This is a genomic window from Rothia sp. CCM 9417 (genome assembly GCF_048513575.1).
Taxonomy (GTDB): Bacteria; Actinomycetota; Actinomycetes; order Actinomycetales; family Micrococcaceae; genus Rothia.
In genome coordinates, this window is the sequence record NZ_JBLXXT010000004.1 from 1 (window position 1) to 57,671 (window position 57,671).

Consider the following 57,671-nt stretch of genomic DNA (forward strand, 5'->3'; position numbering starts at 1 on the left):
GGGGGGGTGGGGTTTGGTGACCTCACCCCCCACTTTTTGTTTAATAAGAAAACAGTGTCCAGCTATACCCAAGCTCTATCTTGACAGCGGATGTGCCTGAAAACGCACCCCAAACCTGTCTACCCCACTACGCAAGTAGATGCTAAGCCCGATAAACTAGAAGCCAGCGTCCAGCACAGGGCAAGACAGTTAGCCCTGATAACAGAACACTATAGAGGAGAACACTTGGCTGATTACTCACGCAACCACTCAGAATCTAACCGAGGTGGATACAAGAAGAGCAGGCCCCAGAACTCCTCTAACAGTAAACGTAGCTACGGAGACCGCACCGAAGGTGGCTACCGCAAGCAGGAGGGTGAGAGCCCCTTCCGCGGCGAGAAGAAGAAACCCTTTGACTCACAGCGTGGCGGAAAGCGCTACGACGACCGCAACTCCAACGGTCCAAGGAAGGACAGATTCTCCAAAGATCGCAACTCCAACGGCCCCCGCCGTGACTTTGACCGCGATAGGAAGCAAGGCTACAAGGACCGAGAGGCTGAAAAAACCGACTACAGGCCTTCCAAGAAGGCACCCGAGATTGACACAGACGTTACCGGGAAAGAGCTAGAGAACTGGACTCTGCGTGCTCTACGCCAGCTCGAAGCCCAGAACGCAGAGACCGTAGCTAAGCACCTGGTCATGGTTGGGCGTTACCTCGATATTGACCCCGACTTCGCACTCGAACACGCGATCGCTGCCTCTAAACGAGCAGGCCGTATCGGCGTCGTCCGCGAAGTCGTAGGCATTGCCGCCTACGCAGCAGAAAACTTTGGGCTTGCCCTGCGTGAGCTCCGCACCCACCGCCGTATCTCCGGTTCTCATGACCACCTTGCCCTGCTAGTGGACTGCGAACGCGCCCTGGGTAGGGTTGATAAGGCACTTACCTTGGCCGATGAGGCCAACCAAGAGGAAGTACCCGCAGCCGTACGTTCAGAGGTAGCAATTGTTGTCTCCGGTATCTACCTTGACCGGGGCGAACTCTCAAAGGCTATCTCTGCACTCGAAATGCCCGAGCTTAACCCCAAGCGCGGCTATGACTACTCACCCCGCCTATTCAAGGCCTACGCTGAACTGCTGCAGCAGGATGGCCGAACCAAAGAAGCGGCCCGCTGGGCCCGTCTAGCGCTCATGACTGAGGCCGCACTGGGCCAGGGAGACTTCGTGGAGCCCGAAATCTTTGACATCTTCACCGAAGAAGATTTGCTTGAACCTGAGGAAGTTTCAGTAGACCTTGAAGCCGCTGAAGCCCAGAGCCAGGAATCGGCACCTTCCGATCAGGAAACTAGCCAAGCTGAAGACCCAGTAGCCGGCCTTGATGACGCTCAAGAAGGGCTCACCACAGCTGAAGCCGTGGTCAGTGAAGAAGAGACTGAAGAGGAAAACCTCCACCAAGTCTCCGCTGACCATGAAGCGCCCATAGAGGACGAAGCCTAATGCTGCTAGCCGCATACGACGCTATCCTGTCCGACCTTGATGGCGTAGTTTACGCTGGCCCCTACGCCATTGAGGGAGCACCCCAAGCGCTTAACCGCGCCCAGGAGCAGGGCATCACCCTTGCATTTGTCACCAACAATGCCTCCCGTAGCGTGCAAACAGTTGCCGACCACCTGGTTGAGCTAGGAGTCAAAACCGATGCTGATCACGTGGTCAGCTCAGCCCAGGCAGCCGCTCACCTACTGGCTACCCAGCTACCGGCAGGCTCTAAGGTTCTAATTACCGGTGCACAGGCTCTAGCAGATTGTGTAGCTGCAGAGGGTCTAAGGCCCGTGACCAGCCAGGCCGATGAACCCCTTGCCGTGGCCCAGGGTTTCAACCCCAAGATGTGCTGGGAAGACCTGGCTGAGGCCTCCTACACCCTTGCTGATCATTCGGTGCTCTGGGTGGCATCTAATACCGACTTCACTATCCCTAAAGAACGCGGTTTTGCTCCCGGCAACGGCACACTGGTTGCAGCGGTAGCAAGAGCCACCGGACGCAAGCCCCTGGTCGCCGGTAAACCCGAGACCCCCATCTTTGAAACAGCTGCCCAGAAACTCGGCGCCCACAAGCCCCTAGTAGTAGGGGACCGCCTGGACACCGACATCCAAGGCGGTAACCGAGCGGGTATGGCAACCGCTGTTGTGATGACCGGTGTTGAGACCTTCCAGACCATTCTGGCCGCCATCCCCGGAGAACGCCCCACCTATATCTTGGAAGACCTCAACGGCTTCTTTGAGACCTACCCCCATATCCAGCTTCAAGAAACCGAAACCGGCATTGAGGCTCGAGGTGCTGGCTGGGCCGCTCTAGCAAGAGATGAGGAAATTCACCTGCAGGGGCAGGGGAGCGACCTCGATAGCTGGCGAGTAGCCTGCGCGGCATGGTGGGCCAAGCACCCCCATGCGAGTGAACCCACTTCCCCCAAGGATATACACCGTGGCTAAACTCCAGACCGAAACAATATCTGCCGATTCGGCTAAAGACTCGACGACCGATGTGAGCCTAGACCCTGAGTTTGAGGCAGAACTTGCCGCGACTCTTGCCTGCGACCCCACCGAACGTATCGAGCGGTTAAGCCGCCTGGTCCAGAGCCTGCAAGACGAGCTGGATAAGCACGGGGCACCAGAGAGCAAGGAACTGTAGCGTGCGGCTAGACCAGTACATGGTACAAGCAGGCATCACCCGTTCACGCACCCTGGCTGCCAAAATGATTAACGCCGGGCACATTAGCGTCAACGGGCAAACCGTGCAGAAAGCCTCCCACAAGGTGCACGAAGCTGATACGGTCAGCGTCCGCAGGAGCGAGCTCACCGAGTACGTCAGCCGAGCTGGACACAAGCTTGCCGGTGCTCTCGATGCTTTCCCCAGGCTGACCGTAGTAGGTAAGCGCTGCCTTGACGCAGGCGCTTCGACCGGCGGCTTCACCGATGTTTTGCTGCGCCGGGGGGCATCGTGGGTTGCCGCGGTGGACGTAGGCCACGACCAGCTTGTTCCCGAGATACGTAACCACCCGGATGTTGCCGTCTATGAGGGAATGAACGTGCGCCACATGAGCCCTGAAGATATTGGCGGGCAGGTGGACCTCACAGTATCTGACCTCAGCTTTATTTCCCTGACTAAGGTTCTTGGGCCGCTGGCAGGAGCAACCGCTGCTGGCGGTGACCTGCTCCTGATGGTCAAACCCCAGTTTGAGGTAGGACCAGCGCGCATTGGCAAAGGTGGTGTCGTAACAGACCCAGCCGCGCGAGCCGAAGCAGTGGCCCGTGTCCGCGCCTCAGCTCAAGCTGTGGGTCTGGAAGTTCTTGGGGAAGAAACCAGCCCTCTGCCCGGGCAGGACGGTAATGTGGAGTTCTTCCTCTGGTGCCGTAAGCCTCTAGAATACTAACCTGACACCAGGAATCGAATAAATATTCGAAAAAATGTGTGTTGCCGGGCTTAAAAGCCCCTAAAACCTCGGGCTGTCAGTTAGCCTAAAAAGGTGAAGGAAACAGCAAACTCAGCTCCCAAGCCCCTGGCCGGTGAACGCAAGATACTGGTCTTTGCCCACACCGGTCGTCTTGAGGCCCGTGATGCCGCCCGCGCAACCTGTACCCAGCTCTACCAAGCCGGCCTGGTTCCCGTAATGAACCGTGCCGACTTAGAGGCTCTGACTGAAAAGTGGGAGAACCCCGTACCTGTAGCGGTAGCCCACGAAAGCGTGGCTCTCAAAGACATTGAGCTTGGCATGGTCTTAGGCGGTGATGGCTCAATTCTGCGAGCTGCCGAGATGATTCGGCATACCCAGATTCCTCTGATCGGCGTTAACCTCGGCCATGTTGGCTTCCTGGCCGAAGCCGAGGAAGTAGACCTCGCCGAGACGATTGAACGTGTCGTATCCGGTGCCTACACCGTTGAAGAACGCATGGCTATTGACGTCAAAGTGTGGGACGGGCGAACTAAGATCCTTGATACCTGGGCCCTCAACGAGGCCAGCGTTGAAAAGGGCAACCGCGAAAAAATGATCGAAGTAGTCGTTGAAGTGGACCGCCGCCCACTCTCGTCTTTTGGCTGTGATGGCGTGGTGCTCGCAACACCAACAGGCTCCACCGCCTACGCCTTCTCCGGTGGTGGACCCGTGGTTTGGCCCAGCGTTGAAGCTATGCTGATGGTTCCCCTATCGGCTCACGCGCTCTTTGCCCGCCCCCTAGTTACCGCGCCCACCTCCATGATGGCCGTGGAGCTGGTATCCACCAACGGTGCTGAGGGCGTGCTCTGGTGCGACGGCCGCCGAACCAGCGACCTGCCCCCGGGTGCCCGCGTTGAAGTAACCCGCTCTGCTAAGCCGGTACGTTTGGCCCGTATGCACCCGGCGCCTTTCTCGGAGCGCCTGGTCAAAAAATTTGAACTGCCTATCGCCGGCTGGCGTGGCCCCCATTCCCTGGGCCCGGCCACCAGTACACTGCCCCAAGTCAGCGCTCAGTAACTATACCCGGAAGAGATGCACACCCGTGATTGAAGAAATCCATCTGCGTGACCTAGGCGTGATCACCGATGCTCGCCTACCCCTTGAACCGGGGTTCTCGGTGCTCACCGGCGAAACCGGTGCCGGTAAGACCATGGTCGTGACCGCCCTCGGCATGCTTCTGGGCGCTCGTTCCGATGCTTCTAGCGTGCGCAACGGTGCAAAAAATGCGTTGGCTGAAGCCGTTATCCGTCTGCCACAGGGGCACCGCGCCCTCCACCTGGCAGAAGAAGCTGGGGGAGCGGTCGAAGAGCTCGACGGCGGTAGCTCGGAGTTACTGCTAGCCCGAACCGTGAGCGCCACGGGGCGTTCTCGCGCTCACGTTGGTGGGGTTTCTGCCCCTATCGGGACGCTGGCTGATATTGGGCACACCCTGGTCGCGGTCCATGGTCAGTCAGACCAACTACGGCTTAAAGATGCCGCCGAACAGCGGGCTGCCCTAGATGCTTATGCCGGTAAGAAACTGGAAAAGCTCTTAGCAAGCTATACCCTCAATTATGAGCGCTACCGCAAGGCCGCCGGAGAACTGCGTGACGTCCGCGAAAACACCAGGGCGCGTGCTCTCGAAGCTCAGACCCTTCAAGGTGCACTTGCCGAAATCGATTCGGTCGCGCCTACCGACGGCGAAGACGAAGCCCTAAGAATTGAGAGCCAGAAGCTAACCAATGTGGAGTCTTTGCGGCTGGCCGCAAGCACAGCAGCAAGAGCTCTGGCCGGCAGTGAGTACGCAGACGCCGATGCCCCAAATGTGCTGGGACTGCTCGATGTGGCCCGGTCCGCCCTGGCCGCTGAGGCTGAAGCTGACGCAGATTTAGCCTCGCTAGCAGGGCGTTTGAACGAGGCTCTGATTCATGTCACCGATATTGCCGAGGAAATCTCCGCCTACACTTCTGGGTTAGATAGCGAAGGCCCCGAGCGCTTGGCCGAGGTAGAGAACCGCCGTGCCGCGCTCAAAACCCTGACCCGCAAATATGGGGCCGATATTGCTGAGGTCCTTGCCTGGGCTGAGGAATCACGCGCCCGACTTGCAACTCTCACCGATGACCCGGCCCGCCAAGAGGCTTTGGAGAGCGAACTCCGCCAGCTCCGTGAAACGCTGGGGAATCAGGCTAGCCAACTCACTGAGCTACGGTCCAAGGCCGCCCGTAAGCTGGCCCTGGCGGTGAGCGAAGAACTGACAGCTCTGGCCATGCCCAACGCCTCACTGGTCGTGCAGGTAGAAGAAACCGAGAAGTTCCACCGGTTTGGCAAAGACTCCGTGACCTTTATGCTGGCTCCCCACCGGCAGGCTGTTCCCAGGCCGCTGGGTAAGGGGGCCTCGGGCGGTGAGCTCTCCCGTGTCATGCTGGCACTAGAAGTTGTACTCTCTGAGGTAGACCCCGTACCCACCTTTATCTTTGACGAGGTGGACTCAGGCGTGGGCGGTAAAGCCGCTATCGAGATCGGCCGTCGCCTTGCCATGCTGGCCAAGAACGTGCAGGTACTGGTGGTTACCCACCTGCCCCAGGTCGCGGCCTTTGCCGACCAACACATTCTGGTGCGTAAAAACGATGACGGTTCCCTCTCTAAGGTCCAGGTACTTTCGTCCGAGGAGCGGGTAGTGGAACTTGCCCGTATGCTCTCTGGACACGACCAATCGGCGGCCGCACAAGAACACGCCCGCGAGCTACTACAGAACGCTGGCCAGCTTTAAAAGGAGAGCACCGGCCTCAGAACTTTAGCTGCAGGAACAATGAACTGCTACGAGAGATTGCTGGCAGTCAGCCAGGGCAGAGGCCACAAAATATCCGCCTTAACCGCTCTTCTTAGTGCGGTTTTCGCGGATTTTCCTGAACGGGAAAACGTGATTTTACATAAAGATAAGTCCCGCGAAACCATTCAGGCCAAAGTGGTGATAAGCTGGAATTCCGTGGTAGATACTCAGACATCAAACAACGGTAAAGTCACCCGCCAGATCTTCGTGACCGGTGGCGTGGCATCATCTCTCGGCAAAGGCCTTTCCGCCTCATCTCTAGGCCGGCTCCTCCGCTCCCGTGGTCTTTCTGTGACCATGCAGAAGCTTGACCCCTATCTCAACGTCGACCCCGGCACCATGAACCCCTTCCAGCACGGTGAAGTCTTTGTGACCGACGACGGCGCTGAAACCGACCTCGATATCGGTCACTATGAGCGGTTCCTAGACGAAAATCTCAGCCAGTCCGCTAACGTCACAACCGGCCAGGTCTACTCCCACGTGATCGCCAAGGAACGCCGCGGCGAATACCTGGGCGACACCGTACAGGTTATCCCGCACATCACTGACGAAATTAAACGCCGCATGCGTCTGCCTGCTGAAGACGAGAACGCCCCCGACATCATCATCACCGAAATTGGCGGCACTGTAGGTGATATCGAATCGCTGCCCTTCCTCGAAGCCGCACGCCAGGTCCGCCGCGATCTGGGCCGCCGTAACGTCTTCTTCCTGCACGTATCGCTGGTGCCCTTTATCGGGCCCTCCGGCGAACTAAAAACCAAGCCCACCCAGCACTCTGTTGCGGCCCTGCGCGGCCTGGGCATCATTCCCGACGGCCTGATTCTGCGCTGTGAACGCGAAGTTCCCGAATCGCACAAGGTCAAGATTGGTAACGCCTGCGACGTAGAACCCGAGGCCGTTATCTCCTGCGCCGATGCGCCCAGCATCTATGACATTCCCAAGACCCTGCACAGCCAGAAGCTGGACACCTACATCTTGGACTACCTGGGCATCGAAGCTCAGCCCCTTGACTTCACCCAGTGGGATAAGCTGCTGAGCGCGGTACACACCCCCAAGACCGAGGTCCACGTCGCGCTGGTTGGTAAGTACATTGACCTGCCCGACGCTTACCTATCGGTGACTGAGGCCCTGCGTGCCGGTGGCTTCGCTAACGACGCCAAGGTAAACATCAAGTGGGTAGCCGCAGACCTCTGCTCAAGCCCCGAGGACGCCGCCCATCAGCTTCGCGGCATAGACGCTGTGCTCGTACCCGGTGGCTTCGGTATCCGTGGCCTGGATGGCAAGATCGGTGCCCTGCGTCATGCCCGCCAGAACAAGATTCCCACCCTAGGTATCTGCTTAGGCCTCCAGTCCATGGTCCTAGAGTATGCGCGCAACGTCCTGGGCATTACCGATGCATCATCCACCGAGTTTGACCCCGAGACTGCCTCACCCCTGATTGCCACCATTGAAGAGCAGAAAGCCTACGTTGAGGGTGCAGGCGACCTGGGTGGAACCATGCGCCTGGGCCTTTACCCTGCGCACCTGGCTGAGGGCTCCCTGGCTGCTAGCGTCTACGGTGCGACCGAAGTGTCGGAACGTCACCGCCACCGCTACGAAGTCAACAACGACTACCGCGCCCAGCTTGAAGAAGCAGGTCTAGTTATTTCGGGTACCTCCCCGGATTCCTCCCTGGTTGAGTTCGTAGAACTACCCGTTAGCGAGCACCCCTACTACATCGCAACTCAGGCTCACCCCGAGTACCGTTCACGCCCGACCAAGCCGCACCCGCTCTTTTCCGGGCTGATAAAGGCGGCGCTGCAAGCACGCAAGGCCTAACTGCCACTCTTGCCTAGGTACTAGAGAGGCCCCGGTTATTTTTTCCCCAGAAAATAGCCGGGGCCTTGAGCCTTGCCGAACATATCCCGCTACCAGGGACTGCTTTCAAAAGAACCCAGCTGGACCCGCCCTTGGGGCGGTGCCACCGACCGGGTAGGGTTGAAGAGAACAAAACGGGTTGAACACGGCAGAAGGGCAGACCCATGCAAAAGAACCTCAACTATGACATCGGAACAGCTGACCGGATCGATGCCGCTGCGCTCGCAGCCGGGCAGGAGGGCATCGCGGATATTGCTAACCCCCGTTATGTCACCAGTCGTAAGACCAAATTTGAGGGGTATGTCTGGGATGTTGTACGCGAAGGAATTGCGCTGACTCCTGGCGATACTCCCTTTGAACGGGACTTCTTGCTCCACCCCGGGGCGGTGGCTGTGATTGCACTCAATGACCTTAAGGAAGTGCTCCTCATTAACCAGTACCGTCACCCCGTGAGGGCTAACCTGTGGGAAATCCCGGCGGGCCTGCTCGATATTGACGGTGAGCCACCGCTTGAAGCCGCCGCCCGTGAGTTGGCTGAAGAAACAGACCTTCGTGCTGAACGGTGGGACACCCTCATGGAGTTCTACAACTCGCCCGGGGGTATGGGGGAGACCTGCCGCATCTACCTGGCCCGGAACCTGAGTCAGATTCCCGCCGAAGAGCGCGAAGACCGCGTCCACGAGGAGTCAGAAATCGTGCTGCGCTGGGTGCCTCTGGACCAAGCCGTGGAGGCTGTCCTCGCCGGACGTATCCACAACGCGGCCTCAACTAATGCTATCCTGGCGCTGGATGCAGCGGCCCGGCGGAACTTTGAAACCCTATACTCCACCGATGCTCCTTTCACCGCCCACCCAGCCCTGCGCGAGCCTAACTATCGCGGTGAGATCAGACCGGCAGAGGGCCTCTAGGCATGGAGCAACCCCGCAACCTGAGGGGAAGAACGCGCAAGGAGCCAGAAGCCCTGACCCCACTCGATCAGGCGGTGGAGGCCTACCTCAACCACCTGGCCATTGAGCGTGGCCTGGCCGCCAACACGCTGGCCTCCTACCGGCGAGACCTAATCCGCTACAGTGTTTACCTTGATAGCGTCGGAATTATCGACCCCAAGAACATCACCAAAAAGCACGTGCGTGACTTTGTCGCTGATTGTGCCACTCCACCTGCTGGGGGCGGGAATCCGCTATCCCAGAGGTCTATCGCCCGGGTGATTAGTGCTGTCAGAGGCGCTCACAAATTTTGGTTGCTTGAGGCCATGACAGCCACTAACGCTGCCTCTACCGTGCGGCCACCCACACCGGGTGCCCGGCTCCCCAAAGCGGTACCGCTGAGCGACATTACACGTTTACTGGAAAGCCCTGACCCGGCCACGCCTGCAGGGCTACGGGATAGGGCACTCCTGGAGTTTCTCTACTCCACCGGGGCCCGCATTAGCGAAGCCATCAACGTGGACCTCGATGATGTGGTGATAGACCGAAACCAGTCAGACTCAGCCCTGCCCGCTGTGGTGCGCGTGTTTGGTAAGGGCAGTAAAGAACGGGTGGTGCCGGTGGGCTCTTATGCAAGCAGAGCCATTGAAGACTACCTGGTGCGCGGCAGACCCGCCCTGGCTGCTAAGGGTAAGGGCACCCCTGCCCTGTTCCTGAATGGGCGGGACGGCGCGCGGATAACCCGGCAGGGGGCCTACCTGGTCCTCAAGAAGCACGCCCAAAGAGCAAAAATTCGGGCCGAGATTTCACCGCACACCCTGCGGCACTCATTTGCCACTCACCTGCTTGAAGGCGGGGCAGATATCAGGGTGGTACAAGAGCTTCTGGGGCATGCCTCCGTGACCACCACCCAGGTCTACACCAAGGTCACCGCAGATACCCTGCGTGAAGTTTTTGCCGCCAGTCACCCGCGTGCCCGATAAAAGGCACCTGCCCGGGCGCTATAACTAGCTCCCGGGCAGGTCGGCGGGCTATGGTGCGGGTTTAGAGGTGGCGCTCATCGACACCCCGGTAGGCTGAGAGCGGCCTAATCAGTGAGTTAGCGGCTCGCTGCTCCAGAATGTGGGCGGTCCACCCGGTCAGTCGGGAGGCCACAAAGATGGGGGTAAAGGTGGGGATATCAAAGCCCATCAGATGGTAGGTGGGCCCAGCGGGGTAGTCCAGATTGGGCTTGATCCCCTTTGCCTCGTCCATTGCTTCTGCCAGGCCCTGGTAGAGGCCAATGACATCTGAGCGGTCATAGTACTGCACCATGTCAAAGAACGATTTCTGCATGGTGGGTACGCGGGAATCTCCGTTCTTGTAGACGCGGTGGCCAAAGCCCATAATCTTCTTTTTCTGGGCCAGAGCGGCCTCCATCCATTCCTTAGCACGTGCCTTGGCAGCGGCCTGGGACTCGCCAGCAATGACACCGATTTCATCGAAGGTGTGCTGAACTGCCTCGTTAGCGCCGCCGTGCAGGGGACCCTTGAGGGCTCCGATTGCGCCGGTGACAGCTGAGTGCAGATCAGACAGGGACGATGTAATCACACGGGCTGTGAAGGTGGAAGCGTTGAAAGAGTGCTCGGCGTACATGACCATCGAGACGTTGAAGGCGGTTTTGACTTCGGGGGCCGGGACCTGGCCAAAGGCCATGTAGAGGAAATTATCGCAGTAGTCCAGATCATCGCGGGGCTCAAGGAGTTCCTGACCTCGTCGGCGGCGCTGGTCGTAGCAGACCACAGCGGGCATGACCGCAAAAAGCTCCCAGGCTTTGCCCAGCTCAGCCTCAGGGGCTGAATCTTCGCTCTCCGGGTGGCAGGCCCCCAGGAAAGAGACGGCTGTGCGGCACACGTCCATGGGGTGACAGTCCAGAGGCAGAGCATCGATAACAGCTTTGAGGGCCGGTGGCAGTGCTCGGTGGGAGCGTTCAAAAGCGGTGAACTCTGCAAGCTGTTCATCGGTGGGTAGCTCGCCGTTCCAGAGGAGCAGGGCTACCTGCTCAAAAGGAAGAGTAGCAAGTTCCTGGACGGGGTAGCCGCGATAGAGCAGGGAGTTGGTTTGGGCATTGACCTTTGAGATCGCGGTGTAGTCGGCAACAACACCGGCAAGACCCTTAGCGACGTCTTTGTCAGTCATGGTGTATCTCCTTGTGATGGGGTGAAACGATGCACCCGAACTATGTTTGGTCTGGGCAGGGGCCGAGCAAAAACTACCCGACCCCTGCCCTGAGGCGGGGTTAGTTCGTTGATTCCCCAAATTTTCCGGGTACCTCGAAATTGAAGATGCCGGTGTCAAAGTGGTTGTAGCCTTCGTAATCGACCAGTTCGTAGAGACGCGAACGGGTGAGCATCTGGTCTACAGCGGCTTCTTGGGTTCCATCGGATTCGATGGTTTCCAGTACCCGTTCCATGGCCCCCAGTGAGGAGCGGAGCAGAGTAACCGGGTAGATAATGAGAGAAATACCGGCTTGAGCAAGCTGGTCTTTGGTGTAGAGCTGGCTCTTCCCGAACTCGGTCATATTGGCCAAGACCGGCACCTGGACGGCATCGCAGACAGCCTTGAACTCGTCCAGGTTCTTCATGGCCTCGGGGAAGATTGCATCGGCGCCGGCATCGACCAGGGCCTTGATGCGGTCGATGGTCTCTGCCAGTGAAGAGGTGCCACGCAGGTCGGTCCGGGCCATAATCAGGAAGTTCTCGTCCCTGCGGGCTTCGGCTGCCGCCCGGATTCGCTTGGTCGCGGTTTCCAGGTCAACCATGTTCTTATTATCCAGGTGGCCGCACCGCTTGGGGTTGAACTGATCCTCAATATGGCAACCGGCCAGCCCGTGTTCCTCGAACTCTTGGATAGTTCGGGCCACGTTCATGGGTTCGCCAAAACCGGTGTCAGCATCGACGATAGCCGGTAGGTTGGTGACGCGGGCAATCTGCCCGGCCCTCTGAGCGACCTCGGTCAGAGTGGTCAGCCCGACGTCGGGAAAACCTAGCTCATTGGCCAGCACTGCACCGGAGATGTAGATGCCGTCAAAGTTCTTCTCTTCAATCAGGCGGGCTGAGAGAGGGGTGTAGGTTCCCGGGAACTGGCGAATCTGGTTGCTTGCCAGCATGGCGCGCAAATCCTGGCGTTTTTGAGTGGCGGTTTTCGATGAGTAAAGCATTAGAAGATACCTTTCGCTCCGGTTTGAAGGTCAAGGGAGGCGGTGATGTTGAGGGCATCAAGTTCACCGGCACCTAGCTGGGCCAGGTTTTCTACGGCGGTGAGGAAGCGGTCCTGCTCCTCCTCAGAGACTTGACCTGCGGCTAGAGTGCGGAACTTCTTGATGTAGTCGGCGCGAGCGAAGGGGCGGGCCCCGAGCGGGTGAGCGTCGGCTACCGCGATTTCCTCAATCAGAGTTTCACCGTTGGTTAGCTTGATTTCTGCACGCCCGCCAAAGGCCTTTTCTGCCGGGTCCTTGGAGTGGTAGCGGCGGGTCCACTCAGCATCTTCTGCGGTGGTGACCTTATGCCAGAGCTCTACGGTGTCGGGGCGCTGGGCCCGTTCGGGGGCGTAGGAGGCTAGGTGATCCCATTGGCCGTCCTGGAGCATGACGGTAAAGATGTAGGGAATCGAATGGTCAAGGGTTTCGCGGGTTGCGCTGGGGTCGTACTTCTGCGGGTCGTTAGCGCCGGAGCCAATGACGTAGTGGGTGTGGTGTGAGGTATGCAGAACAATGGACTCAACATTTTGCGGGTCGGTAAGTTCCGGGTGTTCCTTGTGGAGCTTGCGAGCCAAATCGATCCAGGCCTGGGCCTGGTACTCGGCGGAGTGTTCCTTGGTGTAGGTATCCAAGATAGCGCGCTTGGGCTCACCGGGCGCGGGGAGCGGAACCTGGTAACGGGCATCGGGGCCATCTAGCATCCAGGCAATCACGCCGTCTTCACCCTCGTAAATGGGAACCGGGGAGGTCTGCCCGCGCATGGCACGGTCAACAGCTTCAACAGCCATTTTTCCGGCGAAAGCAGGAGCGTGGGCTTTCCAGGTAGAAATCTCGCCCTTACGTGACTGGCGGGTAGCGGTGGTGGTGTGCAAACCCTGGCCAATGGCCTGGAAGATAGTCTCGGTATCCAGCCCCAGAAGGGTACCGATTCCTGCGGCAGCGGAGGGGCCGATGTGGGCAACGTGGTCAATCTTGTGCTTGTGCAGGCAGATTGCTTTGACCAGGTCTACCTGAACTTCGTAGCCGGTAGCGATGCCACGAATAAGGTCGTACCCGCTGCGACCGGTGTGCTGGGCAACAGCTAGTATAGGCGGAATGTTGTCGCCGGGGTGGGAATACTCAGCAGCCAGGAAAGTGTCGTGGTAGTCCAGCTCGCGCACGGCAACACCGTTGGCCCAGGCCGCCCACTCGGGGGAAACCTTGGTCGTGGCGGGGACACCAAAAATTGTCGCGCCGCTACCGTTGGGGGAGTGGGCGTGAGTGAGCGCCTGGTCGCGGGCAGAGATAATGGGGCCGCGATTGAGCGAAGCGATAGCCACCGATGCATTATCGATGATGCGGTTAATGACCATCTCTTCAACCTCGGGGAGCACCTCAACAGGGTCGGTTGCTAGCTGGGCGAGCTTATAGGCTAGCTGCTCCTCGCGGGGTAGGTTCTCATCGGAACGGTAGACACGAACTTCGTGTGTAACGGTCATGGAATAATCCTTTCAACAACAGTGGGTTACTTGGTTTTAGGCTGTGGTGGCTGATCCTGCGGTGATAGTCGAAGGCTGAGGCGGGGACTGCTCGAACTGGATCTGTTGGTTTTGTGAGTTTGCCGCCTCCTCAATGGCATAGAGAGCCTTGGCCAGGTGGAGCCGGACGGCGGCCTCGGCTAACTGCTGATCTCCTGAGGCGATGCACCGGGCTATCTGCGCGTGTTCCTCAGCTGCTTGGGCCAGCCGAATAGGGTTGGCCTTGGAGAGCTTGCGGATGCGGGTCAGCTGGGTTCGCAGGGAGGCTTGGGCCTGGTGCAGGTAGCGGTTATCCGCAGCCCTGTCGATTGCGCTGTCAAGCTCATCAACGAGTGCATAGTATTCGGCCAGCTGGCTACTGCCTTGGTGTAGCTCAAGGGCAGCTTGCTCAAAGGCGCTGGCAAGCTGACGGAAAGTTAGAGGGTTACCGCGGCGGGCGGCTAGGGCTGCTGCAGTACAGTCCAAGCTGGTCCGCAATTCAAAGAGGGAGTAGACATTGGCCAGAGAAATCGGGGCAACAATTACGCCCCGCCCAGGGGCAGGTTCAGCTAACCCCTCAGCAAGGAGCCGGGAAATTGCTTCCCGGACAGGGGTGCGTGAGACTCCCAGCCGTTCAGACTGCTCGACTTCAGCAATCACAGAGCCGGGGGCAAGCATTCCCTCCATGATGTTGCTACGCAAACTTTGATAGGCAAGCTCGCCTGCTTTCATGGCTACCTCTCCAGCTCAACTATGACTTCTAGCACTGGTGTGCAGATGGGATTACTCTAAAACACCGCCGGGGATTTTGTATACATAAAGTTTGAAAAATATGGTTTATGGCGAAATATTTGTGTCATTTTTGGGTCTAGGACAATTTTTTGTATACAAACTCTTGCTTAAGTGTGACCCTCAGCACTAGGTTGGAGTCACTTACCTCCACAACAAACAGTCCCACAGTCCTGAAGGAGTGCCCCTGGTGACAACCTACAGTGAAACCTACCGCGACAGTATCGACAACCCAGAGGGCTTCTGGTTAACCCAAGCGCAAGCCATCCACTGGGATAGGCCTCCGCACACAGCCCTGGATAGCTCAGCTGAACCTATCTACCGCTGGTTCCCCGATGGGCAACTCAACACCTGCTACAACGCTGTAGACAGGCATGTCCAAGCGGGCAAGGGTGACCAAACCGCTATTATCTACGACTCAGCCATGCTGGGTACCCGCCAACAGATCACTTACGCCGAGCTCAAAGAGCAGGTCGAACAGCTGGCGGGAGCGCTCGCATCGGCTGGAGTAGCTCAAGGGGACCGCGTCCTCATTTATATGCCCATGATTCCGCAAGCTGCTGTGGCCATGCTGGCTGTGGCACGGCTGGGCGCTGTGCACTCTGTGGTCTTTGGTGGCTTTGCTCCCAACGAACTAGCCAGTCGTATCAATGACTGTCAACCCGGCGTGGTACTTACCGCATCCGGCGGCATTGAACCCCGCCGTTACATTGAATACATCCCGGCAGTTGAAAAAGCACTGGAACTAGCAGAAGCTAAGCCTCACACGGTCTTTGTCTTTGCCCGCGAAGGCTTTGAACATTCGGTAGACGATGCCGCAGCACGCGCCCAGAAGCAAGGCACGGACGTGACCTGGCAGGACTGGGGAAAGGCTACAGAGCAGGCTAGCCCGCATGGGCCGGTACCCGTCACTGCAACTGACCCCCTGTACATCCTTTACACCTCGGGAACGACCGGCTCCCCCAAGGGCGTAGTGCGCGATAACGGCGGCCACGCCGTTGCCCTGACCTGGACCATGAAGAATATCTACGACGTTGGCAAGCAAGAGGTCATGTGGTGCGCCTCGGACGTTGGCTGGGTTGTGGGCCACTCCTACATCGTCTATGGGCCCCTGCTGGCCGGTGCAACAACCGTGCTTTATGAAGGCAAGCCTGTGGGTACCCCTGACGCCGGTGCCTTCTGGCGAGTTATTCAGGATGCCGGGGTAAAGTCACTCTTCACCGCGCCCACCGCACTGAGGGCTATCCGCAAAGCTGACCCCGAAGCAGAGCTACTGGGATCCTACGATATTTCCTCCCTTGAGCTTCTGTTTGTGGCTGGCGAAAGGCTTGACCCTGAAACCTACCACTGGGCTACCGAGAAACTGGGTGTCCCCGTGATTGATAACTGGTGGCAGACCGAAACCGGCTGGGCGATTGCGGCTAATCCGCGCGGGCTTGAAGCGCTCCCACTCAAGCCCGGTTCCCCCTCGGTGCCCTCGCCCGGCTATAACCTGCAGGTGCTCGACCCCATGGGCGAGCCGGTTGGGCCGGAGGAGGAAGGCAACCTGGCTATTAAGCTACCGCTCCCACCCGGCACCTTGCCCACCCTGTGGGGCGATGATGACCGCTACATCGCCTCCTACCTCGAAGCCTTCGAAGGCTACTACGCCACCGGTGACTCCGGCTATGTTGACCAAGACGGCTACGTGTTTGTCATGGGTAGAACCGACGACGTGATCAATGTTTCGGGGCACAGGCTCTCCACCGGTGCCATGGAACAGGTTCTTGCCGGGCACCCAGCAGTAGCCGAGTGCGCCGTCATCGGTATTGCTGACCCACTCAAAGGCCAGCGACCCGCTGGGTACGTGGTTCTCAAAGCCGGGGTAGATATTACCGAAGAAGAGCTGGCTGCCCAGCTGATTGCGAGCGTGCGGGAAAACATCGGCGCTGTTGCTGACTTCAAGGACGTCAAAATCGTTGAGGGTCTGCCTAAGACCCGCTCCGGCAAGATTCTGAGAAAGACCATGCGCCAAATTGCCGATGGTCAGGAATACAAGGTGCCCTCAACCATTGAAGACATGGGCGTACTTGACGATATAGCTAAGATTATCAAGGGCTAAGCCCAGCCCGGGGTGCTCCTGACTTCCTCCTGATGCGGGCGGTTGGGGGCACCTCCCTTTTTTGTGCGGAGCCAGGACCAAAGAACCTTATTTATCAACCGCCCTGGGGCACTGTTCCCCCCTTTTGGTGTGGAGGAAGAGGCCCCCGTGTGTGCTTGCCCTCCTTTGAGCCAGTAGACTGTTAGGTAAAAGTCTTTTATAACCGAACTGCAAAAGGTGACGTACAGTGACTGAAACAGGAGCTGAGCAGCTTGGCCCCACAGGCCGACCCCTGCGCATCTACCCGGATCCCGCGCCCCTGACGAGCCACGGGCCTGCCCGTATTATCTCCATGGTGAACCAGAAGGGTGGTGTGGGTAAAACTACCTCCACCATTAACCTGGGCGCCGCCCTGGCCGAGGCAGGGCGCAAGGTTCTGCTGGTTGATTTTGACCCGCAGGGAGCACTTTCAGCTGGCTTTGGGGCTAACCCCCACGAGCTAGACCTGACCGTATACAACGTCATGATGGACCGTAAGGTTGAGATTCGCGACGTTATCCAGAGCACCGACTTTGAGAACATCGACCTGCTACCTGCTAACATCGACCTCTCAGCCGCAGAAGTCCAGCTGGTTAACGAAGTAGCTCGTGAACAGGTACTGGCCAGCGCACTGCGCAAGGTCGAGAAGGACTACGACGTCATTCTTATTGACTGCCAACCATCGCTGGGCCTGCTCACCGTCAACGCCCTGACCGCAAGCCACGGTGTGATTATTCCTCTGATTTGTGAGTTCTTTGCCCTGCGTGCGGTGGCCCTGCTGGTGGATTCGATTGAGAAGGTTCAGGATCGCCTGAACCCCAAGCTCGAAATTGATGGCGTCCTAGCCACCATGTTCGATTCCCGTACCCTGCACTCTAAAGAAGTGCTGGCGCGTATTATCGATGCCTTTGGCGATAGGGTCTTTGATACGGTTATCAAGCGCACCGTTAAGTTCCCCGATGCGACCGTTTCGGCTGAGCCTATTCTGTCCTACGCATCGAATCACCCCGGCGCTGAGGCCTACCGCCAGCTTGCCCGTGAGCTCATCAGCCGCGGCGGCGCACCCTAACCAGAGTTACCTGCGGACAGAACGGGGTAGGTACAAGCTAGGCGTGAGCCCTACCTGCCCCGTTCTCTATGCCCTTGGCTACTTTCTGCCCTCTGGCCTTGAAAGCCGGGAACATGCAGGGGACAATGGAAAGAGTGCCTCTACCCCGCACAGGGCTGAGAGCGCACCTGGTTTGACCCCAAGGATGGAGAATCGCTGCCGTGATGGTACCGACACAAGAGGCCCCTAGCGCTCCTGCGCAGGTTCGGCCCCCCGAGCCTTTTACCCTGGCTCTGAGCAACTTTGAAGGACCTTTTGACCTTCTACTCACCCTGATCTCCCGGCGCAAGCTGGATATTACCGACATCGCTCTAGCTCGGGTCACTGACGAATTTCTCAACTACATTCACAGCGCTTTTGAGAGTGGCAGTGACGCTGCCCTTAATACCGCCAGTGAATTCTTGGTAACAGCGGCAACCCTGCTTGAACTTAAAACAGCCCGGTTACTCCCGCAGCCCGAACGCGTGCTCGCGGCCAGCCCGGAACTCTTAGAAGCCCGCGACCTCCTCTTTGCTCGTCTACTTCAGTACCGCGCCTACCGCGAGGTAGCCGCGGTGCTCGATGAAAAATTCTCGGGTGAAGCCCAGCGTTTTGCCCGTACCGTGACCCTTGAACCCAAGTTCTCCAAGGTACTGCCGGAGCTTGTTTTTGACCTGACCCCTGAGGAGTTTGCCCGTATTGCGGCCGGCGCCCTACGGCTGGATAAGGGGCAAGAACAAGAACCGCTCCCGGAGACGGTACAGACCGATCATATCTACCGGCCCGCAACAACTATTGCGGCGGAAGAAGCGCTGATTCTGGAGCGGCTGGGGCAAGCCGGTGGAGCTATCAGCTTTACTGACCTGTGCCGTGATACCGCATCTGTAGAGATTGTGGTGGTGCGTTTTCTTGCGGTGCTGGAGCTCTACAAGGAGGGGGTGCTAGAGGTAGAGCAGACCGAAACACTGGGGCCTATATATCTGGAACTCCAGCCAGAAAATGACAGTGCTGAAAACCACGGCACAGAAAATAACGGTACAGAATTAGCCGGTACAGAATTAGCCGGTACAGAATGTGGTAGCCAAACAGCTGACGGGAAGGAGTTAGACCGTGGGTAGTGCAGACTTTACCGATGATGACCTGAGGCTCCTGACCTCAGGCTCGTGGAGCTTTGACCCGGGGGAGAGTACACCCGAGTCTGCTGAGGGTACAACAGATGCGGATAAGGTCCAAGGGGAGGGAACTCCAACCCCCGAAGCCCCCCAAGACCAAGAAGCCTTACCGCCGCAGACAGCTAGCCCAAACCCTAGAAGGAAAAGCCGGCAAGAACCCGTCCTGGCTGCTTCGTCCGATGGTTTCTCACGGGTGGAACTCCAACCCGGAGGCATCAAAGCGGCTATCGAAGCGATTTTGGCGGTCGCCGATGTGCCGGTGAGCGTGCGAGAGTTTTCCGCCGCACTGATCGTCTCCGAACGAGCCGTGGAAACAGCCCTCGATGAGCTGGACCGCGAATACAAGGGTTACGACGATGGGACAACCGTCCACGAGCCACGCGGCTTTGAGCTGCGCCAGGTGGGTGGGGGCTGGCGGCTCTACTCCCGGCAGGACTTTTCCCCCTGGGTGGGGCGCTTCGTGGTGGGTGCCCAGAGCACCAAACTCACCAGGGCGGCCCTAGAGACCCTAGCTGTGATTGCCTACCAGCAACCGGCAACCCGCTCCTATCTTGCTCAGGTACGAGGGGTATCGGTCGATGCGGCGGTGCGCAACCTGCTCCACCGCGGCCTAATCGCCGAAACAGTACCCGACGAAACCGGAGCTACCCAGTACATCACCACCGACACCCTGCTTGAAAAACTGGGGCTGAACTCGCTCGATGAGCTCCCGGCCCTAGCCCCCTATCTGCCGGACCCGGCAGAGGTAAACGACCACCACAACATTGACCTAAACGCCGGCTAAAACGGCCAAGACAGAACACGACAGAAAGAAGATACAAGACGATGGCATACGGACATAATTCATCACGTGGTAACTCAAATTCACGCGGCGCTCGCCCCGGCGCGGGCCGCCCGGGTACAGGTAAAGGCAAGGCAGCCGGTAAAAAAGGCTTTGGTGCTAAGAACGCCCGTGGCGCTAAGCCCGGTGCGCCCGGTGGCCCCCGCAAGGCAGGAACCGGCAAAGGCCCCAAGTTCCGTTCAGGTACCCCCTTCGCCAAGGAAATGGGCGAATTCCGCCCGGCTAATCGTGGCACCAAAAACTTTGGCCCCCACCGCCCCCGTCGCCCCAAGAACGCACCCGTAGATCACTACCCCTTCTACGACCACGAGGGTGTACGCCTGCAAAAGGTTATGGCTCAGGCCGGTGTCGCTTCCCGCCGCGTGTGCGAAGAAATGATTGAAGAAGGCCGCGTCACCGTTGACGATATACCGGTGACCGAGCTGGGCGTTCGTGTTAACCCCGATGCTGTGACCATTCAGGTTGACGGTATGACAATCCAGACCAACGACAAGCTGGTCTACATGGTGCTAAATAAGCCCTCCGGCGTCGTCTCCGCTATGGATGATCCCGATGGTCGCCCCAACATCAGCAACTTCTTGCGTTCCTCCATGACCGAACGCGTCTTCCACGTGGGTCGCCTGGACGTTGAAACCGAGGGCCTGCTCTTGCTGACCAACGACGGTGAACTGGCTAACCGGCTGACCCACCCCTCCTACGAGGTTCCCAAGACCTACCTGGTTCAGGTGCCGGGCCCCATGGAACCCGGTATCGGTGCGGCCATGAAGAAGGGTCTGCGTCTTGAAGATGGTGTGACCCGCGTGGACGAGTTCAAGCTGGTGGACTCAACCCCCGGACACGTTCTGGTGGAAGTTACCATTCACTCCGGTAAAAACCGTATTATCCGCCGCATGTTCGAGCAGGTGGGCTACCCCGTGGAGAAGCTGGTGCGCGTAGAAATGGGACCTATCCACATCGGCTCGCAGAAGCAAGGTACCGTCCGTAACCTCTCCAAGGTTGAAATCGGCAAACTGCTGGCTTCGGTAGGTATGTAATGAGTAGCTTTGACTCTCACCTGCACGGGCCGGTGCTGGTCATCGGCACCGGTCTGCTGGGAGCCTCAGTGGGTTTGGGCCTGCGACTGAAGGGCTACACGGTCTACCTCAGCGATATTTCGCCGACAACCGAAGCCGTAGCCGAGGATATCGGAGCGGGGCTCTCCCTGCGTTCCTTGGAAGGGCAAGAGCGGGGGAGTGGCTCTGACCTTGAACCCCAACTGGTGGTGGTGGCCGCGCCCCCGGACGTGACCGCAGAACTGGTCATCTCTGCGCTGAACCGTTATCCCAAGGCTTTCGTCATCGATATTGCCTCGGTGAAGTCTGAAATCTTGGACCGGGTTCTGGCATCTAAGGCCGATTCTAGCCGTTACCTGGGCACCCACCCCATGGCTGGGCGTGAAAAGTCCGGCCCGGTGGCCGCCCGTGGCGAGCTGTTCTCTGCCCGCCCCTGGGTTCTGTGCGAGCACCCGCTGGTGCGCCCCGAACTGGTCAAGCTTGCCCAGCAGATGGCAACCGAGCTGGGCTCTACCATTACCCATCTTGACGCGGTAGAACATGACCAAACCGTCGCCCTCATTTCACACGTGCCCCAGGTGATGTCCTCACTGCTAGCTTCCCGCTTACAAGATACCCCGCTCTACGCCCTGGGGCTGGCTGGTCAAGGCCTGAGGGACACCACCCGTATTGCGGCCTCCGATCCCGGCCTGTGGGTGCAGATTCTTGCGGCCAACGCCCAACCTGTCGTCCAGAGCCTCTACGGTGTGCGAGAAGACCTGGAGCGACTGATTGCCACTCTTGAAGCTCCCACCGAGCCAGGCTCACGCCTCGATATTGCCCAGCTGATGAGCGAAGGCAACCACGGCGTTGCCCGTATTCCGGGTAAGCACGGGGGATCACCCGGCGCTTTTGCCCAGCTCACCGTGCTGGTAGATGACACCCCAGGTACCCTTGCCCGGCTACTGGCTGAGATCGGGGAACTGGGTGTCAACCTGGAAGACCTCAGATTGGAACATTCACCCGGCGCTCAGGTGGGTATGGCTGAGCTATCGGTCAACCCCAACGAACACGAAAAACTGATTGAAGACCTCACCAGCCGCGGCTGGAAAGTCGTCACATAAAGGAGAACACATGACTGAGAAGCTCGTTATCGCTATTGACGGCCCTTCCGGCTCCGGTAAATCTTCGGTGTCTAAGGCGGTGGCCCGCCATTACGGCCTGGACTACCTTGACACCGGAGCCATGTACCGCGCCCTGACCTGGTACTGCCTGGATCAGCAGGTTGACACCTCAGATGCGGATGCCCTGGTGGCTGCCGCCCGTGCCTTCCCCTACCTTCAGGGCACCAGCCCCGATCAGGAAGTGATCCAGGTCGCCGGTATTGATGTACGCGATGCTATCCGTGAACCACGAATCTCCGAGGCGGTTTCTGCCGTTGCCTCAAACCGGGACGTACGCCAGATTCTGATTGACCTGCAACGAAGTTTTATTGCCCAGGCACCGGCTGGCATGGTCGCAGAAGGCCGTGACATCACCACCGTTGTTGCTCCCGAGGCCCATGCTCGAATCCTGCTGACCGCTAGCGAAGAAGTTCGTTTGGCCCGCCGGGGCCTTCAGCTTGGCGGTACCCAAAATAAAGAACAATTAGCCGCACAGGTCTCGGCCCGTGATGCAAAGGACGCACAGGTCACCAGCTTTACCCAGGCAGCTGCCGGCGTCACCCTGGTGGATTCCTCCGAGCTGAACTTTGAAGAGACTGTTGCTGCCGTTATTTCCGCAGTTGACCAGCAACTAGGCCGCTAAACCACTGGCTACTGCCACTCCATCAACTAGACTTATCAACCAATGCACCGGCGCTAGCCGGAAACCACCACAGGAGGTATCGCCTATGAGCGAAGAACTCGCACCCCAAGACGACTATGAGGTTAAATTCCTAGCCGGCGGCACTGATGATGTATCAGACCGCCTGGCTGAAATTGACGATGAAACCGCCAACCAGCGCGCTGAAGCGCTGCTCGCCGGGCTTGAAGACTACGCACTGGATGAAGAAGACCGGGAGCTGCTGGCCTCCTGGGGCTTTGACGCCGATGAAGACGAGGACCGTGAGGCTGACCCCGTCGTAGCTATCGTGGGCCGCCCCAACGTCGGCAAATCCACCATTATCAACCGTATTCTGGGCCGCCGAGAAGCTGTTGTTGAGGACAAGCCCGGCGTAACCCGTGACCGGGTCTCCTACAAGGCTGAATGGTCCGGTAAGGACTTCACTCTGGTTGATACCGGTGGTTGGGAAGCTGATGCTCAGGGCATTGACGCTCAGGTTGCGGCTCAGGCCGAAATCGCTGTGGCTCACGCTGACGTTGTTCTGCTGGTTCTTGATGCCCTGGTCGGCATCTCAGCTACCGACGAAGCTATTGTTCGTATGCTCCGCCGCGTGGATAAGCCCATTCTGCTGATTGCCAACAAGATTGACGACGCCCACCAGGAACCCGACGTGCACAACCTCTGGTCGCTGGGCATGGGCCAGCCCTATCCCGTTTCTGGCTTGCACGGGCGCGGTCTAGCTGACCTGCTGGATGCCCTGCTTGAGGTCATGCCCGAGCATTCTCAGTACGCTGAGCCTGAAGCTCTGGGGGGCCCTCGACGTATTGCGCTGATCGGCCGACCCAATGTGGGCAAGTCCTCCCTGTTGAATAAGCTGGCTGGCGAGGAACGTGCCGTGGTTAACGACCTGGCCGGTACCACCCGAGATCCTGTTGACGAAATCGTTGAGCTAGGTGGCCGCCCCTGGCGCTTTGTGGATACCGCCGGTATTCGCCGCCGCGTCCACATGGCTAAGGGGGCTGACTTCTACGCATCCCTGCGCACCCAGACCGCTATTGAGCGCGCTGAGGTTGCTGTTGTCCTGCTCGATGTTTCAGAACCTATCTCGGAACAGGACGTCCGTATTATCCAGATGGCCGTTGATGCTGGTCGCGCTATGGTGCTGGCCTTCAACAAGTGGGACACTCTCGATGAGGACCGCCGGGAAATGCTGGAACGCGAAATTGACCGCGACCTAGCCCACGTGACTTGGGCACCGCGCGTGAATATCTCCGCCAGGACCGGTTGGCATAAGGACAAGCTGGTGCCAGCCCTGGAGCGCTCATTGGAGTCCTGGGACTCCCGTATTCCCACCGGTAAGCTCAACGCCTTCCTGGGCGAGATTGTTGCGGCCCACCCGCACCCTCTGCGTGGCGGTAAGCAGCCCCGCATTCTCTTCGGCACCCAGGTATCGTCCCGCCCGCCCAAGTTCGTGCTCTTTACCACGGGTTTCTTGGACCCGGGCTACCGCCGTTTCATTGTTCGCCGTCTGCGCGAGACCTTTGATTTCACCGGTACACCGATTGATATCACCATGCGTGTGCGTGAGCGTCGCAGTCTAGGGGAGCGCCAGAGCGGTAAGTCCGCTAAGGGGAGCCGCCGCTAGGGAGGGAGCCCTCCCTGGTCTATATGCAAGGACGCCGGTAGCTGGCCGCCAGCGGCTCCAGCCACCGGCGTCCTTGTGTGCGGGGGAGAGGCAGGCAAAGTCTGAGGACTCTTGCGCTTAGTTTCTGGTCGCCTGGTATATGAAGCTACATGCTATGGGCACGGTCGCTGACCAGTAGCAAGCACCAGCAGAACCTGGGGTGATGTAGAACACCGAAAATATGGGCACAAAGAGCTTCTTCGATTTTGCGCTGATAAATAATCTTGTGTATAGTTATCTGAGTGCTCGGGAGAATCGAAAGATTCACCAGAGACAATCGGGTTGTGGCGCAGCTTGGTAGCGCACTTGACTGGGGGTCAAGGGGTCGCAGGTTCAAATCCTGTCAACCCGACAGACAAAGCCCCGATTACTAGGGTAAAAACCTTGTAACCGGGGCTTTTTTGTGCCTACTTTTCAAGCCATGCGCCCTGTATGTGCCATCTTCCACCAAAAACCCATCACATTCTTTGGCTGTGGACTGCTAGGTCACAGAGCCTACCTTCTTCACCACTTACGGATGCCTTCTTCTCAGGCATCCCCCTATCTTTCTAGGGAATCGAGGAGTAGAAGCCTGCCTCACCCAATCCACAGGCATGGATGAAGCGATCAGTCATAGCGGCTCTTGCTAGCTTGATGCCATGACACAGCTAGAAACTCTCGCCCAAAAACTACTGACCATTCGTGAACTGAGCGCCCGCTATAGTAGCCGCTACCAGCTGGAAAGAGCCATTGCACGGGGGTGCTATAGCCGGGTAACCCGGGGCGCTTACATGCACCGGCGCGACTGGGAGGAACTTACCGGTGAGCAAGGCTACCTGGCCCGTGTGCTTGCTCTGGCCCTACAGAACCAGGGGATAATTTTCAGCCACGAGACTGCGGCTTTACTCCACGGACTGCCTCTGGCTAGTATCCCACCAAGCGTTCACATCTACAGCCCCTACCGCACCCGGGTGCGGGACTTTACCGTCCATCACGGTGAGCTGCACCTGCCCACTGACAGCACAGTTTTTAGCCCGGGGATCCGAGCGACAAGTCTGGCGCGAACTCTTGATGACATGGTCGTGGAGGCCTCTGAACCCCGGCGAACCCTAGTTCGGCTCTAGCGTCACCTCCTGTCTGATATTGCCCCCCATTCTGGCCGCGGCGAATGGGCTAGGCTTTTGAGGGGCGGTGGTTCGACATTCTTGAGGGGCCTTGAGGCTGGCTAGCTTTCCCTGGTACCAAAAGAATATTAGACATTCAGTTGATTCTTGCACTTACTCTTATTGTAATATGAATTACATCGCCAATCGCTAGGGCAAGGGAGTCCTAGAAGGAAAGGAAGTTATGTATATATTGAGGAAAATTTTAGCAGGTAATGCTACAGGTATTCTTGTTACAGGGATGGCCGAAGAGGGCGACTCCTGCGGCTTATCTCAGTGAAGAGAATATTGACTGAAGATGAGCTTCTAGCGTCAACTTCCCGGCGACGGATAGCAGATTCTTATTGAAAGCCCCTGAAGGTAAACAGTGGTATCGGGTGAATCTTTAAGAGAAACAGCGACGGATATAGATAATGGAGTAACTGTGTATCTAAATCCGGTAACTATCGGCCTGTGTGATGCTGGCTTTGGGGACAAAAATTTGAACTTTTAAATCACAGAATGATGGGGAAATAAACCTATATTGTGGCGATTCAGATAGTGGATATATATGTTAGGGAAAGGCGTGAATCTCTAGGGGAAAGTTAGCAGGGAGGGTTCGAAGGTTGTTGGGATGATTGCATGGTTTTAGCCACCCAAGCCTCTTTAGAATCTCCCGCTTACTCTGCAGAAAAACCAAGCCAAAAACCTTGCTACACTAGGCCAATAGAAGTGTATGAGGTTATCAACGGAGCGCCGGTCAAGAAAAAGACAATCAACCCGACTGTCATGATTTCTATAAATAATAAAAAGGTCATTACCTCCTATCCAGCAAATAACCATAGGTGCTAAATCATCATGGAAAGAAAATATCTGCCGGAGTTCAGTTTCTACCATACATATTTTCCATTCAATGAGCCTATATACCACATTAGCGGATTCTCGAACTATGAGGAGTTTGAAGAATATATAAATAAAATTCCTAGAAAAATTTATCAGCAGTGTATTGAGTGGGCTGAAAACTTCGAAAAAGAATTTAAGGAAGATGAAAACGGTCATTTTACATTTTCATCACAAAAAGTTCGGGCAAAAATTGACCGCGAATATATCAGACTAGCGGAGATCCTGGCTGAAGAAGGGCTGGAGTTCAAACTTAGTATATGGTGGTAATAATAAAGTCTTTTAGAGGGGTAAATATATTTGCCCCTCTAAAAGATTTTAACTATCAGGTTTTTCGTGATCCTGAACGTGCCACTCAGCAATTGACCAGGTTGCTCCTGTCTGTTCAGCAATGCACCGGACTGATAGACCTTGGGCAGGGACTTCTGCTGCCTGAAAACCAGCCAGGAGTGGCTGAGGCAACATTGGCGGGCTACTGAAACATAGAGGGGTAGGCCTGGGCGAAAAAATGTAAGCAAGTCCACTGACTTAGGGTGTAAAGGGAAAAAACCTTACCTCTGCTGTGACATAAAGACCCCAAAGCAGCTCTGACAAGGGGCAATAAACGAACAGCGTCATGTCTGCTCGGGGATAGAGCTCAGTCATAGACTTTAGTGTTTATTGACCCTAAGACGGCTGTGAGCCCACACATTGTTTATGTAATTTTTATGTTTGATTAAGTGGTAATTTAGAAGAGGAATCGTGCAAAAAGCACACAAAACCAACCATGGGGCTAGGCCCCGTACCTAAGGAACCATACACATGTGGCAGCAGGTCTATGACCCACTGAACAATCAAGCACTCTCAGCACTCCTAGCATCCGTCCCTATTCTCGCTTTCCTACTGGGACTCACCGTCTTCAAGCTCAAGGGCCTTCACGCGGCCCTGATCTCTCTGGCATCGGCTGTGGCGCTGGCCGTACTAGTTTTCGGTATGCCTTTTGCGGCCTCCATCTCCGCTATCGGTTACGGCTTCCTCTCCGGCATGTGGCCCATCGGCTGGATCGTTCTGATGGCAGTCTGGCTCTACCGCATTACCGTTCGCGCCGGTAACTTCGAAATCATTCGTAGCTCAGTCTCCGCTATCTCTGCTGACCAGCGCATCCAGGTCCTCCTGATCGCTTTCTGCTTTGGGGGCTTCTTAGAAGGCGCCGCCGGATTCGGCATCCCCATCGCTATCTGCGCAGCCCTGCTCGTGACCCTGGGCTTCGACCCCGTCAAGGCATGTCTTGTTGCCTTGCTCTCCAATGTAGCTTCCGGTGCCTACGGAGCTATCGGTATCCCGGTTCTGACCGGCTCCACCGTATCCGGTGTTCCGCAGGCTGACCTGAACGGCATGATGGTCTGGGTGCTTCAAGTTATCACCATCTTCATTCCCCTCCTGCTGGTGATGGTGCTGGATGGCTTGCGGGGCCTTAAAGAAACCGGTCTGGTAGCCCTGGGCCTTGGCCTGCTTGTTTCTGCAAGTCAGGCTGGTGTTCTGGTGATTCTGGGCCCTGAACTCGTTGACATCATTCCCTACCTGCTGGGCCTTGTCGTCCTGGCGCTGGTCATGATGAAATGGCAACCTGCCCACATCTACCGCGAACCCGGCGCACCGAGCCTTGAAGAACTGGGGAAAAACCCAACCGGGTTTACCTTCTCTGGCATCGTCAAGGCCTGGAGCCCCTTCATCATTCTTTCGATGATGATTCTGCTCTGGTCAACCCCGCTCATCAAGGGGCTGGTCAAGGCCAAGACCGCTGATGCTGCAGCTGGCGCACTGAACTTCACCACTATCCCGCTTCAGATGCCTGCCCTCCACGGTCAGATCGCCCAAGTCGCTCCCATCGTGGCCCAAGAAACCCCCATGAAGGCGGTATGGAGCTGGAACCTCCTGGGCGCTTCCGGCACAGCTATCTTGATCGCAGCGCTGATTACTATCGCTCTCTCCAACATCTCCTGGTCTGCGGCCTTTGAAGAGCTCGGTGGAGCCTGGAAGCAGCTCTGGCAGCCCATCCTCTTGATCTGCCTGGTCATGGCCGTTGCAAACGTTATGAATTTTGGCGGCATGTCCTCAGCCCTGGCGCTAGCTCTGGCCGCTGCCGGTTCAATCTTCCCGCTGCTCTCACCCGTCATCGGCTGGATCGGCGTATTTGTTACCGGTTCTGTGGTCAATAACAACACTCTCTTTGCTGGGCTTCAGGCCACCACTGCAACTCAGATTGGTGCCGCACCCAGCCTGCTGGTAGCCGCTAATACTGCCGGTGGCGTAGCAGCCAAGGCTGTCTCACCGCAGTCGATTGCTATTGCGGCCGCATCCGTGAACATGTCCGGTCAAGAGTCAAAGATCACCAACGCCGCCATCAAGTTCTCCCTAGCCTTCTTAGTCATCCTCTGCATCTGGGTTTATGTCCTGTCCCTGGTCATGCCTGCAGCCTAATGAGCATAAGCCCTAGAGCCTAGAGAGCCCGCCCACCGATCAGGAGGGCGGGCTCTTTTCTGCCCGGTAACGGAAGATAGCTTGACCTGGGTGCAGGTACAGGGTGCAGGTGCTGGGTGCTATGCGCCGGGCGGATCTCATGGCAGAACCTCAGCTCACAGAGCCCCTTACCATTGAGTGTGCCGGTCATTTACCCTGCCAAGGGGCCTTAGAAGAGTCGCCCCTCTTCCTGGGCGCTAGGGGCTTCCAGGGACAGGAGGAACTGCTTGCGTTCTAAACCGCCAGCATACCCGGTCAGTTTGCCGTCGGCAGACAGCACCCGGTGACAGGGGATAAAGATAGAAATCGGGTTACGGCTTACCGCCTGGCCGACGGCCTGAGCGGGGGCACCAGGGCCCACGATTTTAGAGATAGCACCGTAGCTAGTGGTGTAGCCGTAGGGGATATCCCTCAGAGCCTGCCAGACCGCCAGCTGAAAGTCAGTGCCATCAGGAGCCAGCGGAAGATCAAAATCAGTGAGCCCCCCCTCCAAGTAGTCAAGGAGCTGGGCCTGCGCCCTGGTGAGCAAGTGGCAATCACTGATCTCAACCTCCTGCCCCAGCTGATCTTCTGCCGGGAAGTGAGCCTGACCCATGAACCAGGCACCGGTAAGGGCCTGACCATCGGAGGCTAGAATCATCAGACCCAGCGGAGTCAGAGTATGGGCATGGTAGGTCATAGAACTATCTTGTCATACTCGTATTCTTAAAAGCTCTGCCCGCCACACAGCATATGTGGCGGGCAGAGGTACTTCCTTCAAAAAAATTAAATGGGTTGAGGAATCTGGCGGTTTCTTAGCTCTCTTCTACATCCTCATCTACCCACTCTAGGGTCTTAGAGACGGCTTTCTTCCACAGGCGGTACTGGCGGTCCACTTCTGCCTGGTCCATCTGCGGGGTCCAGCGCTTATCTTCGGCCCAGTTATCAATGACGTCCTGTTCGCCCTCCCAAAAGCCCACCGCAATACCTGCGGCATAGGCCGCACCGAGGGCAGTGGTTTCAATGACCTTGGGGCGAATAACAGGCACACCCAGCAGGTCAGCCTGGAACTGCATGAGGAATTCATTGGCTGTCATACCGCCGTCCACACGCAGTTCTTCCAGCGAAACCTTGGAGCCTGCAGCCTGGGCATCGGCGTTCATAGCATCCAGGACTTCGCGGGTCTGGAAGGCGGTAGCCTCCAGGGCCGCACGCACAATATGTGCCCGATTGACGTAACGGGTCAAGCCCACAATCACACCACGGGCATCTGAGCGCCAGTGGGGGGCAAAAAGACCGGAGAAAGCAGGCACAACGTAGGCACCGCCGGAGTTCTCAACGCTGGTAGCCAGCTTCTCTGACTCGGCGGCATCATCAATCATCTTGAGGTTATCGCGCAACCACTGGATCAGTGAACCGGAGACAGCAACCGAACCTTCTAGAGCGTAAACGGGGTCAGCGTCACCTAATTTATAGGCCACAGTGGTTAGCAAGCCATTCTCAGAGATAACAGGCTCGTTGCCAGTGTTCATGAGCATGAAGTTGCCGGTGCCGTACGTATTCTTAGCCATGCCTTTCTCAAAGCAAGCCTGACCAAAGGTGGCCGCCTGCTGGTCACCCAAAATACCGGAGATGGGGGTGCCGTTGAGCAAGCCCTGGGCCCGGCCGTAGCCGTAAATTTCCGAGGATGACTTGATCTCAGGGAGCATGCTCAGAGGGATACCCATATCCGCTGCGATGGATTCGTCCCACTCTAGGGTGCGGATGTTCATGAGCAGGGTGCGTGAAGCATTGGTGACATCGGTGACGTGCACGCCACCATCCACACCGCCCGTTAGGTTCCAGAGAACCCAGGTGTCGGTATTACCAAAAAGCAGGTCTCCTGCCTCAGCCTTTTGGCGGGCACCTTCGACGTTATCAAGGATCCATTTGATCTTGGGGCCGGAGAAGTAGGTGGCCAGATTCAGGCCCACGATGTCGTGGTACTTGCCGGGGCCAGCTTCACCACCGAGTTCATCACAGATTTTCTGGGTGCGGGTGTCCTGCCAGACAATAGCGTTATAGACCGGCTTACCGGTGGTCTTATCCCAGACCACAGCGGTCTCGCGCTGGTTAGTGATGCCTACCGCAGCGATTTCGTGATGGTTGACCTCAGCTTTGCTCATGGCCTCGCCCACGGCTTTGCGGACGTTCTCCCAGATTTCCATGGGGTTGTGCTCTACCCAGCCGGCCTTGGGGAAGATCTGTTCGTGCTCGTGCTGACCGACGCTCTTAATCTCGCCCTTCTTGGTGAAAAGAATGGCGCGGGAGCTGGTAGTTCCCTGGTCGATGGAAAGGATGTATTTCTTGCGTTCTGGAAGCTGTGACATAGTCCAACCTTTTCTGTGAGGGTAAACCCCTCTTTGGGCTTACCGGGTGTATAGGGGTGGTTTTAGAGAGCCAGGATGGCGGGGATAATCAGGGCCGCTAGGCTAGCGCCAAGGAGGGGGCCAACAACAGGAACCCAGGAGTAGGCCCAGTCGCTAGAGTCCTTAGCCTTGATAGGCATCAGGGCATGGGCTATACGGGGGGCTAAATCACGGGCGGGGTTGATAGCGTAGCCGGTGGGGGTACCCAGGGACAGGCCAATAGCCACAACGATCAGGGCAACAGCCAAAGGCCCCAGACCCGAGGGAGTGCGACCGGAGGCCACTACGAAACCCACCAAGACAAAGGTGCCGACGGCTTCGGTTAGCAGGTTCCAGCCGTAGGAGCGGATGGCAGGTGCAGTGCAGAAAATCCCTCGGGTGGTTCCCGGCTCAGCCTCATCAAAGTGCTTCTTGTAGACCAGGTAAGCACCCCAGGCACCCAGGAAAGCACCAATCATTTGGCCAGCCACATAAACAAGTAGCGCGCTCATGGAGGGAGCGATTCCGGGGGCAAAATCATTACCCGCCACGAGTTGGCCCAGAGTGACCGCCGGGTTCAGGTGGGCCCCAGAAGGCGCCCCAATGTAGACCGCCGCAAAGACAGCAAAACCCCAACCAAAGGCAATAGTCAGCCAGTCTGTGTTCTTGGCCGCCGACTTAGGTAGGGTGACCGCCGCGCAGACTCCAGCGCCCATCAAAATGAGGGTGGCAGTTCCTAAAATCTCCGAAAAGAAGGCGCCTAACAAGGTGGCGTTACCCTCTGCGGTCACCAGGGCGCTGGCCTGGGCAGTAGCCTGGACAGTGGCCTCAGCGCCAGCTACCAGTAATGAGCTCATCATTGACCTCTTTCACGTCATTGTGGTGGGTGCAACCCCGGAGGGCTGCACCCATGATTGGATATAAATAGGTGGTTTAGCTCAAGCCAAAAGCTAGTGAGCTTGTTCAACCGCTTGGCGAGGAGCCACCGGGGTCGCCCCCAGAACTTCTGCGGCTGCCTCAGAATCTGTGGTCAGTTGCTGGGCGGCGGCAATAGCCTGGACCCGCTCACCATAGAGCTTTTTCTCCTGCTGGCAGGTCTGCTCGTCCCAGCCCAGCTCCTGCGCCATAATCTCGATAATTTCATCGGCGGCTGACAGGCCCCGGTCCTTTGCCTCCAGATCCAGGCGGATACGGCGGACCAGGACGTCCTCAAGGTGCAGGGCACCTTCGGCCCGCACCGCCTGGAGCACATCGGCCCGCAGGAACTGGGGGGCTTCAGCCAGGGGAGTGCCCCAGGACGAATCCTGCTCAATGAGGGCAATAATATCTGCTAGCTCAGATCCATAGCGCTCCAGCAGGTGCTCTACGCGGTCGGCACCCCAACCGTTCTCGCCTGCCAAAGCCTCTGACCGGGAGGCAAGAGCCTCATAGCCCTCGGCACCGACCAGCTTAATGTTTTCGGTCACCGATGGCAGGTTCTTGGCACGACGCCCTAGAGCAAAGTCCACCGCGTCCTGAGCCATGACCCGGTAGGTGGTCAGCTTACCACCGGCGATTGCGCTCATGCCGGGGGCAATTTCCATGACGGTGTGCTCACGGGAGACCTTGGTAGAAGCGGCCGCCTCGCCCTTCTTGGCAACCGGCTGTAGCAGGGGGCGCAGGCCCGCGTAGGTGCTGATGATGTCGTCCTCGGTCAGCTCATCTGCAATCAGCTTGTTGGCTTGATCTAGCACATAGCGGATATCGGCCTTGGTTGCCACGGGGCGCTCGCGGTCCTCGGTGTAGGGGGTGTCGGTGGTGCCGATAATCCAGTAGCGCTGCCAGGGAATGATAAACAGTACAGATTTCTCGGTCTTGGTGAAGATGCCGCTACTGGCCTTGATGCGCTCACGGGGAACAATAATGTGAACGCCCTTAGAGGCTAGGACTTCCAAGCCCTTGTTTGAGGTGGCCATAGATTCGGTTTCTTCGGTCCACACGCCGGTGGCGTTAATAATGTGGCCTGCACGCACGGTCTTTTCCTGGCCGGTCTCTAGGTCAACAATCTGGGCACCGGTTACACGGCCCGAGGCGTCTTTCTCAATGGCAGTTACCTGTGTGCGGGAAGCGGCCAGAGCGCCGTAGCCTGCGGCGGTGCGAACCAGGTCGATGACCAGGCGGGCATCATCAACCCGGGCATCGTAGAACTGGATAGCGCCGCTAAAGGCTGAGTCCTTGATGCCGGGGAAAACCCTCTTGGTTCCTTCCTTGCTGAAGTGACGCTGGGCCGGTACAGCGCGGTGGCCACCGGCCCCTAGGAAGGCCATGGTGTCGTACATGCCGATGCCCACAGCCGAGTATGCTCGTTCCACTACCGGCATTTTAAGGGGCCAGAGGAAGGGTTGAGCCTTGACCAGGTGGGGGGCGGTGCGCTCCAGGAGCAGGCCGCGCTCTTTGAGAGCTTCGGCTACCAGCTTGAAGTCTAGGTTGTAGAGGTAGCGCAGGCCACCGTGAACCAGTTTGGAGGACCAGGCGCTGGTTCCAGCAGCCCAGTCGCCAGCTTCGACAATGGCGGTGCGAAGCCCGCGGGTTGCTGCGTCCAGGGCGATACCTGCGCCGGTCACACCCCCGCCAATGACGAGGATATCGACCCCGGCCTCATCGGTCATGGCGTCGAGGGCCTGTCTACGGGACTGAGCGCTGAGCTGGGATTGGGTGGTGAAGGTGGCTGTCATGAGGTTTTCCTTTGACGATGGTGCCGGTAAAAGTGTCTAAGACCATTTGAGCGCCCAAGGTTGCCCAGAAGCCAGCAAGTTGAACAAAATTTCATTTAGAATAAAAAGATGGTGAACAAAAGTGAAAATCTGCTGGTTGAAGCAGCCCAGCTTTACTACGGCGAACAGCAGACCATGGCGGCTATAGCCAGCCGCCTAGGGGTGTCCCGGCCCACGGTGTCCCGTCTGCTTAAAGCCGCCCGTGACACCGGGGTGGTGACCATCCACATCAAGGAACAGCCCCACCGGGGGCACCCGCTGGAACGACGCCTAGCGGACCTCTACCGGGTGCGGGTGCAGGTGGTGCGCCCACCCGATCACGCCACCGAACAGGTCAGGATGCGCCGAGTGGCTATCGCTACCGCCCAGCTGGTGGACTCTCTCATGGTTGCGGGCACCACCTTGGGGGTGGCCTGGGGTTCTACCGTCACGGAGGTAGCCCAGTACCTACCCAAACGTCATCTAGAGGGCGTGACCGTTGTCCAGCTCAACGGGGCAGGTAACGCCAGCCACACCGGCATCCCCTATTCCGGCGCCATTTTGGGGCAGGTTTCAGCGGCCTACGGGGCGCAGATGGTTCACTTCCCGGTCCCGGCCTTCTTTGATTTTGCCGACACCAAGGCCGCCATGTGGCGCGAGCGCAGTATTCGCGGCGTGCTGGCCGTTCAACGTAAGGCGGATGTGGCACTTTTTGGGGTGGGCGCCTTTGGCGGGGCCATTCCCTCCCACGTCTACGCCGGCCGTTACTTTGACACCCAGCAATTAGCGGACCTGCGGGCACAGGGGATTGTGGGGGACGTGTGTACCGTCATGGTGCGTCAGGACGGCACCTGGGCCGACCTGGACGTCAACCGGCGGGCAAGCGGCCCGACCCCGGCCGAGCTGGCAAAAATTGGGCGCAGGGTCTGCGCCGCGGCCGGCAAACACCGAGCCGCCGCCCTGCGTGGGGCACTGACCACCGGGGCTATCACCGACCTGGTGGTAGATGTGGAACTGGCGGAGCAGCTGCTCTAGGTGCTCAGCAGGGGGCTACCGGGGCTTAGACCACGGTGAGCTGAGCCCCGCCGTCCTGGCCGGTTGCCTGGTCGCGCAGGCGCTCGTAGAGGCCCAGATCCAACATGAGGCTCATGAACTTATCAGCCGGCATTTTGCGCACAAAGTCCAGGAGCTCGTTGGTGTCAGAGCCATAGGACCAGAGCATGGTGGCTAGGCCGTTGCGGGCCTTCTTGGAATGGGCGAAGTCGTCCTTGGTGTTAGCGGCGGCGCTCTGGCGCAGACCCTCGTCCCTGGATGCCTCAGCTACAAAGGTCGTGGCGAAAGCAACCTGGTACTCGTCCGAGAGGCTCAAGCCCTTAAAGTACTCATTGACCAGGTCAATCAAGGCTGACCTAGCTTTTGATTCCCGTTCCTTGATGGTGGCTAGACCGGCCTCGGTCATACCTCGTAGCCCTACCTTGGGGGCTGATGAAAGCCCCAGGTTCTGGTTCTCTTTCATCTTTTCGAGTTTGTAGTGGGTGAGCACGATATCGTCGATATCGAGAACGTCGGGGGAGGCCGCGTCCAGGGTGAAGCCGCGCAGACGGCGGGCGAGCAGATCCGCAAAGGCCGACAGTTTCTCGTAGTAGGGGTTCCCGAAATTGAAAATCTGCGAGAAGAAAGCGTAAGACTTCACATACTGTTGCAGGGTAGCCCGGAACTCCAATAGAACCTCAAGTTCAGCGGCGGCGTCAGCACTGCTACCGGGGGATTTGGCATCTTGCTGGGCGTTGAACCAGCGCCGCTTGAAGCGGTCTACCGGCACGGCCAACAGAGAGTCATAGGAGGCCTGGCGGGCACCGGGCTTGCACCACTTTAGCCAGAACTGCTCAACATCAGCCGGGGTATAGATTCCGGTGGCCTCTAGTTTATCGATCTGGCTATCGATCAGGCTGAGGTCGGATTCAGTCTCAATGGTGGCGTCCTCGTAATAGGTTGCGAAGGCTTCAAGAATCTGTTTGGGGTCATTTACAAAGTCCAGGACATAGGTGTTCTGCTTGCCTTCGGCTCGGCGGTTGAGCCGGGAGAGGGTTTGCACGGCGGTGATGCCGGAGAGCTTTTTGTCCACGTACATGGCAACCAGGAGCGGCTGGTCAAAGCCGGTCTGGTACTTGTTGGCGACCACCAGGATGTTCTGGTCGGGCTGGTTGAAGAAGGTCGCCAGGTCTTGCCCGCGTAGCTCCGGGTTCATGCTGGCCTCGGTTACGGTGGGCACGGGAGCATCATCGTTGAGAGGGCGAATGTCTGGGTCTGGTAGTTCGCCGGAGAAAGCGACCAGGGTTTTGAGCGGCAGCTTTTTCTCTGCAATAGCTTTTTGGAAGGCACGCTGGTACTTGACGGCTGCTACCCGGGAGCTGGTAACAACCATGGCTTTAGCCTTGCCGCCGAGCTCCTTCTGCACTGTGCCCTGGTAGTGTTCCAGAATCACAGCAACCTTAGAGGCCACATTGGTGGGGTGCAGGTCAACAAAGTCAATGAGTGCGCGGGTGCCCTTGCGGATATCAATTTCGTCATCGGCCCCGGTGGACTCGTTGCGCTGGGCGATACGCGCGGCCATATCGTAGGTTGTGTAGTTCTGAAGAACATCAAGAATGAAGCCCTCTTCAATGGCCTGCTTCATGGAGTAGAGGTCAAAGGGCACGTGCGCGCCACCGTCAGCCGGGCGGCGGCCAAACACCTCGAGAGTCTTCTCTTTGGGCGTTGCAGTAAAGGCAAAGAAGGAAACCTGTTCACCTGACCCCACCACACGCTGGGCCATGCGGGTCATGGCCTCCTGGTCAGCCTCCGAATCGCCCTCTTCAAACTCAACAGAAACCTCCGTGTTGAGCATTTTCTTTATAGAGTCGGTGGCCTCGCCTGACTGGGAGGAGTGAGCCTCATCCGCAATAACGGCAAAGCGGCGCCCCGCTAGTTGGCTACCTTCCTTGGTCATTTCTTCCATAGCAAAGGGGAAGGTTTGCAGGGTCACACCGATAATGGGAGTGCCGCTGGTCAGCGCTTCGACCAGTTGCTTAGATTTGGATTCCCCATTACCGCGTGTAACGGGCATGAAGACACCGGGAATAGTGACCAGCTGGTCAATGGCATCTTGTAGTTGCCTGTCCAGTACCTGCCGGTCGGCAATCACGATGATGGAGTCGAAAACGCGCTCGCCGGTGGCTGAGTGCAGGTTAGAGAGCTGGTGGGCCAGCCAGGCAATGGAGTCAGTTTTGCCGGAGCCTGCTGAGTGCTGGACCAGGTACTTGTTGCCTGCGCCTTCGTCCCGTGCGGCGGCAACGAGCCTGGTGACTGCTCGCCACTGGTGGTAGCGGGGGAAACGGGTTGAGGCTTTGGTGAGGGTTCGCCCGGTGAGTGGGTCTTTGACTTTTTGGTGGTTGGTGTAGATGAACTTGGTGAGGATTGTTAGCCAGGTGTCGCGATCTAGGATTTCACGCCAGAAGTAACTGGTTGCCAGTTCGCCTTCTACCGGTGGGTTGCCTGCGCCGCCTTTGTGCCCTCGGTTGAAGGGGAGAAAGACGGTGGATTTTCCGGCCAGGCGGGTGGTCATGGCGATTTCGTCTTGGGTGAGGGCGAAGTGGACCAGGGCGCCACGTTGTTCTTGTAAGAGCGGGGAGGTTTTGGGGTCGCGGTCTTCGCGATATTGCCGGGTGGCGTGGGCCAGGGTTTGGGCGTACTCGGACTTGATTTCGATGGTGGATACGGGGAGCCCGTTAACAAAGAGGACGAGGTCGATGCGGCTGAGCTGGTTGTGGGGGTCGTAGCGGACTTCTTCGACAACGCGCAGGATATTGGCCTGGTAGAGCTTGGCGACTTCTGGGTTGCGGTTGTCTTGGGGCGGGGGTGCTAGGAGTTTGAAGTCGCGGCGGGCACCGAGCACGCGGAAGCCTTTGCGGAGGGTGTTGAGGGTTCCGCCCCCGTTTTCTTCTGGCAGGCTGAGCTTTTTGGTGAGGGCGGTGATGATGCGTTCCTGCGCGGCGGCTTGGGCGGACGCGGGTTCATCTGGGTTTACCAGGGAGCGGTAGGCTGTAGGGTCGCTTATCTCTAGCCAGGTAAAGAGGTCCTGCGGGTAGAGCGCGTTTACGGGGTCGTAGCCGTCTGAGCTGGGGGAGTGCTGCCACCCGTGAGCGGCCAGGTGGGCGCAAATCTCTTGCTGGAGAGGACGTTCGAGGTGGGTGCGGGGCATGGGCTAGGGCTCCTGAACGGATAGATTATAAAAATAGAGACTAATACTCGCATTTACTGCGGGAATGCAAAAAATTGACTTAAGAGATTCTTTTCGGGATTCTGGCTTGCAGATTTTTAGACAGACGTGAGTGCATATTTTGCGTAGAAAACAGTTCAATTCTATTGAAAAATAAAATCCTCTAATATCTTGATATTCGTGGACGAACACCTGAATTAATTTTGCATACCCAGTTTATTAATTCTTTTGGATTATCCCTCAACCATCCATTAGCAATAGCCCATTCAGCCATACGATTCGGAGGGAGTTCATGCCCATCATCCTTTAATTGAAGCAGTACTCTTATCGTGGAATCTTTATCATAACCAGAAGCTGCAATCGTGTTGTTATGATTAATTGCTGACGTAATATGCTTAAGTCCCTGAATAATTTCTGGCGTTAATTCAGGCTCCTCTTCGTAATAAATCGAAAACCTGTCGCTTTCAGACTCAAATGTATGTATGACTTCTGCATTAACTTCATGTGCCCATGTATCCAATTTATCTGCCCACTGAACAACTGCTAGTGCTGTTATTCCTCTTGCTCCTGTAGAATAGGATAAATTTTTAATGTCTGGATACATGGAAAGAACTGGGCCATTAGCTTGATAAATCGGGTCTTTGACGACAATTTTAAGACCCCGACCTTCATACCTTGACAGTTCTTTTAAAAATTCGTTGTTTCCAAGAATTCTTTTTTGAACTACCCATAAAGTAACTTCTTCATTATCTTTCTTTCGTTCAAGTACCCAATCAAGAGCTGCGTACATACCTTCGTCAGTTTGATCAGCGATAGCACAGGGATAATCTACTGGTCGTTCAAACATATATCAATTCCTTTCCTGTAATTTGAAAATCGTTCTACGATGGTAGTCGTTCCCCATTTTCCTCAATTGAAACTTTCATCAATCTATTAACATTAGCAATCAATGCATCGTCTGCAATATATTTTACACCGGTTTCACCGTCAATTGAAACGTGATTGTTAAGAACTTCAATTTCAGGATAGAACTCCTTGAGAACTTCTTCTCGATTATTGTATCCAAAATGGCTATCAAAATTCCCAGAGACATCAACTGAATGCCCTACATTTAATTGTTTTTGTGAGACAACTTTTACTGCTTTATTTGCGTAAATATATTTGGATTTGATAATTTTGCTAACAGCATTGGCTTTAATATCTCCGCCTATAAAATGATTTATAGTTTTGGCAATATCTTGAAATGTTGTAAATTCGTTGTAGTTCAGAGTTTCAAGGATCAAGGAGGCAAATTCTCGGTTTGAAATTTGTTTTATTTCTTGTTGTTCAACCTTTGAAAAAGTTTCAATTTTGGTTTTCGCTGCGTGTATAAGAGGTTGTTCTATTTGTAGATGGGGAACTTCTTCGTCGATTATTGTGCCAGGGTAATCAGAATTTCCAATCGAGTGCACCCTAGTTTCCAGCTCCGGAAAAAACAGTTTAATGTTTTTATGTAATGAGTTAACTAAATTTTTTTGTGAAAAATGATGTTTAAAAAGACATGGTAGTGGAACTGACTCTTTTGCAACGATATCCATAAATGTGCCATTTACTGAACTTTGAGTAGACCATTTATTATAGATATTGCGTAATGTTTGAGCAGGAATAACTAATGAAAAAGTATCATGCGGCCCGTTATGCCCAGCAATTTTACACTTTGTATCACAGGTTAAGTGCGGATTATTTTTTTCTGTGTAAAAAATATAGAAAGGTTCAAAACCATGTTTCCTACTATACTTTAATAAAGTGTTATATTGATGAAACCCTGAATTCTTTTTATATATATAAAAAATTTTATCCCATGCAGCTTTGTCCATATTTTTGTTAAGTGCTATCGATTTAGCTTGAAAGTTGAATGTTATTTTTTGCTTACCATCTTTAAAAGATAGTAGGAAATCACTTCCTGAATACCTGCTTTCTTGTTTTTTATTAAAAGAAGCAATCCTTCCGCTAATTTTAAGTGGAGATTTGTATCCATTTTGACATTTTTTTAAATGTGTTCCACACTGTGTGCAAAATCCATCAATTCCATACTCGTCTCCATAAATCGAAGCTAATAATGCGGATGTTGTGCTTTCTTCGCCCCAGTGAAATTTTCCAGTGTAAGTAAGGTGATGGATGTTTTGAGTACTGATATTCAACCTTTGCAGCGGGATATTTAAGGGATTATTTATTATTTTCTTAGGGGTGTTTATATTATTTTTCAAGATTTATATTCTTCCTGGATTGGAGTTTGAGGATTGAAATCAATTTAAGAGCGAAATAATTTTTGATTGTTTTAATTCAAGTAAAATTGAAATAAGGTTTTTCATTTCGGCTATTAGGATTGAATTTCTGTGGTTGAGGTTGAAAAGTTCGTTTGCGAACTCTGTTTGTTGACCCACTTCGATATTTGGAATTTGAATCAGATTTAATTTCTCTGCCGTTAAATGAGGAATTGTGGATTGATTTGTCAGGTTCTCAAGCTCGCCAGATAGCAACTGTGCCCGGATGCAAAAATCAATAAAATGTGCATCAGCTAAGTCATTATTCACACGTACTCGGTTAATGGAGTTCTGGAAACCCCAACCTGGTAAATCTTCTTCCAGTACAGCACTGCGGCCAAAGCCAGCTCCTCCCTCGACAACCAGAACATCGCCCTTTTTTAAATCCAAGTAAGATAACTCGTCAGAAGAAAACCACATCTTCTTTTGATCCGACTGATAGATGAAAACACCGCCAGGCTGGATATTGGCTGCTCTGATATATGGCGCTACCTCCATGCCACCTTTATCTGAAGGTGTAATCATTTTGCCTAATGTAATGTCAGCAAATCGCTTTAATGGAACTGTTTCAATGCCTTCAGGATACGTTAGACTACGAAGCTCAGCATTAAATTTTTCGGTAGTCAGATTGAGCAGGCACTGCTGGTCTGAAATGAGTTCATCAATTTCTGTTAGCTCACGGTCAAGTTCATCAGCAATTCTCTTTTGTTCATCTAAAGAAGGCAAAGGAAACTTTAGATTTTTCACATATTCTTCAGATACTCGTTTTAGACCACCGGCACCAGTCATTGAAGAAATCGCTGGATTCATAAAATCTGGCGTCTGAAGTAAATAAGCCAAGTACCTCTGATCTACACCAGGCTTTGGGCGAAGAACAGTCAGCTCAGTTGTAGCAAAACTAGGGCCAGGTAGATCCCTGCCAAGGATTCCCTTACCATTCTCAAAGCAGGGTGTTACTTTTGCATACGCGACATCTGTGGGTTCTAAATAGCTATACCCGTTGAGCAGCTCAGAAATCGGTCTGGACTCTACGCTGCTTGAGAGCTTGCCAAATGATTCGATCTTATCCATCGGGTAAATCGGAAATTTATCATTTGAACTTCTGACATTTGCGGGAACTGGTGGATTGAAGTCCGCAAGATATTTAAGTTTGACAAGCCGTGCGTTCACTACGCCTGCACCTCTTCCAGCCTCTTCTTAATGCGGCCCAGCACCTCGTTGAGGTCCCGGTCAATCTCCTCCAGGGAGCGGGGCGGCACGTACTCGTAGAAGTGGCGGGTAAAAGGAATCTCAGCGCCCTCCTTAGTCTTAGACTCATCAATCCAAGCATCCGGCACAAAAGGCTTGACCTCACGTTCCAGGTACTCATGGATATCCTCGCCCCAGGGCACGTTCTCCGTATCTCGCAACTCGCTATCCGCTACCGGCTTGCCAGCCTTCAAAACCGGGGGAGCGGCCTCGTCCTTTACCGCCAGCTCATCCACCAACTTAGCCAGAGCCGCAGGCTTAACCGTCACACCTGCCTCCGCCAACACCTGCAAAAGCGTAGCCTGAACATCCGCCTTGACCGTGGACAGCGCACCGGCGGCCTGCTCCACCTGCTTACCCAAGGCAGTCTCCAGAGCTTCCTTAGACTCAGCCGACAGCTTCAACTTAGCCAGCTCCTTAGAACCCAGCAGACGCTCCACCCGCTCAGCCGCAAAACCCCAGTTCAAGCGCAGAGGGCGCTCCACCGTAATCGTGCGGTACAAAAACTCCTCACGGTCAAAGACCTTAGAACGCTTATCATCCGCAGCATCAAAAGCGGAAAAGAGCCGGGTAATCTCCGCAATATGCTCAGCCGACAGACGCTTACGCTTAGAACCCACCGACTTACGCATCTTCTCAAACATATCCGTGGCATCAATCAGCTGAACCTTGCCCTTACGCTCAGCCTTCTTCTGCTTATTCAAAACCCAAATATAGGTGCTGATACCGGTGTTATAGAACATGTCAGTCGGCAGGCCAATAATGGCCTCCAAATAGTCATGGTCCAGTACCCACTTACGGATATTGCTCTCACCCGAGCCAGCCCCACCCGTAAACAGAGGCGAACCATTCAGAACAATCGCAGCGCGGCCACCCACCTGGGGCACACCGTCACTGCCCCAGCCCGGCTCACGTAACTTAGCAATCAGGTGCTGAAGAAAGAGCAGAGAACCATCAGAAACACGGGGCAGACCAGCACCAAAACGGCCATGGAAGCCCATGCTCTTATGCTCGTCCTCCACAAAAGCCTTAGCGGTCTTCCAATCCACGCCAAAAGGCGGGTTGGACAGCCCAAAGTGGAAGGTGCGCCCCTCAAAAGCCGGGACAGTGAGAGTATTACCCAGGACGATGCTATCCACCTCCTGGCCCTTAACCACCATGTCCGCCTTACAAATTGCGTAGGACTCGGGGTTGAGTTCCTGGCCCAGCAGGATCACATCGGCGGTGGGGTTAATGGCCTTAATCTTTTCCTCCGCCACAGAGAGCATACCGCCGGTACCTGCTGTGGGGTCATAGACCTCGCGCACAATATAGTCGGTGCGCAGGTCCTCATCATCGACCAAGAGCAGGGTCACCATCAGCTCAATGACCTCGCGTGGGGTGAAGTGCTCACCGGCAGTCTCATTAGAAGCCTCCGCGAACTTGCGGATCAGCTCCTCAAAGATATTGCCCATCTGCTCATTGCTGACCCTATCCGGGTGCAAATCAACCTTGGCAAAGTGCTGCATGACCTGAAAGAGCAAGTCATGCGATTCAAGCTCGGCAACCGTATCCTCAAACTTGTACTTCTCAAAGATATCGCGCACATTCGCGGAGAACCTGTTGATATAGTCGCGCAGGTTAATGGCCAGGGTATCGGGGTCGTTCGTGATGGTTTTGAGGTTGTGGCGCGACAGGTTATAGAAACTGTAGTGGTGCTCCGCCTGGGAAGCGAGCATGGCCAGCGGGACATCGTCGAGCTGGTAGCCCTCGGCTGCTTTCACAACGGCCTCTTTTGTCGGGGCTAGGGTGGCATCCAGTCGGAAGAGCACGGTAAAGGGCAGAATAATCTGGCCATACTGGTGTTGCTTATATGTCCCGCGCAAGACATCGGCTACGTTCCAAATAAACTGAGAATGATTCAAAGACGACACAAGCTACCCTTCACAAACGGTCAGCCCCGGTCAGGGGCCTTACAGATAATTCTAAGGGAGCGGTGCCTTCTAGGGGGAGTCTCACCGCGGTTCAAAGGGATTCGCTTTCCCGTCAATCTTGAAGAAGCCGTAATACATTGAGTGAAAATCAGGTCATACCGTTCATGAAATTCAGGTAATAGAGTATATGAAAACACGGTAATAGAGTTTTCTGACAAGTGATAATATCTAGTTATGAAATAACTTCCAAGATCGTTGGACCGGGAACTTGATGACCTTTTACCCCACCTTTCTGCTGTAGCTATTGATGGCCCAAAAGGTGTCGGTAAACCCGCCACCGCCCAACGTCGCGCAGATACTGTTCTATCTCTCGACCGAACAAGTAATGTGGCCCTCTTAGAAAGCGACTTTGATTTTGATAGTTTTCGGGGCAAGAAGCTCCTGCTTGATGAGTGGCAGTACTACCCGAAGGTCTGGGACATGGTGCGCAGGGCAGTTGACCAGGGGGCACCTGCTGGGTCATTCCTGCTCACTGGCTCAGCTAGCCCCTACGATATGGCTGGAAGCCACAGCGGGGCCGGTCGGGTAGTTTCCCTGCGTATGCGCCCCATGGGGTTGCATGAGCGCGGCCAAACAACCCCAACCGTATTCCTATCTGACCTGCTGGCAGGTGAAGCCGATATATCAACCCACCGGTCAGAGTATAAGCTGGCAGACTATATGGAAGCGATTGTCGCGAGCGGATTTCCCGGGTTGGCGGGGCTCAACCCCCGTGCCTTGCGTGCACAGCTGGAAGGGTACCTCATGCGTGTGATCGACCGTGATATCCCAGAACTTGGTGCTGAGGTTCGCCACCCCTTGGCGCTTAGAAAATGGCTGGCGGCATACGCGGCTGCTGAATCAAGCACAACTGCATACTCAAAACTGCTTGACGCAACGACCGGTGGTGATGGAACACAGCCATCTGAAAAAACCACCCGCACCTATCGTGAGCATTTGGCTAAATTATGGTTACTCGACCCGGTGCCCGGTTGGGTACCGGCCTTAAACGCTTTCACGCGCTTACAACAATCCCCCCAACACCATCTAGCAGACCCCGCGTTAGCGGCTTATCTTCTAGGGTTGGATGCCTCTGGCTTGCTCTCTGATCGGGGGAGCCACATGGCAGGCCCCTTTTTGAATCATTAGTAACTCTCACGGTACGTGTTATAGCGCAGTCGCTGGAGGCCACAGTTTCTCACCTCAGGATGAATTCAGGTGCCAGAGAAATCGACCTCCTTGTAGAAGGGCATGACGGGCAACTAGTTGCCATAGAGGTGAAATTGAAATCGGCTCCTACTGACCGGGACGTACGTCATCTTCTTTGGTTGAAGGAACAGCTGCCTCACCGCGTTGCAAGCCTGGTTGTTATTACCGCTGGCGACGTGGCCTACCGTCGCCCCGATGGCGTGTATGTTATTCCGTTGGCTCTTCTAGGGTAAATACATCTGCCTCAGTCAGTAGGTTCCAGCCGCATAATACATTTCTGCTATATACAGTTGGTTTGCCGTGACCGCCTGTTCACTGGGGCCCTACGTTACGTCCTCCACCTGCCCTGTGCATAAAAACATGCTGATCGTTTGCTGAGCAGGTAGGGTGTAACTACCCAAACACCACATGTTCAGGAGTACCTTCATGCGTTTTTCCGCCCCATCTCTAGCCTCTTCTGCCCGGCCTGCCTCCCGTCTAGGGGCCACGCTGGCAGTCTCAGCTCTTGCCCTAACCGGTTGCGGTTTGGGGGCCTCCGGTTCCCCGTCTGCTGACCGGTCAACGGCAAGGCCCGAGCCTAGCTCTAGTAGCTCGGCACCTTCCGGTGAAGCCGGTTTCTCCACGACAGCAGGCCCCCCCTCAGCATCGGCTGGGGCCGCTGCGTCCTCATCAGCCTCCGCTACAGCAGCAAGCTCAGAAGCTCTGTCCACCCAGAACAGGGTTCCAGCTATCGGGCTCAAATATGATGGGAGCTTTGACGACTACGTGCCTGCCACAGAAGAAGCACCGGCCCAGAAGGTCCCCAGGCCCATTGAACCTGAGGGTATGAATGAGCACACCCAAGAGGGTTTCGTCAAATTCTTTGAATACTACCTGGCTGAGCGTAACTACGCGATTACCAGCGGCGACACCGCCCGCTGGCGGGAGCTGGTAACGCCAGCGGGCAAGCCTAACCCCTCTCAGCAGGCTGAGCTCGACTTCCTGGACAAGGTCGATGCCGCCTACAAAAACGGCGGGTGGGTTGTGCGGGGCCACCGCAAGGCAGTGACCGACTTCTACCTTGTGGGCAAGGGCAATGAGTTTGGTGAGTATGTACTCAATACCTACCTGGTAGAAAACGGGACCCTGCTCCTGAACCCTGAGGCTAACCCTCCCCGGACCGAATGGGTTCCGGTCACGGAAGATCCCTACTTCTTTGGGCTGGCGGCTGACTATGAGGACGGGGCCTGGGTGCTGACCCTGCAGGCTATGGACTACTCAGATACCATGGCGGTGCCAGCAGATAAGTAAGACTGCCGGTTTCGTGAGGTCTTGAGCCCGTCTGCCCCTTAGGCCCGTCTGCCCCTTAGGCCCGTCTGCCCCTTAGGGTAGGCGGGCAACTGCGTCTTGGAGGGCTTCTTTGACCGCCTGGATTGCTGGCTGGTTGGAGCTTTCGGCGCGGGTTGCCATGAAGATTTTCCGGGAGGGCGCATGGGGCAGGGGTAGGGCTTTAACACCGTAAGCTTCCTCTAGTTCTTTGCCCTGGGCAGGCAGCGCAAAGCTGGGCATGATGGCTGCCGCCCCGGTTGCGGCCAGTTGCAGGTGGGCGTTGAGGTCATCAATCACGTAACGGATGTGCGGCTCAAAACCTGCCGCCCGGCACTGGTTAATACCCCAGATGCGGGAGGTGTTGTGCTCGCCTTCAAAAACCCAGGGGAGCGCGCTAGCATCGGCCAGCTTTTCCACGGGGCTGTCCTGAGCAACAACCAACTGCAAAGTGTCAAGGGCCAACAGGTCATAGGTGAGGTCCGGGTATTCGGGAATGTAGTGGTGGGGGTAGGACTCAGCAATGACCACATCGAATTCCCGGCTGCGGGTTAGCGACAGGCCGGTTTCCGGGTCAATCTGTACCACGTGTAGTTGTACCTGAGGCGCCTGGCGTGCCAGGTGCTCAAGCACACCGGTGAGCAGGGCGTGCGCGGCTGACTGAAAGATGGCCAGCTTGACCTGGCCGGTGGGCACTCCATCCAGCAGCGTGATGCGGGTGCGGGCAGCATCCATTTCTCTGAGTATGTTCCGGGTACTATCGGCCAAAATCAGTGCTTCTGTGGTGAGTTCAACCCCCCTGCCGACCTTGCGGAGCAGGGGAGCGCCCACCTCTTTTTCCAGTGTGGTGATTTGCTGGGAGATGGCGGAGGAGGTCAGGTGCAGTGCTTTGGCGGCGGCGGCAAGGCTACCGCGTTCGTGGATTTCTAGCAGCATGGCAAGGCGGCGCAGGTCGTACATGGGGGAACCTCACTAGGGGTAGAGCACTCAGACCAATAAACATTAGTGCTACTAAATATACAGGGTAAAAAATATTCACTTTTACTAATAGTGTAACCAGAACCTAAAGATGGTGAAATGGATAACAAGAAGCAGGTTTTCGCCCCGCCAAGAGCGGGCCAACAAGGAGGTCACCCCATGGCACAACCCTTCACCGACACCCACCACCAGAAACTAGCAGAACAGGCCGTCCAGCTGGTTGCCGACTGGGTTCAGGCAGCCCAGCAGATTCCCTCTGACCCTTCCGCAGAAAAACTGGCCGGAGTTCTCAAAGACCCTAACGGCCTAGACTTCACCGTGGGCTTTGTGGACGGCGTCATCCGCCCCGAAGACCAGCAAGTCGCCGGTAAAAACCTGAGCCGAATCGCCCCGATCGTGCCCTCCTTCTTGCCCTGGTACATGAAGAGCGCTGTAGGGGTGGGCGGCAAGCTGGCCGCCAAGGCTTCCTGGCCCACCGTACCCCTTGCCCGCACCGTCCTGCGCCAGATGGTGGGCCACCTGATTGTCGATGCCCGCGACCAGAAGCTGGGCCCCGCCATCAAACACCTGACCTCAACAGGCAACAAGCTCAACATCAACCTGCTGGGTGAAGCCGTCCTAGGTGACCGCGAGGCAGAACGCCGCCTGAGTGAAACCAAGCGACTGCTGGCCCGCGACGACGTTGACTACGTTTCCATCAAGGTGTCCTCCGTATCTGGCCCCCACTCGCACTGGGCCTTCGAAGAGGTCGTTGCCGATGCCGTTGAACGTCTAACCCCCCTCTACGAGCAGGCGGCGGCATCACCGACCCCCAAGTTCATCAACCTGGACATGGAAGAGTACAAGGACCTGGACATGACCATCGCGGTCTTCACCAAGATCCTTGATCAGCCCCAGCTTAAGAACCTGGAGGCCGGCATCGTGCTCCAGGCCTACCTGCCCGACACCCTGGCCGCCATGCAGCACCTTCAGGAGTGGGCCGCTCAGCGCGTTGCCGCCGGTGGCGCTCGCATCAAGGTTCGCCTGGTCAAGGGCGCAAACCTGTCCATGGAAAGGGTAGAAGCCGCCGTTCATGGCTGGCCCCTGACTACCTGCGACTCCAAGCAGGACTCTGACACTAACTACAAGCGCATCCTCAACTATGCACTGACCCCCGAACGCACCCGCAACATCCGCCTGGGCGTTGCCGGCCACAACCTCTTTGACGTCGCTTTTGCACTGCTTCTCGCCGAAGACCGAGGGGTCGAAAAGGATATCGAATTTGAGATGCTCATCGGCATGGCCTCCCAGCAGGCGGAGATTATCCGCCAGCGTGTGGGCCATCTGCTGCTTTACACCCCCGTGGTCCGCCCCGAAGAGTTCGACGTCGCTATCTCCTACCTGGTGCGCCGCCTTGAAGAGAACGCATCGAGCGAGAACTTCATGAGCGCGGTCTTTGACCTGGATTCTTCCCCCCAGCTCTTTGAACGCGAAAAGAATCGATTCTTACGCTCCCTGGAGGCTGTGACCGATGAAATTCAGCCGCCCCAGCGCACCCAGAACAGGCTGGAGGAGACTGCTGATACTGTTTTCAAGCCTGCCCCCGGGACCTTTGAGAACACTCCCGATACCGACCCAGCCCTGGCGGGTAACCGTGAATGGGGCCGCGCTATCTTGGAGCGCTCCAAGACCACCCAGATTGGTCTGGATGCTCTGGAGGCTAACGAGCTGGGTTCATCAGAAGAGGCTGAGGCCCTGGTTGCCCAGACCGTGGAAGCTGGCCGCGCCTGGGGTGCCCGCCCCGCCTCCGAACGTGCCGAAATCCTGCGTAAGGTAGCCGTCAATCTGGCGGTCCGCCGTGGCGAGTTCATGGAGATTATGGCTGCTGAGGCCGGCAAGACCCTGGACCAGGGAGATGTTGAAGTCTCTGAGGCTATCGACTTTGCCTACTACTACGCTTTGCTGGCTGAGCGCCTTGATTCTGTGGACGGTGCCAAGCACCACCCGGTTAAGCTGACCCTGGTTGTTCCGCCCTGGAACTTCCCCACAGCGATCCCCGTCGGTGGTGTGCTTTCTGCCCTGGCCGCTGGCTCCGCCGTGATTTTCAAGCCCGCAAGCAACACCGCCCGGGTGGGCGCACTGATTGCTGAGGTGCTGTGGCAGGCTGGAGTGCCCGAGGAGGTCCTGCGCCTGGTCAAGGTTACCGACCGCCAGGCCGGTTCCACCATGATTGCCCACCCCAGCGTTGACCGCCTGATTCTGACCGGCGGTTACGAGACCGCCGAGATGTTCCGGTCCTGGCGTAAGGACCTGCCGCTATTCGGTGAGACCTCCGGTAAGAACTCCATTATTGTGACCCCCAATGCTGACCTTGATCTGGCGGTTAAAGACGTGGTCTACTCGGCCTTCGGTCATGCCGGGCAGAAGTGTTCAGCGGCTTCAACGGTTATTCTTGTTGGCTCGGTAGGGGAGTCTAAGCGCTTCTACAACCAGCTGGTCGATGCGGTAAAGTCCCTGCACGTTGCCCACCCCCAGGACATTGAAGCCGAGATGGGCCCGGTCATTGAGGTTCCCGAGGGCAAGCTCAAGCGCGGCCTGACCGAGCTGGGCGAGGGCGAGACCTGGGTACTCAAACCCCAGCAGCTCGATGAGACCGGCAGGCTCTGGTCACCCGGCGTCCGCGCAGGTGTCAAGCCCGGCTCCGAGTACCACCTGACCGAGTACTTTGGTCCCATTCTGGGTGTCATGAAGGCCGCAACTTTAGAAGAAGCCATTGAGCTTCAGAACGCAACCGACTACGGCCTGACCGCTGGCCTGCATTCACTGGATTCCGGTGAACTTGAACTCTGGCTCAGCAAGGTTCAGGCGGGTAACCTCTACGTCAACCGAGGCATCACCGGCGCGATTGTTCAGCGTCAGCCCTTCGGCGGCTGGAAGAAGTCCACCGTAGGTTCGGGCACCAAGGCTGGCGGCCCCAACTACCTGGTGGCCCTCAGCGACTGGGAAAGCGCACCCGCAACTGCGACCACCGCCCCCTCCGACCAGAAGGTGCTCTCTGTGCTGACCGCTGTTCGCGGCCTGGATGGCTTCCCACCAGAAGAGCTGGATATGCTGGCTCGCGCCGCAAGCTCTGATGCTGATGCCTGGGCAACTGAATTCGGGCAGGGGCACGACCCCAGTAAGCTGGGTGTAGAACGCAATATCCTGCGTTACCTGCCAACTACGGTTCAGGTTCGTCTAGACCAAGATGGGGAGCTTGTCGCTGCCTTGCGCGTTCTGCTGGCGGGGCTGGTTGCCGGGGCACGGGTTGAGTTCTCCACCGCCCAGGAGCTACCCACTGCTCTGACCGCAGCTCTGGGCGCCGCAGGTATCAGCCTTGTCTCTCAGGACGATGCTCAGTACCGCTCGGCTCTTGCCAAAATTGCTCACACCCCCTCCAAGAAGCTTGAGGGAACCGCTTTTGAGGGTGCCCGTATCCGCTACATTGGCCAGGACGTCACGAGTATCTACCAGGCCTTGAATGGCCGACCCGACATTGCGGTTTACTTCCAGCCTGTGACAGAAGCCGGTCGAATCGAGATTCTGCCCTTTATCCGGGAGCAGGCCGTTTCGATTACTGCCCACCGTTTCGGTAACCCCTACAAATTCTCTGAGGGCCTTATCTAATCCACGGTAAAGACCAGCCCGCCCTTCACCATGAGGGGCGGGCCTTTTATGGTAAGAAGACAGTAAAAGAGGTGGCGCCAAACACGCATCACTGTTTTCTGTGTCATATAATCGTGCCTAGGCTGATTCCTTTTCCCTCACTGGAATCATGCGCAGTTAGTTCGAGCTTCACGCACCTCGATCGGCATCTTTGATCACTAGAAAAGGACACCTCCGATGAGCAATGTTCCCGCAGAACTCAAATACACCAAAGAACACGAGTGGGTTGGTCAACTCACCGCAGACGGAACAGTTCGTATTGGGGTGACAGACCACGCCCAGGGTGAACTGGGCGACGTTGTGTACGTTGACTTGCCCGAAGTGGGGGACACCCTCGAAGCTGAGGCAACATTCGGTGAGATTGAATCCACCAAGAGCGTCTCTGACCTCTTCGTTCCGCTTTCTGGCCAAGTTGTAGTTGTCAACGATGCCTTGGAAAGCTCGCCCGAAATTGTGAACTCTGATCCTTACGGTGAGGGCTGGCTGATTGAACTCCGCCCGGCGAACAAAGCTGATATTGATTCCCTGCTTTCTGCTGAGGGCTACCTAGCTGAGATTGAAGCCCAGTAGCTTTCCCACTTTTCGTAGAGCTTGTGCACCGCCTTTTCCCTACCGGGGAGGGCGGTGCCCTTCTGCTGAGCGAAAATCACGAAAAATACCGGATGGAACACGGCCTGAAATAGCCATAAATCGTTCCTAATGGCTAAGATTAAACAAGCGGTTCACTGTTTACCATTTCGTGACCTTGTGCCGGTTCATACCACAACACAACATATCCCTTGACGTAGTCATCTTCCCCGGGTTCCAGACCCCAAGATTCTTCTGTCGCACCATCCCACAAAGGACTAGATTGTATGGCCCCCGCCGAAGCCCACCCACAGACAAGCACCATTAGCCTCACCGCCCTGGGGATTTCTCAGGCTCACACTCCTACTGCTGAGGAAACCGCCCTGCTGGCAACTCTTCCTGTTGGCTCAGCTGTTCTTATTGGTATTGATGGTCAGTTCAAGGGTGCTCGTTTCCTGCTGACTCCCGATGCGACAGATGACGGCGGGGTTCTACCCACTATTGCCGGCCGTAGCCCTGAGTCTGACATCTACTTAGACGACGTCACCGTTTCGCGTCGCCACGCACTCTTTATTCCGAACGCAGGCAGCTTCATCCTGACCGACGCTGATTCCTTGAACGGTACCTATGTTAATGGTGATCGCGTCGATGAGGCTTACCTCAAGAACGGCGATGAAATCCACATCGGCAAGTTTCACTTCGCTTTCTACCAGGGTCAAGGCAAGTAATGAAACCCCAGGCACAATCTGCTGACGCTAGCGGTGCCGGGGCCAAGAATAAGACGATCGGCCAGGTACTCGGCGCCCTCGAAGGTGAGTTTGAGGGTATTAGCGCCTCTAAAATTCGCTTCCTTGAAGACAAGGGGCTGGTGAGCCCGCAGCGCACTAATACCGGTTACCGTAAGTACTCTGAGCAGGATATTGAGCGCCTACGCTATGTCCTCCAGCTTCAGCGAGACCAGTACCTACCGCTCAAAGTTATCAGGCAGCGTCTAGCTGAGTTAGATGCTGGGCTTGCGCCCGAGGCCGTCCAATCTCAGGAAGAGAAAACCGTTCCTGCTGTTGCTCCGGGTCAGCGCCCAGCTCTTCCTGCTGAACCTGGGCAGGTCTATACTCTGCGAGAGCTGGGCCAGGCGGCTGGCGTTGATATGCCCCTGCTCCGTGAACTCCTCAACTACGGGCTGCTAGAAGAGGGGAAAGAAGCCTACGATCAGTATGATCTGGCTGTCACCGAGGTCTGTAACCAGCTCACTGTCCACGGCCTACACCCGCGCCACCTGAGGGCTTTCCGGGCGGCGGCTGACCGGGAAGTAGACCTGGTGGAGACCGCTGTCGGCCCGCTGGCCTTGCGTAAGGACGAAAAATCTCAGGCCAGGGCGGCTGAGCTTGCTGGTGAAATTGCCCAGTTGATGCTCCGCCTACACATGGCCCTTGTCGCAGGCGCAATGCCAAGCTTTGATTAGGCTCTTTGAAGGCTGAGTCTCTGGCTAGCTTTCTGGTGGCGGTATTTTAATGACTTAGACCACCTTAAAACGCCGGGTGTCTGGCAGACCTAAATAACAGTCAATCGGGTTGGGGCAGGTAGGATAAGAGAGTCCATGATCCACATGAGGGAAGGAATCGCTATCACCGTGAATAACGATAACGGTTACAAGAGCGCAACTGATGCGCTACAAGGCGTACCTGCCCCTCTGGATCAGCCCTTGCTGGGTATTGACGACGTCATGCCTCGCAGTGCCCCGGTAGGCGAGCAGGGCGTTCTGTTTGACGATCCGCTTTCCCTGGTCGATGAAAATCTGGGCTACCGTGGGCCTACGGCCTGTAAAGCTGCTGGCATTACCTACCGCCAGCTTGATTACTGGGCCCGAACTCACCTGGTCGAACCCACCGTGCGTTCTGCTCAGGGGTCAGGTTCCCAGCGTCTATATTCTTTTCGCGATGTCCTGGTTCTTAAAATCGTTAAGAGCCTTTTGGACACCGGGGTTTCCCTGCAACAGATCCGCACTTCGGTGGAGCACCTGCGTGCCCGGGGTGTCGAAGATTTAGCCGGTATCACTCTCATGTCTGACGGTGCATCGGTCTATGAATGCACCTCAGCTGCCGAGGTAATCGATTTGGTACAGGCTGGCCAGGGGGTCTTCGGCATTGCCATTGGCCGGGTCTGGCGTGAACTCGAAGTTTCGCTCAGTGAGCTACCCGGCGAGAACACCGCACAAGAAGTCGCTCAGGGCCCCGAAATTCACGATGAGCTCTCTGCCCGCCGGGCGCGTAAAGCTGGCGCCTAATCAGCTATTAGTTTCGTTCTGTGTAAACACAGCACATAAGGGAAGGAAACCCTTCAAGGGTTTCCTTCCCCTTTTGTATTCCTAGGCGCCTTACTTGGCTTTCTCAAGCTCTACCAGCCCGGCTAAGAGGGCTGTAAAAGCATCTGCCAGAGGCTGGGCTTCTGCTTCAGGCCAGTAGTGGACGGGGTAGGCGGAGCCTTGAATTCGCTGAAGCAGGGGAGTCTCAGGAATCGGGATTTCTGCTACCAGATCACCAAAGAGGACCCGCATTTCTTCGGTGCGGTATTCGTGCTCAGGGTCATTGTCCCTGACCTTATTCATAATGATGGATGCTGCTCCGACAGCGTACTCAGTGTTTGACTCAAAGCGGGCGATAGCTCGCATAGTGCGTTCAGAGCCGGCAACAGAGAAGAGGGAAGGCTCGGCAACAGAGAGAACCCGCCCGGAAGCCGCCCAGGCCATCTCGGTCAGGCGACCAAGGGTTGGTGGGCAGTCGATGAGGATGAGGTCAAAATCGTCGCTCACGGGTTCTAGCAATCGTGCTAGATGAGGCAACAGAATGTCTGTAGGCTCAGACCGTTCCAGGGCTGTCAGCCGGGCTGACGCCCGCCCAACCCACACCCCGGCTTCTAAGCCAGTTCGGGAAGCCTGCCCCAAACTGCCCAGAGCGGTCCATGAGGAGGGACGAATCTCGTCCTTGAGCCAATAATTGTCGGGCGCTGAGAGCATGGCACCCATATCGGCACCATCGGTAGGTGAGCCCAGACCCGTTGAAGCATCCCCGTGCGGATCCAAGTCAATGACCAGAACACGTAATCCGCAGGCCTGGGCGGCAGAAGCAAGCCCTAGAGTAACAGAGGTTTTACCCACGCCGCCTTTAAGGCTACTGATGCTTACAATGCTGGTCATACTGGGAAGCCTCTCGATTACTGGGAACACACTGCCTTTACTATGCTACCTAAAAAGCTGGGGACGATGAGTTTGCCTATACCCACGCCTGGGAAGGGGCTAGCAGGAGAAAATACCAAGTGTAGTGCTAGTGACCATAAAATCCATAGATTACGGTCCTCATCACACAACATGGCCCCAAAAGGGAGTCTGGGCCGTCAAAAAAAGCTATATTTGAGGTGTTCACACACTCTTGTGGCTTAGCTCCGCCTGCCTGTCTAGGTTTCGACGGAGCGGAACGGAAAGAAATGTTTTCAAAAATCTTGGTCGCCAACCGTGGCGAAATCGCGATTCGCGCCTACCGAGCGGCCTATGAGCTTGGTGCAAAGACAGTCGGTGTCTTCCCCTACGAAGACCGCCACTCCATTCACCGCCAGCAGGCTGATGAAGCTTACCCCATCGGTGAAGAGGGACACCCCGTTCGGGCTTACCTGGACATTGATGAGATCATCCGCGTCGCCAAAGAAGCCGGCGCCGATGCCATCTACCCCGGTTACGGTTTCCTCTCCGAAAATCCTGATTTGGCGCGGGCTGCAGCTGACGCTGGTATCACCTTCATTGGCCCGCCCCCGGAGGTACTGGAGTTAGCGGGAAATAAGGTAGAGGCACTGCGTGCCGCCCGCCGCGCAGGTATCCCGGTGCTCAAATCAACCGAACCCAGCTCAGACATCGACTACCTCCTGAGCCAGGCGGAAGAAATCGGCTTCCCCATTTTCGTGAAAGCTGTTGCCGGCGGCGGTGGCCGTGGCATGCGCCGGGTCGAAAACCGCCAAGCTCTTAAAGGCTCCATCGAAGCGGCGATGCGTGAAGCTGAAACCGCGTTTGGTGACCCCACTGTCTTCCTGGAACAGGCTGTCTTGCGCCCCCGCCACATCGAGGTGCAGATTCTTGCCGATGCAGAGGGCAACATCGTTCACCTCTTTGAGCGTGACTGCTCGCTCCAGCGCCGTCACCAGAAGGTCGTTGAAATCGCTCCTGCCCCCAATCTGGACGATAAGATCCGCCAGGCCCTCTTCCGCGATGCTGTGAAGTTCGCCCGGGAGCTAGGCTACGTCAACGCCGGTACCGTGGAGTTCCTGGTCGATACCGCAGGTGAGCGCGCTGGCCAGCATGTCTTTATCGAGATGAACCCCCGTATTCAGGTGGAGCACACCGTCACCGAAGAGGTGACCGATGTTGACCTGGTTCAGTCACAGATGCGTATTGCTGCCGGTGAAACCCTGGATGATTTGGGAATCCACCAGGAGGACCTGAAAGTACGTGGCTACGCCCTTCAGTCCCGCATCACTACCGAAGACCCCGCCAACGGTTTCCGCCCGGACGTTGGCAAGGTAACCTACTACCGTTCGGCCGGTGGCTCCGGCATCCGACTGGACGGTGGCACCGTCTACACCGGGGCACAGATTTCACCGCACTTTGACTCCATGCTGGTCAAACTGACCTGCCGGGGTCGTACCTTTGAATCAGCTGTTCAGCGCGCCTCCCGTGCGCTGGCGGAGTTCCGTATTCGTGGTGTTGCCACCAATATCCCCTTTATCCAGGCGGTGCTGGAGGACCCCACCTTCCGCGCGGGCGATGTCTCCACCCCCTTCATCGATGAGCACCCCGAGCTCTTGATCAAGAAACCCTCCGCTGACCGTGGAACCAAGGCTCTTCAGTACCTGGCGAACGTAACCGTCAATAAGCCTCACGGCCCCCGCATTGACGGTATTGACCCGCGCACTAAGCTCCCACGTTTCCCCGGGGATAAGGTTTCAGAGCCTTTCCGCTCACCCTTTGACGCTTCGTCCCATCAGCCTCCAGCTGGTTGGCGGCAACGCCTGCTAGAACTGGGGCCGGAGGGCTTTGCCAAGGCAGTGCGTGAGACCAAGGAAGTGCTGATCACAGATACAACCTTCCGAGATGCTCACCAGTCACTGCTGGCAACCCGTGTGCGTACCCGTGACCTCTTGGCAGCAGCACCAGCTGTAGCTCACGTCACCCCGGAGCTTTTCTCGGTTGAAGCTTGGGGCGGTGCTACCTACGACGTTGCTCTGCGGTTCCTGACTGAGGACCCCTGGGAACGCCTTGCCCACCTGCGTGCGGCCATGCCTAACCTGCCTATCCAGATGCTACTGCGGGGTAGGAACACTGTGGGCTACACACCCTACCCCACCGAAGTAACCGATGCTTTCGTGCAGGAGGCAGCAGCCACCGGTGTTGATATCTTCCGCATTTTTGATTCGCTGAACGATGTCTCCCAAATGACACCGGCTATCAAGGCCGTTCGTGCAACGGGCACAGCGGTAGCGGAGGTGGCAATCTGCTACACCGGCGATATGCTCGACCCCAACGAGAAGACCTACTCACTGGACTACTACCTCAACCTTGCCGATCAGGTGGTTGAGGCCGGTGCTCACATCCTAGCCATTAAGGACATGGCAGGGCTGCTGCGCCCCGAGGCGGCCCGCCGACTGGTGACCGCTCTGCGGGAGCGCTTTGATCTGCCAGTGCACCTGCACACCCACGACACTGCCGGTGGCCAGGTGGGTACTCTGCTTGCGGCGGTTGAAGCTGGTGTTGACGTTGTGGACGTGGCCTCAGCCTCCATGGCTGGCACCACCTCACAGCCCTCTTTCTCCGCTCTTGTGGGTGCTCTCCAGCATACCGAGCGTCAGCCCTCTATCACCCTTGAGGCCGCCTGTGCTCTGGAACCCTACTGGGAAGCTGTTCGTACCATCTACAAGCCCTTTGAGATGGGCCTGTCTGCCCCGACTGGGCGTGTCTACACCCACGAGATTCCCGGTGGTCAGCTCTCCAACCTCCGCGCCCAGGCTAAGGCTCTGGGGCTGGGGGAGCGGTTCGAGGACATCGAAGATATGTACGCGGCAGCTGATCGCATGCTGGGCCATATCGTCAAGGTCACCCCGTCCTCCAAGGTTGTGGGCGACCTGGCTCTCCAGTTAGTCGGTATGGGTGTCTCACCCGAGGACTTCGAGAAA

Annotated in this window: 45 protein-coding genes, 1 tRNA gene and 1 pseudogene (1 of these 47 running past the window's edge); 32 read left to right on the forward strand and 15 right to left on the reverse strand. The window is 56.5% G+C overall.

Annotated elements, in window-relative coordinates:
- The first annotated feature begins 225 nt into the window (after positions 1–225).
- The 9 genes from ACN082_RS06265 (at position 226) to ACN082_RS06305 (ending at position 10,038) form a co-directional block, all read left to right on the forward strand.
- Entirely contained in the window at positions 226–1,473 is a 1,248-nt protein-coding gene (locus tag ACN082_RS06265; RefSeq protein WP_419099999.1) for a hypothetical protein, read from the forward strand.
- Entirely contained in the window at positions 1,473–2,462 is a 990-nt protein-coding gene (locus tag ACN082_RS06270; protein WP_419100000.1) for an HAD-IIA family hydrolase, read from the forward strand. The genes ACN082_RS06265 and ACN082_RS06270 overlap by 1 nt, the downstream gene beginning before the upstream one ends.
- Positions 2,455–2,661 (forward strand): hypothetical protein, encoded by a 207-nt coding sequence (locus ACN082_RS06275; RefSeq protein WP_419100001.1) that lies wholly within the window; start codon positions 2,455–2,457, stop codon positions 2,659–2,661. Before ACN082_RS06270 ends, ACN082_RS06275 begins: the two co-directional genes overlap by 8 nt.
- A 1-nt stretch (position 2,662) precedes the next feature.
- Complete coding sequence (locus ACN082_RS06280) at positions 2,663–3,403, forward strand: TlyA family RNA methyltransferase (protein WP_419100002.1); 741 nt, start codon at positions 2,663–2,665, stop codon at positions 3,401–3,403.
- A gap of 93 nt (positions 3,404–3,496) precedes the next feature.
- Positions 3,497–4,480, forward strand: coding sequence for an NAD kinase (locus tag ACN082_RS06285; protein WP_419100003.1), 984 nt, complete (start codon positions 3,497–3,499; stop codon positions 4,478–4,480).
- 25 nt (positions 4,481–4,505) lie between these two features.
- The gene (gene recN, locus ACN082_RS06290; RefSeq protein WP_419100004.1) at positions 4,506–6,212 is read left to right on the forward strand and encodes a DNA repair protein RecN; all 1,707 of its coding nucleotides are present in this window, start codon (positions 4,506–4,508) and stop codon (positions 6,210–6,212) included.
- 198 nt (positions 6,213–6,410) lie between these two features.
- Positions 6,411–8,090: a CTP synthase gene (locus tag ACN082_RS06295; protein WP_419100115.1), complete on the forward strand. Its 1,680-nt coding sequence runs from the start codon at positions 6,411–6,413 to the stop codon at positions 8,088–8,090.
- Positions 8,091–8,293: 203 nt separating this feature from the next.
- Positions 8,294–9,037, forward strand: coding sequence for an NUDIX domain-containing protein (locus ACN082_RS06300; protein WP_419100005.1), 744 nt, complete (start codon positions 8,294–8,296; stop codon positions 9,035–9,037).
- A gap of 2 nt (positions 9,038–9,039) precedes the next feature.
- The gene (locus ACN082_RS06305; RefSeq protein WP_419100006.1) at positions 9,040–10,038 is read left to right on the forward strand and encodes a site-specific tyrosine recombinase XerD; all 999 of its coding nucleotides are present in this window, start codon (positions 9,040–9,042) and stop codon (positions 10,036–10,038) included.
- Positions 10,039–10,099: 61 nt separating this feature from the next.
- Here ACN082_RS06305 and ACN082_RS06310 read toward each other — a convergent pair whose 3' ends face one another.
- The 4 genes from ACN082_RS06310 to ACN082_RS06325 form a co-directional block, all read right to left on the reverse strand.
- On the reverse strand, positions 10,100–11,233 hold the full coding sequence (locus tag ACN082_RS06310; RefSeq protein ID WP_419100007.1) for a bifunctional 2-methylcitrate synthase/citrate synthase: 1,134 nt from the start codon (positions 11,231–11,233) through the stop codon (positions 10,100–10,102).
- Between the two features lie 100 nt (positions 11,234–11,333).
- Positions 11,334–12,254: a methylisocitrate lyase gene (prpB, locus tag ACN082_RS06315; protein ID WP_419100008.1), complete on the reverse strand. Its 921-nt coding sequence runs from the start codon at positions 12,252–12,254 to the stop codon at positions 11,334–11,336.
- Positions 12,254–13,771 (reverse strand): MmgE/PrpD family protein, encoded by a 1,518-nt coding sequence (locus ACN082_RS06320; RefSeq protein WP_419100009.1) that lies wholly within the window; start codon positions 13,769–13,771, stop codon positions 12,254–12,256. The genes prpB and ACN082_RS06320 overlap by 1 nt, the downstream gene beginning before the upstream one ends.
- Positions 13,772–13,807: 36 nt before the next feature.
- Positions 13,808–14,521, reverse strand: a complete 714-nt coding sequence (locus tag ACN082_RS06325; RefSeq protein ID WP_419100010.1) for a GntR family transcriptional regulator — start codon at positions 14,519–14,521, stop codon at positions 13,808–13,810.
- Positions 14,522–14,765: 244 nt separating this feature from the next.
- On the opposite strand from ACN082_RS06325, the gene ACN082_RS06330 reads away from it, so the two are divergent.
- The 12 genes from ACN082_RS06330 to ACN082_RS06385 all read left to right on the forward strand — a co-directional run bounded on the left by ACN082_RS06330 (position 14,766) and on the right by ACN082_RS06385 (position 28,817).
- The gene (locus ACN082_RS06330) at positions 14,766–16,679 is read left to right on the forward strand and encodes a propionyl-CoA synthetase (protein ID WP_419100116.1); all 1,914 of its coding nucleotides are present in this window, start codon (positions 14,766–14,768) and stop codon (positions 16,677–16,679) included.
- Positions 16,680–16,905: 226 nt separating this feature from the next.
- Positions 16,906–17,766: a ParA family protein gene (locus ACN082_RS06335; RefSeq protein WP_419100011.1), complete on the forward strand. Its 861-nt coding sequence runs from the start codon at positions 16,906–16,908 to the stop codon at positions 17,764–17,766.
- Between the two features lie 203 nt (positions 17,767–17,969).
- Positions 17,970–18,902 carry a segregation and condensation protein A gene (locus ACN082_RS06340; RefSeq protein ID WP_419100117.1) on the forward strand — a complete coding sequence of 311 codons (933 nt, stop codon included), beginning with the start codon at positions 17,970–17,972 and terminating at the stop codon, positions 18,900–18,902.
- Complete coding sequence (gene scpB, locus ACN082_RS06345; protein ID WP_419100012.1) at positions 18,895–19,740, forward strand: SMC-Scp complex subunit ScpB; 846 nt, start codon at positions 18,895–18,897, stop codon at positions 19,738–19,740. The genes ACN082_RS06340 and scpB overlap by 8 nt, the downstream gene beginning before the upstream one ends.
- Before the next feature lie 41 nt (positions 19,741–19,781).
- Positions 19,782–20,831 (forward strand): pseudouridine synthase, encoded by a 1,050-nt coding sequence (locus ACN082_RS06350; protein WP_419100013.1) that lies wholly within the window; start codon positions 19,782–19,784, stop codon positions 20,829–20,831.
- Positions 20,831–21,952, forward strand: coding sequence for a prephenate dehydrogenase (locus tag ACN082_RS06355; protein WP_419100014.1), 1,122 nt, complete (start codon positions 20,831–20,833; stop codon positions 21,950–21,952). The genes ACN082_RS06350 and ACN082_RS06355 overlap by 1 nt, the downstream gene beginning before the upstream one ends.
- Positions 21,953–21,962: 10 nt before the next feature.
- Complete coding sequence (cmk, locus tag ACN082_RS06360) at positions 21,963–22,634, forward strand: (d)CMP kinase (protein ID WP_419100015.1); 672 nt, start codon at positions 21,963–21,965, stop codon at positions 22,632–22,634.
- 85 nt (positions 22,635–22,719) lie between these two features.
- Complete coding sequence (der, locus tag ACN082_RS06365; RefSeq protein WP_419100016.1) at positions 22,720–24,297, forward strand: ribosome biogenesis GTPase Der; 1,578 nt, start codon at positions 22,720–22,722, stop codon at positions 24,295–24,297.
- A gap of 317 nt (positions 24,298–24,614) precedes the next feature.
- A tRNA-Pro gene (locus ACN082_RS06370) sits at positions 24,615–24,688 on the forward strand.
- A 286-nt stretch (positions 24,689–24,974) separates the two neighbouring features.
- Positions 24,975–25,439, forward strand: a complete 465-nt coding sequence (locus ACN082_RS06375; protein WP_419100017.1) for a hypothetical protein — start codon at positions 24,975–24,977, stop codon at positions 25,437–25,439.
- 876 nt (positions 25,440–26,315) lie between these two features.
- Positions 26,316–26,627, forward strand: a complete 312-nt coding sequence (locus tag ACN082_RS06380) for a hypothetical protein (protein ID WP_419100018.1) — start codon at positions 26,316–26,318, stop codon at positions 26,625–26,627.
- Between the two features lie 531 nt (positions 26,628–27,158).
- A complete protein-coding gene (locus ACN082_RS06385) occupies positions 27,159–28,817 on the forward strand; it encodes an L-lactate permease (protein WP_419100019.1) in 1,659 nt (552 codons plus the stop codon).
- A 208-nt stretch (positions 28,818–29,025) separates the two neighbouring features.
- Here ACN082_RS06385 and ACN082_RS06390 read toward each other — a convergent pair whose 3' ends face one another.
- The 4 genes from ACN082_RS06390 to ACN082_RS06405 form a co-directional block, all read right to left on the reverse strand.
- Positions 29,026–29,535: a methylated-DNA--[protein]-cysteine S-methyltransferase gene (locus ACN082_RS06390; protein ID WP_419100020.1), complete on the reverse strand. Its 510-nt coding sequence runs from the start codon at positions 29,533–29,535 to the stop codon at positions 29,026–29,028.
- A gap of 115 nt (positions 29,536–29,650) precedes the next feature.
- Positions 29,651–31,204: a glycerol kinase GlpK gene (glpK, locus tag ACN082_RS06395; RefSeq protein WP_419100021.1), complete on the reverse strand. Its 1,554-nt coding sequence runs from the start codon at positions 31,202–31,204 to the stop codon at positions 29,651–29,653.
- A 62-nt stretch (positions 31,205–31,266) separates the two neighbouring features.
- A complete protein-coding gene (locus ACN082_RS06400) occupies positions 31,267–32,079 on the reverse strand; it encodes an MIP/aquaporin family protein (RefSeq protein WP_419100118.1) in 813 nt (270 codons plus the stop codon).
- Between the two features lie 93 nt (positions 32,080–32,172).
- Positions 32,173–33,936, reverse strand: coding sequence for an FAD-dependent oxidoreductase (locus ACN082_RS06405; protein ID WP_419100022.1), 1,764 nt, complete (start codon positions 33,934–33,936; stop codon positions 32,173–32,175).
- A 108-nt stretch (positions 33,937–34,044) separates the two neighbouring features.
- Between ACN082_RS06405 and ACN082_RS06410 the strand changes: the two genes are divergently transcribed.
- Positions 34,045–34,989, forward strand: coding sequence for a sugar-binding transcriptional regulator (locus ACN082_RS06410; protein ID WP_419100023.1), 945 nt, complete (start codon positions 34,045–34,047; stop codon positions 34,987–34,989).
- Positions 34,990–35,014: 25 nt separating this feature from the next.
- On the opposite strand, the gene ACN082_RS06415 is transcribed toward ACN082_RS06410, so the two are convergent.
- From ACN082_RS06415 to ACN082_RS06435, 5 genes are all read right to left on the reverse strand, one after another.
- Positions 35,015–38,194: a type I restriction endonuclease subunit R gene (locus ACN082_RS06415; RefSeq protein WP_419100024.1), complete on the reverse strand. Its 3,180-nt coding sequence runs from the start codon at positions 38,192–38,194 to the stop codon at positions 35,015–35,017.
- Between the two features lie 181 nt (positions 38,195–38,375).
- On the reverse strand, positions 38,376–39,059 hold the full coding sequence (locus ACN082_RS06420; protein WP_419100025.1) for a hypothetical protein: 684 nt from the start codon (positions 39,057–39,059) through the stop codon (positions 38,376–38,378).
- A 34-nt stretch (positions 39,060–39,093) separates the two neighbouring features.
- Complete coding sequence (locus tag ACN082_RS06425) at positions 39,094–40,458, reverse strand: hypothetical protein (RefSeq protein WP_419100026.1); 1,365 nt, start codon at positions 40,456–40,458, stop codon at positions 39,094–39,096.
- A gap of 39 nt (positions 40,459–40,497) precedes the next feature.
- Positions 40,498–41,685 (reverse strand): restriction endonuclease subunit S, encoded by a 1,188-nt coding sequence (locus tag ACN082_RS06430; protein WP_419100027.1) that lies wholly within the window; start codon positions 41,683–41,685, stop codon positions 40,498–40,500.
- Positions 41,685–43,676 (reverse strand): type I restriction-modification system subunit M, encoded by a 1,992-nt coding sequence (locus ACN082_RS06435; protein ID WP_419100028.1) that lies wholly within the window; start codon positions 43,674–43,676, stop codon positions 41,685–41,687. Before ACN082_RS06435 ends, ACN082_RS06430 begins: the two co-directional genes overlap by 1 nt.
- Positions 43,677–43,931: 255 nt before the next feature.
- Here ACN082_RS06435 and ACN082_RS06440 point away from each other — a divergent pair, with 255 nt between their 5' ends.
- From ACN082_RS06440 to ACN082_RS06455, 4 genes and pseudogenes are all read left to right on the forward strand, one after another.
- Positions 43,932–44,864 (forward strand): ATP-binding protein, encoded by a 933-nt coding sequence (locus ACN082_RS06440; protein ID WP_419100029.1) that lies wholly within the window; start codon positions 43,932–43,934, stop codon positions 44,862–44,864.
- A gap of 32 nt (positions 44,865–44,896) precedes the next feature.
- A pseudogene (locus ACN082_RS06445) lies at positions 44,897–44,941 on the forward strand (hypothetical protein); the annotation flags it as partial.
- 57 nt (positions 44,942–44,998) lie between these two features.
- Positions 44,999–45,157, forward strand: a complete 159-nt coding sequence (locus ACN082_RS06450; protein ID WP_419100030.1) for a hypothetical protein — start codon at positions 44,999–45,001, stop codon at positions 45,155–45,157.
- Positions 45,158–45,350: 193 nt separating this feature from the next.
- Positions 45,351–46,214 (forward strand): DUF6318 family protein, encoded by an 864-nt coding sequence (locus ACN082_RS06455; RefSeq protein WP_419100031.1) that lies wholly within the window; start codon positions 45,351–45,353, stop codon positions 46,212–46,214.
- Positions 46,215–46,286: 72 nt separating this feature from the next.
- Here the strand turns inward: ACN082_RS06455 and ACN082_RS06460 are convergent, their stop codons facing one another.
- Positions 46,287–47,189 carry a LysR family transcriptional regulator gene (locus ACN082_RS06460; protein WP_419100032.1) on the reverse strand — a complete coding sequence of 301 codons (903 nt, stop codon included), beginning with the start codon at positions 47,187–47,189 and terminating at the stop codon, positions 46,287–46,289.
- A gap of 177 nt (positions 47,190–47,366) precedes the next feature.
- Between ACN082_RS06460 and ACN082_RS06465 the strand changes: the two genes are divergently transcribed.
- The 5 genes from ACN082_RS06465 to ACN082_RS06485 all read left to right on the forward strand — a co-directional run bounded on the left by ACN082_RS06465 (position 47,367) and on the right by ACN082_RS06485 (position 53,742).
- Positions 47,367–50,852 (forward strand): bifunctional proline dehydrogenase/L-glutamate gamma-semialdehyde dehydrogenase, encoded by a 3,486-nt coding sequence (locus ACN082_RS06465; RefSeq protein WP_419100033.1) that lies wholly within the window; start codon positions 47,367–47,369, stop codon positions 50,850–50,852.
- Between the two features lie 216 nt (positions 50,853–51,068).
- Complete coding sequence (gene gcvH, locus ACN082_RS06470) at positions 51,069–51,461, forward strand: glycine cleavage system protein GcvH (RefSeq protein WP_419100034.1); 393 nt, start codon at positions 51,069–51,071, stop codon at positions 51,459–51,461.
- A 284-nt stretch (positions 51,462–51,745) separates the two neighbouring features.
- On the forward strand, positions 51,746–52,186 hold the full coding sequence (locus ACN082_RS06475; protein ID WP_419100035.1) for an FHA domain-containing protein: 441 nt from the start codon (positions 51,746–51,748) through the stop codon (positions 52,184–52,186).
- The gene (locus tag ACN082_RS06480; protein ID WP_419100036.1) at positions 52,186–52,920 is read left to right on the forward strand and encodes a MerR family transcriptional regulator; all 735 of its coding nucleotides are present in this window, start codon (positions 52,186–52,188) and stop codon (positions 52,918–52,920) included. Before ACN082_RS06475 ends, ACN082_RS06480 begins: the two co-directional genes overlap by 1 nt.
- A 261-nt stretch (positions 52,921–53,181) precedes the next feature.
- Positions 53,182–53,742 (forward strand): MerR family transcriptional regulator, encoded by a 561-nt coding sequence (locus ACN082_RS06485; protein ID WP_419100119.1) that lies wholly within the window; start codon positions 53,182–53,184, stop codon positions 53,740–53,742.
- Positions 53,743–53,832: 90 nt separating this feature from the next.
- Here the strand turns inward: ACN082_RS06485 and ACN082_RS06490 are convergent, their stop codons facing one another.
- A complete protein-coding gene (locus ACN082_RS06490) occupies positions 53,833–54,651 on the reverse strand; it encodes a ParA family protein (RefSeq protein WP_419100037.1) in 819 nt (272 codons plus the stop codon).
- A 287-nt stretch (positions 54,652–54,938) separates the two neighbouring features.
- On the opposite strand from ACN082_RS06490, the gene ACN082_RS06495 reads away from it, so the two are divergent.
- On the forward strand, positions 54,939–57,671 hold the 5' portion of the coding sequence (locus tag ACN082_RS06495; protein ID WP_419100038.1) for a pyruvate carboxylase. 717 nt of this gene lie beyond the right edge of the window; only the first 2,733 of its 3,450 coding nucleotides appear in the window; the start codon lies at positions 54,939–54,941; its stop codon lies beyond the right edge, outside the window.

Coding starts and splice junctions, on each gene's coding strand:
- ACN082_RS06380 (WP_419100018.1), top strand. CDS start 26,316: ATGGAAAGAAAATATCTGCCGGAGTTCAGTTTCTACCATACATATTTT.
- ACN082_RS06420 (WP_419100025.1), bottom strand. CDS start 39,059: ATGTTTGAACGACCAGTAGATTATCCCTGTGCTATCGCTGATCAAACT.
- ACN082_RS06455 (WP_419100031.1), top strand. CDS start 45,351: ATGCGTTTTTCCGCCCCATCTCTAGCCTCTTCTGCCCGGCCTGCCTCC.
- ACN082_RS06405 (WP_419100022.1), bottom strand. CDS start 33,936: ATGACAGCCACCTTCACCACCCAATCCCAGCTCAGCGCTCAGTCCCGT.
- cmk (WP_419100015.1), top strand. CDS start 21,963: ATGACTGAGAAGCTCGTTATCGCTATTGACGGCCCTTCCGGCTCCGGT.
- ACN082_RS06410 (WP_419100023.1), top strand. CDS start 34,045: ATGGTGAACAAAAGTGAAAATCTGCTGGTTGAAGCAGCCCAGCTTTAC.
- ACN082_RS06485 (WP_419100119.1), top strand. CDS start 53,182: ATGCCTCGCAGTGCCCCGGTAGGCGAGCAGGGCGTTCTGTTTGACGAT.
- ACN082_RS06460 (WP_419100032.1), bottom strand. CDS start 47,189: ATGTACGACCTGCGCCGCCTTGCCATGCTGCTAGAAATCCACGAACGC.
- ACN082_RS06300 (WP_419100005.1), top strand. CDS start 8,294: ATGCAAAAGAACCTCAACTATGACATCGGAACAGCTGACCGGATCGAT.
- ACN082_RS06350 (WP_419100013.1), top strand. CDS start 19,782: ATGGCATACGGACATAATTCATCACGTGGTAACTCAAATTCACGCGGC.
- ACN082_RS06465 (WP_419100033.1), top strand. CDS start 47,367: ATGGCACAACCCTTCACCGACACCCACCACCAGAAACTAGCAGAACAG.
- ACN082_RS06270 (WP_419100000.1), top strand. CDS start 1,473: ATGCTGCTAGCCGCATACGACGCTATCCTGTCCGACCTTGATGGCGTA.
- ACN082_RS06340 (WP_419100117.1), top strand. CDS start 17,970: ATGGTACCGACACAAGAGGCCCCTAGCGCTCCTGCGCAGGTTCGGCCC.
- glpK (WP_419100021.1), bottom strand. CDS start 31,204: ATGTCACAGCTTCCAGAACGCAAGAAATACATCCTTTCCATCGACCAG.
- ACN082_RS06390 (WP_419100020.1), bottom strand. CDS start 29,535: ATGACCTACCATGCCCATACTCTGACTCCGCTGGGTCTGATGATTCTA.
- ACN082_RS06305 (WP_419100006.1), top strand. CDS start 9,040: ATGGAGCAACCCCGCAACCTGAGGGGAAGAACGCGCAAGGAGCCAGAA.
- gcvH (WP_419100034.1), top strand. CDS start 51,069: ATGAGCAATGTTCCCGCAGAACTCAAATACACCAAAGAACACGAGTGG.
- ACN082_RS06415 (WP_419100024.1), bottom strand. CDS start 38,194: ATGCCCCGCACCCACCTCGAACGTCCTCTCCAGCAAGAGATTTGCGCC.
- ACN082_RS06400 (WP_419100118.1), bottom strand. CDS start 32,079: ATGAGCTCATTACTGGTAGCTGGCGCTGAGGCCACTGTCCAGGCTACT.
- ACN082_RS06375 (WP_419100017.1), top strand. CDS start 24,975: ATGACACAGCTAGAAACTCTCGCCCAAAAACTACTGACCATTCGTGAA.
- ACN082_RS06325 (WP_419100010.1), bottom strand. CDS start 14,521: ATGAAAGCAGGCGAGCTTGCCTATCAAAGTTTGCGTAGCAACATCATG.
- ACN082_RS06355 (WP_419100014.1), top strand. CDS start 20,831: ATGAGTAGCTTTGACTCTCACCTGCACGGGCCGGTGCTGGTCATCGGC.
- ACN082_RS06320 (WP_419100009.1), bottom strand. CDS start 13,771: ATGACCGTTACACACGAAGTTCGTGTCTACCGTTCCGATGAGAACCTA.
- ACN082_RS06385 (WP_419100019.1), top strand. CDS start 27,159: ATGTGGCAGCAGGTCTATGACCCACTGAACAATCAAGCACTCTCAGCA.
- der (WP_419100016.1), top strand. CDS start 22,720: ATGAGCGAAGAACTCGCACCCCAAGACGACTATGAGGTTAAATTCCTA.
- ACN082_RS06310 (WP_419100007.1), bottom strand. CDS start 11,233: ATGACTGACAAAGACGTCGCTAAGGGTCTTGCCGGTGTTGTTGCCGAC.
- ACN082_RS06480 (WP_419100036.1), top strand. CDS start 52,186: ATGAAACCCCAGGCACAATCTGCTGACGCTAGCGGTGCCGGGGCCAAG.
- prpB (WP_419100008.1), bottom strand. CDS start 12,254: ATGCTTTACTCATCGAAAACCGCCACTCAAAAACGCCAGGATTTGCGC.
- ACN082_RS06490 (WP_419100037.1), bottom strand. CDS start 54,651: ATGACCAGCATTGTAAGCATCAGTAGCCTTAAAGGCGGCGTGGGTAAA.
- ACN082_RS06475 (WP_419100035.1), top strand. CDS start 51,746: ATGGCCCCCGCCGAAGCCCACCCACAGACAAGCACCATTAGCCTCACC.